The 57,671-nt window shown below is 38.3% G+C and carries 41 protein-coding genes, 3 tRNA genes and 2 pseudogenes (1 of these 46 running past the window's edge); 25 read left to right on the top strand and 21 right to left on the bottom strand.

Going from position 1 to position 57,671, the window contains the following annotated elements; all coding sequences use genetic code 11:
* The 3 genes from RMB06_RS01180 to RMB06_RS01190 form a co-directional block, all read left to right on the top strand.
* Positions 1–4,410, top strand: a 4,410-nt coding sequence (locus tag RMB06_RS01180) for a BapA/Bap/LapF family large adhesin (RefSeq protein WP_311077895.1), incomplete at its 5' end; no start/stop codon positions are given.
* A gap of 145 nt (positions 4,411–4,555) precedes the next feature.
* Positions 4,556–6,211: a poly alpha-glucosyltransferase gene (locus RMB06_RS01185; protein ID WP_311077896.1), complete on the top strand. Its 1,656-nt coding sequence runs from the start codon at positions 4,556–4,558 to the stop codon at positions 6,209–6,211.
* The gene (locus tag RMB06_RS01190; protein ID WP_311077897.1) at positions 6,208–7,938 is read left to right on the top strand and encodes a CapA family protein; all 1,731 of its coding nucleotides are present in this window, start codon (positions 6,208–6,210) and stop codon (positions 7,936–7,938) included. The genes RMB06_RS01185 and RMB06_RS01190 overlap by 4 nt, the downstream gene beginning before the upstream one ends.
* On the opposite strand, the gene RMB06_RS01195 is transcribed toward RMB06_RS01190, so the two are convergent.
* Positions 7,935–8,651, bottom strand: coding sequence for a hypothetical protein (locus RMB06_RS01195; protein WP_002115569.1), 717 nt, complete (start codon positions 8,649–8,651; stop codon positions 7,935–7,937). The two genes, RMB06_RS01190 and RMB06_RS01195, sit on opposite strands and share 4 nt — an antisense overlap.
* A gap of 81 nt (positions 8,652–8,732) precedes the next feature.
* Here RMB06_RS01195 and RMB06_RS01200 point away from each other — a divergent pair, with 81 nt between their 5' ends.
* Positions 8,733–9,062, top strand: coding sequence for an MGMT family protein (locus tag RMB06_RS01200; protein ID WP_078224328.1), 330 nt, complete (start codon positions 8,733–8,735; stop codon positions 9,060–9,062).
* A gap of 25 nt (positions 9,063–9,087) precedes the next feature.
* Positions 9,088–9,837 (top strand): hypothetical protein, encoded by a 750-nt coding sequence (locus RMB06_RS01205; RefSeq protein ID WP_174725841.1) that lies wholly within the window; start codon positions 9,088–9,090, stop codon positions 9,835–9,837.
* Between the two features lie 40 nt (positions 9,838–9,877).
* Here RMB06_RS01205 and RMB06_RS01210 read toward each other — a convergent pair whose 3' ends face one another.
* The 3 genes from RMB06_RS01210 to RMB06_RS01220 all read right to left on the bottom strand — a co-directional run bounded on the left by RMB06_RS01210 (position 9,878) and on the right by RMB06_RS01220 (position 11,573).
* Positions 9,878–10,315 carry a universal stress protein gene (locus RMB06_RS01210; protein WP_004790445.1) on the bottom strand — a complete coding sequence of 146 codons (438 nt, stop codon included), beginning with the start codon at positions 10,313–10,315 and terminating at the stop codon, positions 9,878–9,880.
* Positions 10,316–10,436: 121 nt separating this feature from the next.
* Positions 10,437–11,069 carry a CatB-related O-acetyltransferase gene (locus RMB06_RS01215; protein WP_311077898.1) on the bottom strand — a complete coding sequence of 211 codons (633 nt, stop codon included), beginning with the start codon at positions 11,067–11,069 and terminating at the stop codon, positions 10,437–10,439.
* 111 nt (positions 11,070–11,180) lie between these two features.
* Positions 11,181–11,573, bottom strand: coding sequence for a RidA family protein (locus RMB06_RS01220; RefSeq protein ID WP_311077899.1), 393 nt, complete (start codon positions 11,571–11,573; stop codon positions 11,181–11,183).
* A gap of 139 nt (positions 11,574–11,712) precedes the next feature.
* Between RMB06_RS01220 and RMB06_RS01225 the strand changes: the two genes are divergently transcribed.
* Positions 11,713–12,312 carry a TetR/AcrR family transcriptional regulator gene (locus tag RMB06_RS01225; RefSeq protein WP_060464903.1) on the top strand — a complete coding sequence of 200 codons (600 nt, stop codon included), beginning with the start codon at positions 11,713–11,715 and terminating at the stop codon, positions 12,310–12,312.
* 68 nt (positions 12,313–12,380) lie between these two features.
* Here the strand turns inward: RMB06_RS01225 and greA are convergent, their stop codons facing one another.
* From greA to carA, 3 genes are all read right to left on the bottom strand, one after another.
* Complete coding sequence (gene greA / locus RMB06_RS01230) at positions 12,381–12,857, bottom strand: transcription elongation factor GreA (protein WP_002115570.1); 477 nt, start codon at positions 12,855–12,857, stop codon at positions 12,381–12,383.
* 88 nt (positions 12,858–12,945) lie between these two features.
* Positions 12,946–16,176, bottom strand: coding sequence for a carbamoyl-phosphate synthase large subunit (gene carB / locus RMB06_RS01235; RefSeq protein ID WP_005067595.1), 3,231 nt, complete (start codon positions 16,174–16,176; stop codon positions 12,946–12,948).
* A gap of 14 nt (positions 16,177–16,190) precedes the next feature.
* Positions 16,191–17,330 carry a glutamine-hydrolyzing carbamoyl-phosphate synthase small subunit gene (gene carA / locus RMB06_RS01240; RefSeq protein WP_005067597.1) on the bottom strand — a complete coding sequence of 380 codons (1,140 nt, stop codon included), beginning with the start codon at positions 17,328–17,330 and terminating at the stop codon, positions 16,191–16,193.
* Positions 17,331–17,454: 124 nt separating this feature from the next.
* Here carA and RMB06_RS01245 point away from each other — a divergent pair, with 124 nt between their 5' ends.
* Both RMB06_RS01245 and RMB06_RS01250 read left to right on the top strand, forming a co-directional pair.
* Positions 17,455–17,613: a hypothetical protein gene (locus RMB06_RS01245; protein WP_311077900.1), complete on the top strand. Its 159-nt coding sequence runs from the start codon at positions 17,455–17,457 to the stop codon at positions 17,611–17,613.
* 29 nt (positions 17,614–17,642) lie between these two features.
* On the top strand, positions 17,643–18,230 hold the full coding sequence (locus RMB06_RS01250; RefSeq protein ID WP_130119559.1) for a hypothetical protein: 588 nt from the start codon (positions 17,643–17,645) through the stop codon (positions 18,228–18,230).
* Positions 18,231–18,289: 59 nt separating this feature from the next.
* Here RMB06_RS01250 and RMB06_RS01255 read toward each other — a convergent pair whose 3' ends face one another.
* Positions 18,290–18,826, bottom strand: a complete 537-nt coding sequence (locus RMB06_RS01255; RefSeq protein WP_069037068.1) for a DOMON-like domain-containing protein — start codon at positions 18,824–18,826, stop codon at positions 18,290–18,292.
* Between the two features lie 16 nt (positions 18,827–18,842).
* On the bottom strand, positions 18,843–19,166 hold the full coding sequence (yhbY, locus tag RMB06_RS01260) for a ribosome assembly RNA-binding protein YhbY (RefSeq protein WP_002115576.1): 324 nt from the start codon (positions 19,164–19,166) through the stop codon (positions 18,843–18,845).
* 199 nt (positions 19,167–19,365) lie between these two features.
* Between yhbY and rlmE the strand changes: the two genes are divergently transcribed.
* The 4 genes from rlmE (at position 19,366) to RMB06_RS01280 (ending at position 23,480) form a co-directional block, all read left to right on the top strand.
* Complete coding sequence (gene rlmE, locus RMB06_RS01265) at positions 19,366–20,016, top strand: 23S rRNA (uridine(2552)-2'-O)-methyltransferase RlmE (RefSeq protein WP_311077901.1); 651 nt, start codon at positions 19,366–19,368, stop codon at positions 20,014–20,016.
* A 133-nt stretch (positions 20,017–20,149) separates the two neighbouring features.
* Positions 20,150–22,045: an ATP-dependent zinc metalloprotease FtsH gene (gene ftsH, locus RMB06_RS01270; RefSeq protein ID WP_005803954.1), complete on the top strand. Its 1,896-nt coding sequence runs from the start codon at positions 20,150–20,152 to the stop codon at positions 22,043–22,045.
* A 133-nt stretch (positions 22,046–22,178) separates the two neighbouring features.
* Positions 22,179–23,030: a dihydropteroate synthase gene (gene folP / locus RMB06_RS01275; protein WP_213074817.1), complete on the top strand. Its 852-nt coding sequence runs from the start codon at positions 22,179–22,181 to the stop codon at positions 23,028–23,030.
* A gap of 135 nt (positions 23,031–23,165) precedes the next feature.
* The gene (locus RMB06_RS01280; RefSeq protein WP_005067609.1) at positions 23,166–23,480 is read left to right on the top strand and encodes a DUF5713 family protein; all 315 of its coding nucleotides are present in this window, start codon (positions 23,166–23,168) and stop codon (positions 23,478–23,480) included.
* Here the strand turns inward: RMB06_RS01280 and RMB06_RS01285 are convergent, their stop codons facing one another.
* Both RMB06_RS01285 and RMB06_RS01290 read right to left on the bottom strand, forming a co-directional pair.
* Complete coding sequence (locus tag RMB06_RS01285; RefSeq protein ID WP_017385773.1) at positions 23,481–23,858, bottom strand: hypothetical protein; 378 nt, start codon at positions 23,856–23,858, stop codon at positions 23,481–23,483.
* 40 nt (positions 23,859–23,898) lie between these two features.
* Positions 23,899–23,984 (bottom strand) — tRNA-Leu (locus tag RMB06_RS01290).
* Between the two features lie 196 nt (positions 23,985–24,180).
* On the opposite strand from RMB06_RS01290, the gene RMB06_RS01295 reads away from it, so the two are divergent.
* The gene (locus RMB06_RS01295) at positions 24,181–25,947 is read left to right on the top strand and encodes an alkaline phosphatase D family protein (RefSeq protein WP_311077902.1); all 1,767 of its coding nucleotides are present in this window, start codon (positions 24,181–24,183) and stop codon (positions 25,945–25,947) included.
* Positions 25,948–26,050: 103 nt separating this feature from the next.
* Here RMB06_RS01295 and RMB06_RS01300 read toward each other — a convergent pair.
* Both RMB06_RS01300 and RMB06_RS01305 read right to left on the bottom strand, forming a co-directional pair.
* Positions 26,051–26,136, bottom strand: a tRNA-Leu gene (locus RMB06_RS01300).
* Positions 26,137–26,147: 11 nt separating this feature from the next.
* Positions 26,148–26,221, bottom strand: a tRNA-Cys gene (locus RMB06_RS01305).
* A gap of 152 nt (positions 26,222–26,373) precedes the next feature.
* Between RMB06_RS01305 and folD the strand changes: the two genes are divergently transcribed.
* Positions 26,374–27,222 (top strand): bifunctional methylenetetrahydrofolate dehydrogenase/methenyltetrahydrofolate cyclohydrolase FolD, encoded by an 849-nt coding sequence (folD, locus tag RMB06_RS01310; RefSeq protein ID WP_233732953.1) that lies wholly within the window; start codon positions 26,374–26,376, stop codon positions 27,220–27,222.
* Between the two features lie 256 nt (positions 27,223–27,478).
* On the top strand, positions 27,479–28,147 hold the full coding sequence (locus RMB06_RS01315; protein ID WP_262451210.1) for a methyltransferase: 669 nt from the start codon (positions 27,479–27,481) through the stop codon (positions 28,145–28,147).
* A 22-nt stretch (positions 28,148–28,169) separates the two neighbouring features.
* Here RMB06_RS01315 and RMB06_RS01320 read toward each other — a convergent pair whose 3' ends face one another.
* Positions 28,170–28,592, bottom strand: a complete 423-nt coding sequence (locus RMB06_RS01320; RefSeq protein ID WP_311077903.1) for a hypothetical protein — start codon at positions 28,590–28,592, stop codon at positions 28,170–28,172.
* Between the two features lie 117 nt (positions 28,593–28,709).
* Positions 28,710–30,041: an MFS transporter gene (locus tag RMB06_RS01325; protein WP_005803945.1), complete on the bottom strand. Its 1,332-nt coding sequence runs from the start codon at positions 30,039–30,041 to the stop codon at positions 28,710–28,712.
* Between the two features lie 373 nt (positions 30,042–30,414).
* Here RMB06_RS01325 and glpK point away from each other — a divergent pair, with 373 nt between their 5' ends.
* Entirely contained in the window at positions 30,415–31,923 is a 1,509-nt protein-coding gene (gene glpK, locus RMB06_RS01330) for a glycerol kinase GlpK (RefSeq protein ID WP_311077904.1), read from the top strand.
* Positions 31,924–32,077: 154 nt separating this feature from the next.
* Entirely contained in the window at positions 32,078–33,595 is a 1,518-nt protein-coding gene (gene glpD, locus RMB06_RS01335) for a glycerol-3-phosphate dehydrogenase (protein ID WP_311077905.1), read from the top strand.
* 42 nt (positions 33,596–33,637) lie between these two features.
* Here the strand turns inward: glpD and RMB06_RS01340 are convergent, their stop codons facing one another.
* Positions 33,638–35,470: a phosphoenolpyruvate carboxykinase (GTP) gene (locus RMB06_RS01340; RefSeq protein WP_002115528.1), complete on the bottom strand. Its 1,833-nt coding sequence runs from the start codon at positions 35,468–35,470 to the stop codon at positions 33,638–33,640.
* A gap of 391 nt (positions 35,471–35,861) precedes the next feature.
* Here RMB06_RS01340 and RMB06_RS01345 point away from each other — a divergent pair, with 391 nt between their 5' ends.
* The 5 genes from RMB06_RS01345 to groL all read left to right on the top strand — a co-directional run bounded on the left by RMB06_RS01345 (position 35,862) and on the right by groL (position 49,991).
* Positions 35,862–36,800, top strand: a complete 939-nt coding sequence (locus RMB06_RS01345; RefSeq protein ID WP_311077906.1) for a diacylglycerol kinase family protein — start codon at positions 35,862–35,864, stop codon at positions 36,798–36,800.
* Positions 36,781–37,539: a metallophosphoesterase family protein gene (locus RMB06_RS01350; RefSeq protein WP_311077907.1), complete on the top strand. Its 759-nt coding sequence runs from the start codon at positions 36,781–36,783 to the stop codon at positions 37,537–37,539. The genes RMB06_RS01345 and RMB06_RS01350 overlap by 20 nt, the downstream gene beginning before the upstream one ends.
* A gap of 325 nt (positions 37,540–37,864) precedes the next feature.
* Positions 37,865–47,767: a biofilm-associated Ig-like repeat protein Blp1 gene (gene blp1, locus RMB06_RS01355; protein ID WP_311077908.1), complete on the top strand. Its 9,903-nt coding sequence runs from the start codon at positions 37,865–37,867 to the stop codon at positions 47,765–47,767.
* Between the two features lie 240 nt (positions 47,768–48,007).
* Complete coding sequence (gene groES, locus RMB06_RS01360; protein WP_002120604.1) at positions 48,008–48,298, top strand: co-chaperone GroES; 291 nt, start codon at positions 48,008–48,010, stop codon at positions 48,296–48,298.
* 58 nt (positions 48,299–48,356) lie between these two features.
* Positions 48,357–49,991, top strand: coding sequence for a chaperonin GroEL (gene groL / locus RMB06_RS01365; RefSeq protein WP_002120607.1), 1,635 nt, complete (start codon positions 48,357–48,359; stop codon positions 49,989–49,991).
* 266 nt (positions 49,992–50,257) lie between these two features.
* Here groL and RMB06_RS01370 read toward each other — a convergent pair.
* The 4 genes and pseudogenes from RMB06_RS01370 to RMB06_RS01385 all read right to left on the bottom strand — a co-directional run.
* Positions 50,258–50,422: pseudogene (locus tag RMB06_RS01370) on the bottom strand (AAA family ATPase); the annotation flags it as partial.
* Positions 50,423–50,622: 200 nt separating this feature from the next.
* Positions 50,623–51,027, bottom strand: a complete 405-nt coding sequence (locus tag RMB06_RS01375) for a putative four-helix membrane protein (RefSeq protein WP_206218242.1) — start codon at positions 51,025–51,027, stop codon at positions 50,623–50,625.
* A gap of 12 nt (positions 51,028–51,039) precedes the next feature.
* Positions 51,040–51,144, bottom strand: a pseudogene (locus RMB06_RS01380) (LexA family transcriptional repressor); the annotation flags it as partial.
* Between the two features lie 383 nt (positions 51,145–51,527).
* Entirely contained in the window at positions 51,528–51,902 is a 375-nt protein-coding gene (locus tag RMB06_RS01385; RefSeq protein ID WP_002118962.1) for a diacylglycerol kinase, read from the bottom strand.
* A gap of 106 nt (positions 51,903–52,008) precedes the next feature.
* Here RMB06_RS01385 and RMB06_RS01390 point away from each other — a divergent pair, with 106 nt between their 5' ends.
* Positions 52,009–52,971, top strand: a complete 963-nt coding sequence (locus RMB06_RS01390) for an MBL fold metallo-hydrolase (RefSeq protein ID WP_311077909.1) — start codon at positions 52,009–52,011, stop codon at positions 52,969–52,971.
* Between the two features lie 45 nt (positions 52,972–53,016).
* Here the strand turns inward: RMB06_RS01390 and RMB06_RS01395 are convergent, their stop codons facing one another.
* Complete coding sequence (locus tag RMB06_RS01395; protein ID WP_311077910.1) at positions 53,017–54,159, bottom strand: glycerophosphodiester phosphodiesterase; 1,143 nt, start codon at positions 54,157–54,159, stop codon at positions 53,017–53,019.
* A gap of 263 nt (positions 54,160–54,422) precedes the next feature.
* Between RMB06_RS01395 and RMB06_RS01400 the strand changes: the two genes are divergently transcribed.
* Both RMB06_RS01400 and RMB06_RS01405 read left to right on the top strand, forming a co-directional pair.
* The gene (locus tag RMB06_RS01400; RefSeq protein WP_311077911.1) at positions 54,423–57,518 is read left to right on the top strand and encodes a multidrug efflux RND transporter permease subunit; all 3,096 of its coding nucleotides are present in this window, start codon (positions 54,423–54,425) and stop codon (positions 57,516–57,518) included.
* Positions 57,519–57,591: 73 nt separating this feature from the next.
* A protein-coding gene (locus RMB06_RS01405; RefSeq protein ID WP_304594669.1) for a DUF4112 domain-containing protein crosses the window boundary here: on the top strand, positions 57,592–57,671 show its 5' end (the start). 496 nt of this gene lie beyond the right edge of the window; 80 of the gene's 576 nt are visible here — the first part of the coding sequence; the start codon lies at positions 57,592–57,594; its stop codon lies beyond the right edge, outside the window.

Here is a 57,671-nt window from a genome sequence, read left to right on the forward strand (position 1 = left end):
GATCCTGTGACTGGTCAGATTGTGATTCATGCTGAGGCTGTAGATGCACAAGGTAACGTAGATGTTGCTGATGCAGATGTAACCTTAACAATTGATATAACTCCACAAGACCTGATTACAGCGATTACGGTTCCTGAAGACTTAAATGGCGACGGTATCTTGAATGCTGCAGAACTTGGTACAGACGGTACCTTCAATGCACAAGTGGCGTTGGGACCAGATGCAATCGATGGCACAGTGGTGAATGTTAACGGTACCAACTACACCGTGACAGCAGCTGACCTTGCAAACGGCTTCATTACAGCGACTCTTGCCGCAACAGCAGCAGATCCTGTGACTGGTCAGATTGTGATTCATGCTGAGGCTGTAGATGCACAAGGTAACGTAGATGTTGCTGATGCAGACGTAACGGTAACTCTAGATGTTACTCCACCTGATATCACTACAACTGTGTTAGCAATTGACCCAGTTACTGCTGATAACATCTTGGATGCGACAGAAGCTGGTGGATCAGTGACCTTAACAGGTACATTGACCAACATCCCTACAGATGCAGTAACAACAGGTGTTGTGGTTACTGTAAATGGTGTTGACTATACAGCCACAGTTGATGCCGTAGCAGGTACTTGGACAGTTGATGTAGCTGGTAGTGGTCTTGCAGCAGATTCAGACTTAACTGTTGATGCTACTGCGAAATTCACAGACCTCGCAGGAAACGCTAGTACACTTCAAGATACGCAAACTTATACTCTTGCAAGCTCTATCATTGCTTTCGATAACACTGATACAGCTGTACTTGCTCCTCAACCATTGCTTGTACAAGATGATGCAGCACTAGGAAGCAACACTTATCTAGCACTTGTATCGCTTGCTGGACTTGATTTGCAGTTAGGGTCAGAGTCAATCGGCTTTACAGTGGGTGCTGGTCAAGAAGGCAATGCGACCTTTACTTACAGCGCTTTAATTGGAGTAGATGCATTATCTGATTACTCTCTAGTAGTTCAGAAACTTGACCCAGTAACAGGCCAATGGACTTCGGTCTATGGTGGTGGCCAAGCAGATATTCTTGATCTTACTTTACTAGGTTCAACTCCTGGTGTGGTTCTTGAAGGTCTAGAAGAAGGACAATACCGTGCATTCATGACTTACAACGGTCTTCTAGGTATCGGTTTACTGGGTACCTTAACAGGCACAATGGATGTTTATGACACAACACAAGTAGGTGGATACTACACTGAAGTTGCTGATGGGAATGTGATTACTGATATCAATACCAGTGGTGAAACAGACGTTGTAACCGCTACGACTGTAGTTACAGCGGTAAATGGTCAGCCTGTTACAGCGGTAGATACTGTGATTAATGGGTTGTATGGTACGTTGGTAATCGATCCAGACGGTACATACACTTATACGCCTACTGCAAGTGCAGCAGGTGTAGGTCAAACAGATGTATTTGTCTACACATTAACTGATCCTGTAACTGGTGATACGGCTCAAGCAAACCTCAATATTCAATTGAGCTCTGTGAAAGCAGTGGATAATGTTGTAACTGCAGAGATCAACCCAGAACCGTTGCTAGTTGCAGATGATGTTGCTCTAGGTAGTTCAACTTACCTTGCAGCAGTATCGTTGGCTGGTCTGGACTTACAATTGCTTGGTAACGACGCAATTGAGTTTACTGTTGATCCAAACCGCGAAGGTACAGCAACGTTCACATTCGATGCGATAATCACAGCAGATTTACTCAGTGATTATGCGATTGTTGTTCAGAAATTTGATGAAGCAACAGGACAATGGGTATCAATTGGTGGTACTAACCCAGAAGCATCACTCATCGATCTATCACTTATCGGTGGTACGCCAACAGCTGTACTTGAAGGATTGGATGCTGGTCAGTACCGCGCATTCATCGGATATGAAGGCTTGCTAGGTGTAGGTTTAGGTGGAACATTAACTGGTACGATGGATGTCTACAATCCATACATCGTGGCTAGTTACTCTGTTGAACCGATCTCTGGCAATGTCATCAAAGATGCGAGCCTCACTGGTGAAGTTGATGCAGCAAGCAGCAGTGCTGTGATCTCTCAAGTGAATGGTATTGCGGTTGATCCAGTTGCTGGTGCAACAATCACTGGTACATACGGTACATTGGTGATCGACCAAGATGGCAACTACACTTATACCCCAACTGTAGACGGAGCAAACTTAGGTCAGGTAGATCAATTTACCTACACCTTGCTTGATCCTGTAACAGGTAACACTTCTGAGGCAACACTTTACGTTCGTCTCGATAGTGACAGTGTAGATATGACTTGGAACGATACAGATCCATCTCAACCAGCTGTAATTACTAGTCCGCTTCCAGTAGATGCGATGGATAACGTTGCTTCAGCTGAAATAGACATGGTTTATCCAGTAACGACTGAGGTACTTGATAACGCGATTAGCTACAACTGGTTACTCGGTGTAGGTGGAGTTGTTATCGGTTCTAGAGAAGGAACAGCGACATTTACAGTTGATCCAGGTAATCTGACTGATGCGATTATTGCAGTGAACTTTGGTTCGGTTGCTACGGTTGTCGACGGTTTACATGTGGTATTAACACGAGTAAATCCAGATGGCACTCGTACTGTAGTTGCAGATAGTTCTGATACTGGTGTAATTGACTTGTTAGGTATCTTTGGTTCTGAAGTTCAATTCAAGATTGATAACTTAAGTGCCGGTACTTACGAGTTGTTCATGGAAAGCAACACATTACTTACAGCTCTAGGTAGTGTTACTGCGGATATCACGTTGAATCATGGTGATATCACTCAACCACCTGTACTGGTTGTTGACCCTGTAACTGGTAATGTACTCGCTGATGATAACTCTGCGGTTTACGGTACAAACTATGTGCCGGACTACATTACAACAACTTCAGTAGTAACTGCTGTTACAGCTGAAAATGGTAATACAACTACAGTTGTAGCGGGTACTCCAGCAACGGTTGTAGGCGTATATGGAACTCTGACTATTAATGCAGATGGTACTTATAGTTATCAGGCAACTGCGGATATGGCGAATGTAGGTAAAGTTGATAGCTTTACTTACACAGTGACAGATCCTGTAACTGGTAGAACTGATACCGCTACATTACATGTTCAAGTTGGTTCGCCAGATGTTGATGTCACTTGGAATACAGCAGATCCTTCGGCAGATGCTACGCTTCCAACACCATCTGTAACAGCTGATACAGATGATGCGACAATCAGTATGGAACCAGTGGTAGATCCTGCCGCTTCAGTGGCGAGTGGTGACTTACAATTTGCTCAGATTGGTACTGTTCCAATTGTTGGTACTCCGATCTACGGTACTACGGGTACAGTCACTTCTAGCCAATTTGTAATTGGTGCGAACACTGTTAGTGATGTTCATATACAGTTGAACTACACTGCATCATTAAGCTTATCGGCATTACCAACTGTAGCTTATAAGATTCAGCAGTTTGTAGGCGGTGTATGGGTAGATACGGTTTATTCAGGTTCAGCGACGGCTTTAGCTGGCGTGTTGGGTGCTCCAGCCTACTCGACAGATGTGCCACATCTGTCTGCAGGTACGTACCAAATCGTATTCAACATTAGTGCTCTAGTTGCTATTGGCCAAGTTACTTTAGATACAGTAATTACAACCACAGCGACTCATCTAGACCAATACACACCAGATGGTCAAACCGACTGGATTACTGGTAACGTTCTTACTAATGATGTGGTAGAAGGTACACAGCTCTATGTAATGAACTCAACAACTGGTACTTATGAACTAGCTGCTGGTCAAGGAGTCAATACAGGTGAAGGTACGTTGTATCTATACAATGATGGTTCTTACTTCTACAAACCATTAGACAGCGCTGCAAATGCGACAGTTGATGTGATTGATTACAAGTTAGTTTCGGTGATTGATGGTAGTGAATACACTTCTTCATTGACGATTAACTTGAGTCAAGAGTTGAATAGCCTTGCAGTGAGTACTGCGGCAAATGATACATTTGCTCTTGGTAATGGCTCTGATACCTTGATCTACAACACATTAACAGCTGCAAGCGTAACTAACGCAACTGGTGGTAATACAACAGCTGGTGGTGTAGATGTATGGACTGACTTCCATGTAGGTGACACTGCAACCGATGATCAGGCGGATAAGATTGACTTAAGTAACTTGTTAATTGGTTCTCAAACTAACTTAACAATCGGTCAATATGTAACAGTAAGTTATGATGCTGGTACTCAAACTGCGACAATCAGCGTAGACCGTGATGGTGGATTACTTGTAGAAGGTACTTACACTGAAACACCATTGCTTCAATTGACTAACCTTACTGGTCCAGTCACATTGAATGACTTGATCAACAATGGTCAAATCATTTTTTAATCTGATAAGTGACTTATAAAAAAAAGAGCCTTCGGGCTCTTTTTTTATGTTTAAACAATACGTTAACTTAGCTTTTTATATGTTCATGCTATGATGGATTGAAAACTTTTTAGAACAACAAATAACGGATAGGGACTGATTTCGAGTGACAGCATTTTTAAACTTCCAAAGACAACTGAACCTTTGGTTAGAACATATCGCTCCACATGCTTCCGCTTTTCAGGATGAAACAATTTTATTTATATCTTATGGGCCTAAAGACCAAAGATGTAATGTCTGGCATAGTGAAAAAACAAACTTTTCTCAAGCAAAAATACAATTATTAGCTTTCATTAATGACCAGTTTGCATATGAGTCACTTGTTGATTATATAAAAATTGATGTTGCATATAATTTAACGAAACAAGCTTGGAAAATAGTAGAGCAGCAGGTCCATCATCAATTTCACAACAACCACTACCGTAAAGGTATTGGGTTTGATGAAAAGTGTTCAGTAGCTTTTCTTGAGCAAGAGATTTATGGAAAGGCAATTATACGAGGTTTGAGCTATGACAAACCCAACTTTTTTGATGAAACAAATCTGAATTATGCAATTAAGCAAAAATATAACGCGACTAAACCACAGATTAAACTACAAGAGCTACAAGACATTTGGACTTTTGATACCTACGCAGCATTTTATGAAAATGGGCAATTCATTAATTTAGCGAGTGGTTATGATGCGAATGGTATTAGGGCGATTTCGAGCAATAAGAAACAGCATTTTCAGTCGTTAATTGAAAAAAATTCGGCATTTTTGCATGATCAAATTCAAGAAAATGGCAAATTTATCTATGGCTATTTTTCTGCCTATGATCGAGATATTCGTAACTACAATACGGTACGCCACTGTACCTCGGTGTATGCGTTGCTGGAAACATTTGAAGTGCAGAGTAAACCAGAATATTGGCCCAAGATACATGCTGCTATCCAATATGCATTGACCAACTTTTATAAAGAAAAAGACTCAGAAACTGCTTTCATGATTGATGGTAAAGAAGGGGAATTTGAAATTAAATTAGGTGCCAATTCGGCTGCTATTTTAATGTTAACTAAATATCAAGAAATTACTCAAAAAACTAATTATCAAAAATATGCAGAGAAACTTGCAAATGGTATTTTAAAATTAATAGATTCAAATGGCTCAACAACTCATGTATTAAATTATCCAGATTATGATTTAAAAGAAAAATTCAGAATTATTTATTATGATGGTGAAGCTGCTCTAGCTTTATTAAGGTTATATCAAATTAACCAAGATTCTAGATTATTAGAAACTGTTAAATTAATGTTTGAATGTTTTATTGAAAAGAGATATGAAAAATATCATGACCATTGGTTAAGTTACTGTACAAATGAACTCACTAAAATATGCCCTGAAGATAAATATTTTATTTTTGGTTTAAATAATTATTTAAAACATTTTATTTTTATTCGCAATCGAAAAACGACTTATGCGACTTTACTAGAAATGTTAATGGCTGCTTATAAAATGGTGAACCGTTTAAAAGAGCAGGGGCACACAGCACTTTTCGAGCAAGCTTATATGCCTGAGCTTCAAAAATTAATTGAGTTTAGAGCTGATTTTCAAACGACAGGCTTTTTTTATCCGGAAATGGCGATGTATATGGCTCGGCCAGATAAAATTTTACATGCGTTTTATATTCGTCATGATCGTTTTCGAGTACGGATTGATGACCAAGAGCATAACTTATCAGGTTATATCGCTTACGTAAAAGATTACAAAGGTGATGAGCCATGAAATATCAGCCTGTTGAAATCAAGTTATTAGCACATATCGATACGACAAGTTTCGATGAAGCTTTATGGCAATTCGAATTTGACGATGATATTTCAACACTACTGCTAATTGACTACGCATTAGAGCAATTTCAGCAAAAAAGTGTACAAGCTCAAGATGACTATGTTGTCCCTGAACATCTATCTGAGCAATTAGGTCAGCAAAATCTAGGCTTAAAACCCTCAGAAAGTTATACATTTACCGAGTTATTGCAGTTCTTAATTTTTACTCAAGCAGCAGATGTAAAAGATGCTTTAAGTAATATGCTCTGCGGTACAAATGAGCAAGTATCTTTAATTTTCTCTAAAAGAGCCGCTACCTATAACTTAACCCTAAAAAATGCAGGTACCCAAAATCAGTTAAAGAATTTGTTTTTATTGATCAGAAAAATTTATAGCTATCCCAATGATATAAAAGAACTATTCTTTATAAAAGAGCTGAATTTTCAAGGAAAGTCTTATCTCCCTCAGACACCATTAATGGGACGGAATGTAGTAGAGGTCTTATATCTTACAAACTCATTTAGAAAAATTTATCTGACGTTCTTTGAAGAAAACCAAACGATTGGTTTCTTTTCATTTTTAGATGATATTCATCGTGCTGAGCACTTGATTCCTTACTATCATTGTTTTCAAGCACAGAAGGTACAACCTAAAGTTTGCTCAGCCCCAAGTGGCATTATTAACATTCTAGGCGATACCTACTTTGGGGAAATCTACACTGAAAAGCGCAGGTCAAAGGGTCAAAAAGATGCTATACAACAATATGGATATGACTATTCTTTTAAAAAAATAAAAGCTTTTTTAGGTGATCATGACTTAAATATTGCTAACTTTGAAGCGGTGTTTTCTTTAGAAAACCAATCTCCTTTAGGTCATAAAAAGCCATTTATTCTTAAAGCTGATGCTGAACAAACATTAGCAGCATTCAAAAATATTCACGTTAATCATGTGGTGTTGGCAAATAACCATCTAAAAGACTATGGGGATCGTGGGCTGACCTATACATTACAACAGTTGAATCAGGCTAACATTTCTTATATCGGGGCAGGTGTAAACCAAAAAGATGCTCATAACTACTTTGAACTCTCTTTTGAAAATAAGCGTTATGCTATTTTTAACGGATACTGGCACAGAGATACTGCCTATCTCGATTATGATTTTTATGCTTTAGGTTATAAGAGTGGGGTTGCGTGTTTAAATGGTGTTTTGCTTGAACAAATAGGTCGCTATAGGCTGACTCATCCTGAACATAAAATTATTGTTATTTGCCATTGGGGTGTCGACTTTAAGCCAATTACAAAAGAACAGAGTAAGCTTGCTACCATTCTAACTCAAGCTGGCGCTGACTTGATCATTGGTCATGGTGCTCATACTATTCAACCTGTCCAGATCATTAACCAAAAGCCAGTCGTGTTTGGTATTGGCAATGCTGTGTTTAATAGCAATGGCGAATATGACAAACACAATGCCTTACCTTATGGTTGTATAGCAAGGTTAGATTTGTCAAAAGACTTACTTCGTCTTTATCCAATTTACACCAATAATTTGAAAACATTTTGGCAGCCATATCCAGTCAATGCTGAAGATTTCTTAAAAGCTAGTACTTACATGACATCTTTACTGACCCCTGAAAATTACATCGCTACCCAAGATAATTTAGGAGCATATGTTGAAATTAAATTTTAGGGATATTGTTTGTATGTCGATAAAATAGTTTGAAGTTGTACTGGCGTAAATCCTAAATTTCTTAAGCCACCACTGCCTAATTTACATTCGGCGCTTGCCATGATGTTGGTTGGAGTACGTTTTGTAGCTTTTGGCGCACAAACATGTTTTAGACCAAACACATGTCCCATTTCATGCACGCTACCAGCCTGAATATTATAATTGAGGCGGTTCCAGTCTAATAAAATAAAAGGTTTGCCATTATTACGAAAGGCTCTACTCGTTACATCTTCAAATTTCCATTTGGTCGAATAGGCATCATAAATAAAAACAATCACTTCTTTACTTGCAGTTCGTTTCGGAAAACACGTATTTACACTGGCAGGAATGGTTTCAATCGTAATTGGGTAGGGCTGATTAATCTGTTGTTTTAAATCACAATGTAATTTTGAAAACTCTTCATAAGGAATATAACGATGTAATTTAAATTTAAAAATTTTATTATTTTTATCATCTACATAGTATTTATTTAATATTTTAATTTCCTTACGCATCTGTTGATAATTATCAAACTTTGTAGCTTCTGGAGAGTTGGTTGTAAAAACAAAAGTGACTGGAATAATAGGGCGGCCATCTGTAGAGACTTTAGGTGTTTCTCCTAAAGGAAGAGGAGGGCGTGTAGTACAAGAAACGCATAGTAAAGTGCCAGTAATCACCAGTAATGTTTTTTTCATGCAGATTTCCCTCAAGCCCACCTTGGATTGCATTTAGTTTTGTTCAAAATTTTTTATATGATATGAATGATGTCAATTTTTATGGAGTCCATTTTGACAACTCAGTATGAACTACATCGGCAAATTTTAGAAGTCATTGCTTTGATTCCTTACGGAAAAGTTGCAACCTATGGACAAGTGGCTCGTATGGCAGGATTACCAAAACATGCAAGATTAGTCGGCTATGTTTTGAAACATCTTGAAGTTGATCATCAAGTTCCTTGGTATCGTGTAATTAATTCTCAAGGCAAAATTAGCCTAAGTAAGTTTAATGAAAAAGGTGAAAATATTCAGCAATTAAAACTGGAAGCTGAAGGTGTCTATTTGTTAAATGGTAAAGTTGACTTAAAGCAGTTTGCTTGGCAGCCTTAATATTTATGTTAGAGAGTAAATACACATGCAAAAGAATAATAAATGGTGTAGTGGAGCAGTATTACTTTTAAGTTTGATGGCACAGGTGAGTTATGCTGGAAAGGATATTTCAACTCAACCTTTTATAAATATAAAGGCTTCTCAGCAAGACATAGATTTGATATGCAAGCAACTGAGACAGAAATGCAGTGGTGAAGCTATCCTGTGGAAGGGAAAAAATACGCAAGATTCGATTTATTACCTAATAGATGAAAGTCCACAAATTGTTCAGGTTAAGAAGCAAAATAATCAATATAAAGTAGTTGATCAATGGGACTTTAAAGATTATCAACATCATAATAAAGAGCCTCATACCGATGATTTGGGACCAGATGGATTACAAATCTTTCCAGCTTTATATCCATTAAATAAAAATGGGTTTGCAATCGCAGTAGTTAATAGATGGTTTACTGGTTACTCAGGAGGAGGGCGTTTTGAAGAAAATGCTGATTTTATTAAGCTCAAACCTCATGGGAAGTATCAAGTTGCACTAAAAGATATTGCTTTTTCTTCACGAGAAATGATTCGAGCATGTTTTTCAGAACAAGATTATAAAAAATCGCCCCATTGTCATGATGAGGCATGGATGATACTAAACATTCAATTTAAAGATGTGGGACAACCATATTATTTATGGCAATTAAATTATAAAAATTATTCTTGGGAAGCTTTCAAAAGTAAAAAAACAATAACGGTTGAGCAATCGCGTGAAGAGGTTATGCCTTTTAAGAAATAGAAGCCTATCTTGCTCACTTTAGCCAAACAGGCGTCTCACTTTAGCGAACAATTAACACAGGAATATGGCTTTCCCCTAAAACTTTTTGTGCAACACTTCCCAACACGAGTTTTCGGACTCCCGTGCGGCCATGAGAACCCATGACAATCAGATCTGCATTTAAGTCTTGAGCAGCTTGAATGATTTCCTCATGTACAACAAAGCCTTCCAACAGTTTGGTTTCAACAGTAATGCCTTCGTTGGCAAATTCTTGTTTTGCTTTTTCTAAAATGTCGAGCAAATAAGTTCTTGTACGTTCAATCAACTCATTAGTTTGGCCAGTTTTTACGTAGACATCAGCAATAAATGGATCAAGTGCCATCACTTGTACAACTGTAATTTTGCTATTTAATGCTTTTCCCAGCTTAATGGCCTCTTTCATGGCGACCATAGAAGTTTCAGAACCGTCAATTGGTACTAGAATATGTTGATATAACATGAGTATTTTCCTTATTGTAATGATGCTTATTTATTAATACTTTATACCTATTTTTTGACGATTTAAATTCAAGCACGTAATCATTTGTGATTTTATAACGACAAATTTTGTAGATAAATTTTTATAAATTGCGCAAATTTTCTATATGTGTAGATAAAGCATCAATATCGTCAGTTTGAAGATATTCACGTATTTTCAAAATTTGCTTCTCATCTAAATCATAAAGTTTTAAAGCAAGTAGTTTGTCGATCTGTTCTTGAGGAAAGCGATATTTAATAATTTTCGCAGGCACCCCACCGACAATTGCATAGGGCGGAACATCTTTAGTTACTACGGCTCCAGTGGCGACCACTGCGCCTTCACCTAGTTTGACACCTTGCATAATCATGGCACGGCTACCAACCCAGCAGCCATCAGAAATAACAGTATCACCAGCTGCCAAAAAACTACGAGTATCAAAAGGAAAAGTTGAAATCCAGTCGGGTCTATGAAGCTGATTGCCACCCATCATGATCACGCACTCTGCACCAAAACAAACAAAATTGCCAATATAAAGTTGGTCAATCGGTTTTTTTGGCGTTGAAGCTTTGTCATGTAAATAACGTACTACACAACGTTCAAAGCCTTGATCCCAATAAGCTGAATAATAAGAATAATTTCCCTTAATATGGATATTGGGATTTTTCACAGTTTTGGAAATAAACTCAAACTCGCACCAATGACGAACAGGGGAGCTAATTAACTTTTCAGCCATAAGGGAGATATAAAAAAGGGAATACACTATTATACCGAATTGCGATTCAAGCTGAACCCATAATCTCAGCCCAGCCAGTGAATCGAATATTAAAAGAGGGGCTAATTTGAACTAATTATTATGAGGAATACGTGCAATAACTTTAATCTCAAAATCAAAGCCTGCTAACCAAGTTACGCCCACAGCGGTCCAATTAGGATAAGGCTTTTGTGTAAAGATCTGATTTTTAACTTTCATAATGCTTTCAAACTGCCGTTCTGGATCGGTATGAAAGGTGGTGACATCAATAATTTCATGGAAAGTACAACCAGCTGCTTTCAGTGTCTCTGCTAAGTTCTTAAAAGCTTGGATCACCTGTTTTTCAAAATCAGGTACAGGTGAGCCATCTTCCAAGCTACCAACCTGTCCTGAAACAAAGAGTAAATCTTTCGATTGAATTGCGGCTGAATAACCATGCTGTTCATATAAGGTATGGCGGTCTTTAGGAAATATTGCAGTTCTCATCAGGTTTGTTCTCCTTTAGTATTTAAATACCAATCAGTAAATGTCGCTCAGGTTTCACATACGCCTCGTATGTAAACATAATTGACATACGAGGCGTATGTCAATTAAAATTTTTTGTGATGATTAGCTGGTGAAATACATGTCTGTTCGTGAACAAAAGATGGCGGAAACCCGCAAGAAACTGATTGAAGTAGCACGTCGTGCATTTGCTGAATATGGCTATGCAGATACTTCAATGGATAAACTCACGGCAGAAGCAGGGTTGACCCGTGGGGCGCTGTACCATCATTTTGGTGATAAGCGCGGTTTATTTGCTGCAGTGGTCGATCAAATTGATTCACAGATGGCAGAATATGCCCAGCAGCATTTAGAGCAGCCTGATGATCTTTGGGAAGGATTGCTACTTGAAGGGCAGACCTATATTCAAAATGCTTTAAATCCTGAGTTTCAGCGTATTGTGTTACGTGATGGACCTGCCGTGCTGGGCGATCCAGCGCATTGGCCAAGTCAAAACAGATGTCTGCAGTCTACCCGTAAGTGCGTTGAACAGCTATTGACAGCAGAACAAATTAAAATTGTAGACCCAGAAGCGGCAGCAGTGCTTTTAAATGGGGCTGCCATGAACGCAGCATTATGGGTAGCTTCTAGTGAATATCCTGAACAGGTACTTCCTGAAGCCTTAAATGCCTTTAAAATCTTTGCATCAGGCTTTTTAAAAATGCATAGTGAACTTTTTTAATAATTGTTTGAAATATAAAAAACCCCTCAATTGAGGGGTTTTATAGTTTCAGTATATCTATTTATAAATTAAAGATATTCTACACTTACGATTTCATATTCCACTTCGCCTTGAGGAGTAACGATTTTTACTTCATCACCTTCACTCTTGCTCAAAAGGCCACGTGCGATTGGTGAGTTCACTGAGATTTTATTGATTTTAAAATCAGCTTCATCATCACCAACAATTTTATAAGTCTTGCGTTCTTCAGTATCAAGGTTTTCAATCGTTACCGTAACACCGAATACAACACGACCGTTTTGTTCTAAGTCCTTAACATCGATGACTTGTGAAGCACCCAATTTTCCTTCGATATCTTGGATGCGTCCTTCACAGAAACCTTGCTGTTCACGAGCAGCATGGTATTCTGCATTTTCTTTTAAGTCCCCATGTTCACGTGCTTCAGCAATTGCTTGAGTAATACGTGGACGTTCAACAGATTTCAGATGTTGTAATTCTTTCTCTAAGGCGATTTTACCTTCAGGGGTCATTGGATAACGTTGCATTTCGGTCCCTCTTAAGTTGAGAAAACACAGTTAAAAAAATGAAAAAATCCCGCCACCGATAAGGTGACGGGACTTATCGGTAAAAAAATTAACCTACAGTTAAATCTTGCAAGCGGTATACATCCATTGGCAATTTCACAGCAAAGGCTTGGCAAACAGCTTCTGCGCCATTGATAGTCGTTGTGTAATACACTTTGCCTTGTAGGGCAGCACGACGAATCATTGCAGAGTCATATTGAGCCTGTTTACCTTCAGTGGTATTGACAATAAGGTGTATTTCACCATTTTTCAAGCGGTCAACAATATGTGGACGACCTTCAGTAACTTTATTTACAGATTCACATTCTAAACCTGCTTCTTTAAGCACTTGGTAAGTACCACCTGTTGCAACAAGCTTGAAGCCATATTCAACTAATTTCTTAGCGATATCAGCGATATATTTCTTGTCAGATTCACGTACTGATAAGAAAGCATGTTTTACTTCGCCTTCAGTTGGTAAACCAGGTAAGCGTTCATTTGAGCCTAAAACAGCTTTATAGAATGCTTCACCAAATGTTTTACCTACGCCCATCACTTCACCTGTAGATTTCATCTCAGGTCCAAGCATAGGGTCTACGCCTTGGAATTTAGCGAATGGGAAAACGGCTTCCTTCACAGCAAAATGAGTTGGAATGATTTCTTTAGTAAATCCTTGAGATTCAAGAGATTGACCTGCCATACAACGCGCAGCAACTTTCGCTAAAGAATCACCAATACACTTCGATACGAATGGAACTGTACGTGAAGCACGTGGGTTAACTTCTAGAACGTAAATATCGTCACCTTTTACAGCGAACTGAACGTTCATCAAGCCAACAACGCCAAGTTCTTTTGCCATCGCAATCGTTTGACGACGCATTTCATCCTGAATTTCTTTTGATAAAGAATAAGGAGGAATCGAACATGCAGAGTCACCTGAGTGAATACCAGCTTGTTCAATATGCTGCATGATACCGCCGATCACAACGTCTTTACCGTCAGATACACAGTCAACATCAACTTCAGTTGCGTCATCTAGGAAACGGTCAAGAAGAACAGGGGCTTCATTAGATGCTTGAACTGCTTCACGAAGGTAACGTTTAAGTTCTTCTTCGTTATATACGATTTCCATTGCACGACCACCTAATACATAAGATGGGCGAACAACAAGCGGATAACCTACTTTTGCAGCTTCAGAGATACCTTCTTCAGCAGATTTTACAATGCTGTTGTTTGGTTGACGAAGCTGTAAACGTTGAATCATTTGTTGGAAACGTTCACGGTCTTCAGCACGGTCAATCGCATCTGGTGATGTACCGATAATTGGAGTACCTGCTTCTTCTAAAGCACGTGCCAATTTAAGCGGAGTTTGACCACCGTACTGTACGATTACGCCTTTAGGCTTCTCTGTACGTACGATTTCAAGTACATCTTCAAGTGTTACAGGCTCGAAGTATAGACGGTCAGATGTGTCATAGTCGGTAGAAACAGTTTCAGGGTTACAGTTCACCATGATTGTTTCGTAACCGTCTTCACGCATAGCTAATGCAGCGTGTACACAGCAGTAGTCAAATTCGATACCTTGACCAATACGGTTTGGACCACCACCAATGACCATGATCTTGTCACGGTTTGATGGATTTGCTTCACATTCTTCATCGTAAGTTGAATACATGTATGCAGTACCAGACTCAAACTCTGCTGCACATGTATCAACACGTTTGTAAACTGGATAAACACCCAAGTTCCAACGTTGTTTACGGAATTGCTTTTGTGAAATGCCCATGAGGTGAGCAATACGAAGGTCAGATAAACCTTTACGCTTGAACGAACGGATGTTGTCAGCGTTTAAGTCACCAAAACCTAAAGTTTTCACTTGAGCTTCAGTTTTAACGATGTCTTGAATCTGAATAAGGAACCAACGGTCAATTTTAGTTGCTTCGAAAACTTCATCTAAAGAGAAACCATGACGGAAAGCGTCCGCTACATACCAGATACGCTCAGGACCCGGAACTTTAAGTTCTTTTAGAATAATTTCTTTTGCATTTGTTGCACCAGCTTCGATTTTTTCATCAAAACCGCTTACACCAACTTCAAGACCACGTAATGCTTTTTGTACAGATTCTTGGAAGTTACGGCCAATTGCCATCACTTCACCAACAGATTTCATCTGAGTGGTAAGAACTGGTTCAGCTTGCGGGAATTTCTCGAAGTTAAAACGAGGAATTTTCGTTACAACATAGTCAATTGATGGTTCGAAGCTTGCAGGAGTTACGCCACCAGTGATGTCATTTTTCAATTCATCAAGAGTATAACCAACAGCAAGTTTTGCTGCGATTTTAGCAATCGGGAAACCTGTTGCTTTAGAAGCAAGTGCAGATGAACGAGATACACGAGGGTTCATCTCGATAACAACCATACGGCCGTCTTTCGGGTTAATACCGAACTGAACGTTAGAACCACCTGTCTCAACACCAATTTCACGAAGAACTGCAACCGAAGCGTTACGCATCAATTGGTATTCTTTGTCAGTTAATGTCTGAGCTGGTGCTACAGTGATTGAGTCACCAGTGTGTACGCCCATTGGGTCGAAGTTTTCGATCGCACATACGATAATACAGTTGTCATTTTTGTCACGAACAACTTCCATTTCGTACTCTTTCCAACCAATTAAAGATTCATCGATCAATAACTGGTGAGTAGGAGAGAGATCAAAACCACGTTCACAAATCTCAAGGAATTCTTCACGGTTATATGCAATACCGCCACCCGAACCACCCATTGTGAATGATGGACGGATAATTACCGGGAAACCAAAGCGTGACTGGATTTCTAAAGCTTCTTCCATTGTTTCAGCAATGGCAGCTTTTGGACATTCCAAGCCAATTTTACGCATAGCGATATCGAAGAGTTTACGATCTTCGGCTTTCTCAATTGCGTCTTTAGTTGCACCAATTAATTCAACATTATATTTCTCAAGAACGCCGTGCTCATCAAGTGCAAGAGCACAGTTCAACGCAGTTTGGCCACCCATAGTTGGCAATACTGCATCTGGACGTTCTTTTTCAATAATCTGTGCAACTGTTTGCCAAGTAATTGGCTCAATATAAGTTGCATCAGCCATTGAAGGGTCTGTCATAATGGTTGCTGGGTTAGAGTTAACCAAAATAACACGGTAGCCTTCTTCACGAAGCGCTTTACACGCTTGAGCACCTGAGTAGTCAAACTCACATGCCTGACCAATCACAATCGGGCCAGCACCAATAATTAAGATGCTTTTAATATCCGTACGTTTAGGCATTATTCGCTCCTTAATTACTGTTTAGATGCTTCGATAAGTTCGATGAAATGATCGAACAATGGGGCACAATCATGTGGACCAGGGCTTGCTTCAGGGTGACCTTGGAAGCTGAAAGCTGGTTTGTCTGTACGATGAATCCCTTGTAAGGTGCCATCGAACAATGATTTATGCGTTGCTTTTAAGTTAGCCGGTAAAGTTTCAGCATCTACAGCGAAACCATGGTTTTGTGAAGTAATCATCACTGTACCATCTTCAAGATTTTGTACAGGGTGGTTAGCACCGTGGTGACCATGGTTCATTTTTACAGTTTTTGCACCAGAAGCGAGTGCCAAGATTTGGTGGCCTAAGCAAATACCAAATACAGGTAATGTTGTGGTTTCAACAATAGTTTTTACAGCTTCGATTGCATAATCACAAGCAGCTGGATCGCCAGGGCCATTTGAAAGGAATACGCCATCCGGATTAAGTGCCAATACTTTTTCAGCCGGAGTTTCTGCAGGTACAACGGTTAATTTGCAACCGCGGTCTGCAAGCATACGCAAGATGTTGGTTTTGACACCGTAATCGTATGCAACTACATGATATTTTAATTCAGGTTGAGAGAAGCCTTGGCCTAGAGTCCATGAACCTTCAGACCATTCAAAACCAGTTGGATCACAACATTCTTTTGCAAGGTCTAAACCGTTTAAGCCACCAAAAGCACGAGCTTTGGCAATTGCTTCTTCTTCAGTAATATTTTCGCCAGCAAGGATGCAACCATTTTGTGCACCTTTGTCACGCAAAATACGTGTTAATTTACGTGTATCAATATCCGCGATTGCAACAACATTGTGTTCTTGCAAATATTCACTCAAAGACTGCTCAGCACGGAAGTTACTGTGTAGTAGAGGAAGGTCACGAATAATTAAACCATTCGCCCATACTTTATGGATACGACCAGATTCAACGTCTTCTGCGTTGCAGCCAGTGTTTCCGATATGAGGGTAAGTTAATGTCACAATTTGTTGTGCATAACTTGGGTCAGTCAAAATTTCTTGATAGCCTGTCATGGCTGTGTTAAAAACGACTTCTCCAGTCGTACTTCCCGTTGCGCCGATTGACGTTCCTTTAAAGATCGTTCCATCTGCGAGGGCTAAAATGGCGGGGGTGCTCAAACCAAAGCTCCTGAATTTCGGCTGTAAAAAAGCGAGTAGACCCAAAAAAGATAGGCGATGTTGTGATAAAACATGCCCCTCCCTATCGGTCTGCTCGCTTGTAACTTAACAGCGCATTATACGCATGGAACCTCAAAAAGTCTATTTATTTTCTGCTAAAAAACATAATTCATTGCTTGATTTTTACAAAAAAATTATCTGCTCATCCGAATCAGTTACTTTTGATAAATTGTCTAACAATTTGCTGGCTGAATTTTTAGAACTGGATTTATTGTATTGCTAGTTAAAAAATAAACAATATGAGGAAATAGCATGAGTAATGATCAAGTTTCAAAAGATGTGAGCGAGAAAGCTCAAGCAGTAGTTGATTCGGTAAAAGCTGAGGTGAATGAAGTGAAAGAAACCGTAGCTGCTACTACAACTAAAGCGAAAAGAACAGTAACTGCTAAAACTGCGCAAGTAAAAGAAAGTGTTACCGAGAAAACTGAGCAGATTAAAGAAGTTGCTACAGAAGCGAAAACTCAGGTGAAAGAAGCTATCACTGAAACTCAAGAGCAGGTCAAAGAAGTTTTAAGTGAAACTCAAGAAAAAATTGAAGCTGAAACTCATGAGTTAAACAAGAATATTCAAAATCAATTTGTTCAAATTAAACAAGATATTCTACAACGTCTTGATGTGATTAAAGCTCAGTTTAGCACCTCACAAGAAGGACTATCTGAACTTAAAAATGCTTTGAAAGCAGAAATTAACGCACTTATCGAAGATTTGACTAAAGTCAGTAAAGAACTTAAAGGTGATATTAGCCAGATTTCTTTGAAGCACAAAGATTCTTTAAGTGAAAGTATTAAGCGTACTAAAAATAATGCAGTTGAAGCTTGGAATAAAGCAAGAGATAACTAATGATCTTAGCTTTTAGCTAGCTATAAAAAAACGAGAATTAATTTCTCGCTTTTTTACTTTTAAAACTGATGTAACCAGTCACGCTTATTATGGAAATCTGCACTTTTTCCACTATGCTGCATTGCATAGTACTGCATACCTTCTTTGGTTTTTAAAACTGCAGTTAAACCTAAATAAAGGTTTGCCCATTTCAAGCGATGCTGTTGCATAAATTGTCCCAAATCAAGACTAACATTTAAGCCATAATGAGTACGCTTGAGATGGTTCAGTTCGATATCGTAAGCAGCAAGGGGAGGCATACTTTCTGGATAGCGATATTCTTCAAACTGATAAGACTGCCATGATTGAGAAGGGGAAAGGTTAATTTCCCGATAATAATCTTCATCATGCACGCCAACAAAAATTTCGAAACAAGTTTCTTCCCACAAAAAATCCTGACGAGGATGAGCCGCGACTTCTTGGGGCCAGACAATGAGTTGATTTGGATCACGAATCCAAAAACCGACATTTAAGGTGTGCGGTGCTTGCTGTTCAATTGCACCAACAACAGAAACAGCATGAAAACGATCAAAAGCTGAAAGTTCGTAACTTGCCATAGTTTGTCAAATCAACTTAGTTTGCTAAATGAGCGTGGCGAACAAGATTAGACAAATGCTGGTTTTGCTTAGCTGCTTTTTTGTAAAGTAAAACAATTTTACCAATCTTTTGCACAGCTTCTGCGCCAGTCGCTTCTACAATTGCATCAATTACAGCAGTACGTGCTTCACGGTCTTCACCAGCAACTTTAACTTTGATAAGTTCGTGGTCGTTTAAAGCACGAAGAGTTTCTTCGATAACAGCATCTGTTAAGCCTTGTCCACCAATCATGACAACCGGATTAAGCACATGACCAATTTGACGTAAACGTTTACGTTCATGGATAGATAAAGCGGCCATTAAAAATACCTGATTTTAAAAACGACTTAGTATAGCAAAAAACTTAAATTCAGATGTACGAAAAACTGTATAAATAATCGATCAACATTATTGGAAAAAAACTGTAAAACTTGGTGAGATTACGCTACATCCGTACTGTAATGAGAGTAATTTTCACGTACAATGAACGATCAGAAGTTTTTTTGATATTTAGTGAGTTATGGCAACACGCATTACAAACCAGAAATTGTCGAAAAGTAGTCGTGCGTGGATGAGGGAACATCTAGACGATCCTTTTGTAAAAAAAGCACAAAAGGAAGGGTATCGTGCGCGAGCAGCATATAAACTTCTTGAAATCCAAGAAAAATATAAGTTGATCAAGCCAGGCATGACGGTAGTCGATTTGGGGGCAGCTCCTGGTAGCTGGTCTCAAATTGCTGGAAAACTTGTGGGTAGCAAAGGTTTAGTGATTGCTTCCGATATTTTGCCCATGGATGCTTTGCCTGATGTCACTTTCTTACAAGGCGACTTTAGAGAAGAAGCTGTATTTGAAAAATTGTTAAATATTTTAAATGGGCGACAAGTAGACATTGTAATTTCTGATATGGCCCCCAATACATCAGGTAATAGGGCTGTTGATCAACCTAGACAGATTTACTTATGTGAACTGGCTTTAGATTTTGCTCAAAAGGTTCTTGGTCCTAATGGACAGTTTGTGGTTAAAGTGTTCCAAGGCGCAGGATTCGATGAGTTTCGTAAACAAGTGGTTGATAGTTTTGCTGTGTTAAAGACAGCAAAACCAGCAGCTTCTCGGGCGCGCTCTAAAGAAGTTTTTTTGGTTGGACAAGGGCGTAAGAAAGCATTGCAATAAAGTTTACTTGCCAAGCTCCTAAAAATTGTGCATTTTGTACTTTTAGGTTATCCGCAAGCAATACAGTTGCTGTTTTTATGACGATCAGCCAAGATTGGGCATGATCAAATTAGATCGATATGGGAATAAAGCTTTGAGCGATTACTTCAAGAATGCCGTATTGTGGCTAATAATACTTGGTGTTCTGATTTTAATTTTCAGTAATATCAGTGACCGCAATAAGCCTACTGCGATGAAATACTCAGATTTCGTTGCAGCGGTGAATGCTGGCCAAATTAAGCAAGTCACAATTGACGGTTTAAATATTAATGGTGAAAAAACTAACGGATCACAGTTTGAAACTGTTCGTCCGCAAGTTGAAGACACTGAGCTTATGCCGAGCTTAAATAAGCAAAATGTTGTTGTAGAGGGGACAGCTCCTCAACGTCAAGGCATTTTGATGCAACTTCTCATTGCTAGTTTCCCTGTACTGTTAATCATTCTGTTATTCATGTTCTTTATGCGTAACATGGGTGGTGGTGCAGGCGGAAAAAATGGACCGATGAGTTTTGGTAAGTCGAAAGCAAAAATGCTTTCTGAAGACCAAATCAAAGTCAATTTTTCTGACGTTGCCGGTTGTGATGAAGCAAAACAAGAAGTTGTTGAAATTGTAGATTTCTTAAAAGACCCTGCAAAATTCAAACGTTTGGGCGCTACTATTCCTCGTGGCGTACTTATGGTTGGTCCTCCGGGTACTGGTAAAACGTTATTAGCCAAAGCAATTGCTGGTGAAGCTAAAGTTCCTTTCTTCAGCATTTCAGGTTCTGACTTTGTCGAAATGTTCGTGGGTGTGGGTGCGTCCCGTGTCCGTGATATGTTCGAGCAAGCGAAGCGTCATGCGCCTTGTATTATCTTTATTGACGAGATTGATGCAGTAGGACGTCACCGTGGTTCAGGTACAGGTGGTGGTCATGATGAGCGTGAGCAAACCTTGAACCAAATGCTTGTAGAGATGGATGGTTTTGAAGGTAACGAAGGCGTAATCGTAATTGCTGCGACTAACCGTGTTGATGTCTTGGATAAAGCATTATTACGTCCAGGTCGTTTTGACCGTCAAGTAATGGTAGGTTTGCCTGACATTCGTGGTCGTGAGCAGATTCTGAATGTACATTTGAAAAAATTACCTTCAGTTACGGGTGTGGATGTTAAAGTTCTATCTCGTGGTACTCCAGGTTTCTCTGGTGCACAGTTGGCAAACCTTGTTAACGAAGCTGCATTATTTGCTGCACGCCGTAATAAGAACACTGTTGACATGCATGACTTTGAAGATGCAAAAGACAAAATCTACATGGGACCAGAGCGTAAATCGATGGTTCTACGTGAAGAAGAGCGTCGTGCAACTGCTTATCATGAAGCGGGTCATGCAATTGTTGCTGAAATTTTACCGGGTACAGATCCTGTTCATAAAGTAACAATTATGCCGCGTGGTTGGGCTTTAGGTGTAACTTGGCAGTTACCTGAACAAGACCAAATTAGCCACTATAAAGACAAGATGCTAAACGAAATTGCAATTTTGTTTGGTGGTCGTATTGCTGAAGAAGTATTTATCCAACAGCAATCTACTGGTGCTTCAAATGACTTTGAGCGAGCTACTAAAATGGCGCGTGCAATGGTTACGAAGTACGGTATGTCTGACAAAATGGGTGTAATGGTTTACGAAGATGAAAACCAAAATGGTTTCTTTGGTAATGTAGGAAGCCGTACGATTTCTGAAGCAACTCAACAGTTAGTTGATGAAGAAGTACGTCGTATTCTTGATGAGCAATACAAAGTTGCACGTAATATCTTAGAAGGTAATAAAGATATTGCACATGCGATGGTAAAAGCTTTGATGGAATGGGAAACTATTGATCGTGATCAAATCCGTGACATTATGGAAGGTCGTGAGCCACAACCGCCTAAAGTATATGTTGCTGAAAACCCAGTGGCTGCATTTGAACCACCAAAAGATGGTCCATCTACACCACCACCATTGCCAGCAATGAACTAATTAGTGAATTAAAAAAGCCACAGTCATGTGGCTTTTTTTATGGGCTTGAGTTTGTTAAAAGCTAAAAATAAATCAACACCATATATAGGTGATAATTGCTAAAATACAGCCTGATTTTAAACTGGAGCTTTTTATGCAACTAATGCCTTTGCCTCAACAGATTTTACAGTGTGGACAGCTTCAGTTAGATTTATCACAGCCTCACGTTATGGGCATATTAAATGTCACACCAGATTCTTTTAGTGATGGTGGAAAGCATAATCAAGTAGATCAAGCGATTACTTATGCGCTAGCCATGGTAGAGCAAGGCGCTACCATTATTGATATTGGTGGTGAGTCTACTCGTCCAGGAGCCTCTGAAGTAAGCATAGAAGAAGAAATACGAAGAGTTGTGCCCGTAGTTGAAGCTTTAGCTAAACATAATATTGTTTTATCAATTGATACGAGTCAGCCTGATGTTATTCGTGCAGCGAAAGAAGCAGGAGCACATATTTGGAATGATGTACGTGCGCTTACTCGTCCCAATGCTTTAAAAACGGCAGCAGATCTGGATATACCCGTAGTGATCATGCATATGCGTGGTGAGCCGACTACAATGAATCAGTTGGACCAATATACGGACGTAACCTTAGATGTTATAGCGGAGCTCCAGCAGCGCGTGAATGAAGCTTTAAATGCGGGTGTGAAAAAACATAATATTATTATTGATCCTGGGTTTGGTTTTGCAAAAAATGCGCAGCAAAATTTAAGACTACTCAAAGAATTTTGGAAGCTTGGTGAAATGGGTTATCCGATTTTATCTGGCCTTTCTCGTAAACGTTTTATTGGTGAAGCATTAAAGGGTGCAACTGCAGATCAGCGTGGGGTAGGAAGCGTTACGGGGCATTTGCTTAGTATTCAGCAAGGAGCATGCATTGTTAGAGCGCATGATGTAAAAGCAATGACTGATGCAATTCTAGTTTGGAAGGCGATGATACAAGCTTAATAAAGTAGGCTTTATAAAAATCAGGTAGTAACTCATTAATTTAATGAGCTAGATGATTGAGTCAGGGAAAAATATCGTTATTCTTTTGAAAATATGTTATAAGCGGCAAGTTTTTGCTGTTGTGTAAACTTTTGTATGTTCGAAGACTTACTTCTCCCGATGTTTGATGATGAATATTATCCAGATATTTTGGTCGCTGAACTCAAGCAGCTCATTGAACAATTTGCTAAAAAAGTTCAGAAGCCTGCCTTAGCTGAGCAGGATATCTATCGATATGCTCATCAAACTGTGATTGAAATTAATGAGATGAAACCTCAGTTCGAAGATCTAGATTCTTCGTTAGATGATAGTGCTGCTGACTATATTGCTGAAGCAATGATGATGGTAGCACAGGAAGCTGGATATTTAGATCTAGAAATGGAAGAGCTGGTTATGAATCGAGAGTGGTGATTACTCTCGATTTTCAATATCTTCAAATACATCTAACAAGTGGCAAGATGCCTTTAAATGTATTTCGTCTATTTCTTTAACTTTTAAAACTAAAACACCATTCTCTTGATAATCTGCGTCCGCTAACAAACTGACCCAATAAGTTTCTCGTTTTTGTTCCAGCGTTTTAAATTTATCTATTATCTGTTCGGGTGCTTTAACTAAATAATCATCTTTAGTAATAGAGCAACGTGAAAAATACCAATGGTTGTCTTTGAAAGAAAGGGTACCAGAGAAAAGATCTGTGGCGTAAACCTTTGTTATAAAAAGGGTAGTGTAAACGAGTAATAATATTCTTATCATAAAATTCATTTTGTTTAGGCATAAAAAAACCAGCATACGCTGGATTCTTTGTAGCACCAAATTCAATATTTGAAAATGGTGCCCGGGGCCGGACTCGAACCGGCACGCTTTGTGGGCGGGGGATTTTAAATCCCCTGTGTCTACCTATTTCACCACCCGGGCATGTGCGCAATAATAGAGGACAAGTGCGCGATTGGCAAGAGAAAATCAGAGAGTTTGCTTTATTTTCAATCAGTTCTTGTTGGTATTTATATAAATTAACCAATTTGTGTCATGATTTGTTCATTAAACTGAGATCAGTTGTTCATCTTATCTACCTAAATTTAAGACACTCATTGCTTAAAACTTAGGTAATTTTATGTCAGAAAAAATTTCACGCCGAGAATTAATTCAAAAAAGTCTGTTCGGTTTTGGGGCGCTATCTTTGCCTGTAGCTTTTACGGGGTGTAATGATGGTTCCGATGAGGAGGAGGGTTCAGAAATACAAGCAGATTTTTTACATGGAGTTGCGAGCGGCGACCCATTGCAAGATAAAGTAATTTTATGGACGCGGTTAACACCAGTAGATCTTAATGTGCATCTTAGAGTTACTTGGGAAATTGCTACCGATGATCAGTTCAAGCAGAATTTAAAGACTGGTACGGTTCAAACGACTAAAACTGACGATTTTACCGTGAAGGTGGATGCAACAGATCTACAAGCGGCTACAACTTATTATTATCGCTTTCGATTTGGTAGCAAAGTCTCGCCAGTAGGGCAAACAAAAACATTACCTGTAACTACCAATAAGGTCAGCTTCGCAGTATGTTCTTGTTCTAATTATCCTGCGGGTTATTTTTACGTTTACCGTGAAATGGCAAAACAGAATGTGGATGTAGTCATTCATTTGGGCGATTATATTTATGAATATGGGGCTGATGGCTATGCGACAGAAGATGCTGCAAAGCTGGGCCGTACTTTACCGTCCGATAATAATAAAGAAATTATTAAATTAGATGATTATCGCAAACGTTATGCGCTTTATCGTCAGGATAAAGACTTGCAGGTGGTTCATCAGCGTCATCCTTTTATTGTAATTTGGGATGACCATGAGTTAGCGAATGATACTTGGCGCGAAGGTGCAGAGAATCATCAAAGTAATGAGGGTCCTTTCTTGGAGCGTAAATTAGCTGCTCTACAAGCTTATTTTGAATGGATGCCGATTCGCCCAGTTTCTAGTACCGATCATTTAAATATTTATCGTCAGTTTAACTTTGGTTCGCTGGTTCAATTAACCATGTTAGATACACGTATTATTGCGCGAGATAAACAGCTCGAATATACAGATTATATGATAACTTCTGGTTTAGATGCTCAAAAGTTTCAGGCTGATTTGACAGATCCAAAGCGTACTTTAATGGGATATACGCAAAGGGATTGGTTGGTCGATAAATTAAAGCAATCTACAGCAACATGGAATGTGATTGGTCAGCAAGTCTTAATGAGTAAAATGTGGATTCCAGCTGAGTTATTGGCATCGCTGGGGCAAATTACTTCAGGCGGAACTTCGCCGGATACATTAGCTAAAATGAATGCGCAAATTACAGAATTAGTCACATTAAAATTACGATTAGAGCAGGGTGATCCAACTTTAACTATTCAAGAAAAAGCGCGACTCACAACTTTAGTTCCATATAATCTCGATGCTTGGGATGGTTACTATGCTGAGCGAGAGTTTTTTTACACTAAATTGGCAGAGTTTAATAAGAAAATTATTGTTTTGGCAGGCGATACCCATAATGCGTGGACATCTTACTTATATAGCCAAAAGGGTGAATATGTCGGTGTTGAACTGGCGACAAGTTCGGTTTCTTCCCCAGGTCTTGAAAAATATTTAAGTATTCCATTGGCTCAGTTGCAGCAGTTTGAATTTGCCTTTACGACGCTTATCGATGAATTGGCATATTGTAATTTAAATCAGCGGGGTTATTTGATGGTTACACTAGATGATAAACAGGTGCTGTCGGATTGGATTTTTGTAGATTCAATTAAAAATGCAGAATATAAAGTAGATTCTAGTAGAAGCTATCAATTGGTGTTGGATGCGAATTTAACACCTGAAAAAGATAAGCAAAAAACTGCTTAAATATATGAGGCGAGAAAAGGATGCTAATAAGTATCCTTTTTTTAGACATAAAAAAACCAGCTTTCGCTGGATTCTTTATGACACCAATTTCTATACTAGAAAATGGTGCCCGGGGCCGGACTCGAACCGGCACGCTTTGTGGGCGGGGGATTTTAAATCCCCTGTGTCTACCTATTTCACCACCCGGGCTTTACCAAATTTGGAGGCGGAGGTCGGAATCGAACCGGCGTCCACGGAGTTGCAGTCCGCTGCATGACCACTCTGCCACCCCGCCTACATTTGGTGATGCACATATTAGCAACCTTTACAAAAAAAACAATACTGTTTTGAGATAAGATGAACATAAAAGCAACATCTAGAATAAATTTGTCCAAATAATCATGTATTATTGGCACATTAAATTCATGTCTACCTTGGAGATGTGCTGTGGCATTGGTTTTAGACGGTCGCGCATTAGCAAAGCAAATTGAAGAAAATTTGTCAGTACGTGTTGAAGCTTTAAAAGCTAAAACAGGTCGTACCCCAATTTTGGCGACTATTTTAGTTGGGGATGATGGTGCATCTGCAACTTATGTACGCATGAAAGGAAATGCTTGCCGTCGAGTAGGCATGGACTCTTTAAAAATTGAATTGCCACAAGAAACGACAACAGAACAATTATTAGCTGAAATAGAAAAACTTAATGCTAATCCAGATGTACACGGCATTCTTTTACAACATCCAGTTCCAGAGCAAATTGATGAGCGTGCATGTTTCGATGCTATCTCATTAGCTAAAGATGTTGATGGTGTAACTTGTCTTGGTTTTGGCCGTATGGCTATGGGTGAAGCTGCATATGGTTCAGCGACTCCTGCAGGCATTATGACCATTTTAAAAGAAAACAATATCGAAATTGCTGGTAAACATGCGGTTGTAGTCGGTCGTTCTGCAATTTTAGGCAAACCGATGGCAATGATGCTATTGCAAGCGAATGCAACAGTAACGATTTGCCATTCACGCACACAAAACTTACCTGAGCTTGTGAAGCAAGCTGATATTATTGTAGGTGCAGTTGGTAAAGCTGAACTTATCCAAAAAGACTGGATTAAACGAGGTGCAGTGGTTGTAGATGCTGGTTTCCATCCTCGTGATGGCGGTGGTGTAGGTGATATTCAACTACAAGGTATTGAAGAAATTGCTTCTGCTTACACACCAGTACCGGGTGGTGTTGGTCCAATGACCATTACTACTTTGATTCGTCAAACTGTAGAAGCTGCTGAAAAAGCTTTAGGTTAATTTAATTAACGCTAGGCTGTTATTTGATACGCGTAACCGTCATCCGCAATTGTTTAAGGCAGAAATACGTTAAAAATTTAATGTTTCTGCGATGCTTTCGATTCTAGATAGTATCTGCCGAGTTTTGCGGATGACAATGGTTTTGCCTGCTTTTCCCGAAAGAAAAGTAGGTCCAACCAAAGGTTATTCTAAAAATTCAAATCATAATGGAATGACTCTGTTATGCTTGTTATAAAAATGAATTAAAAGAAATCTGATGAGCTGCACTTTTCAACTGTCTAAAGCCCCTGAACATTTACTTCAAGCACTAAATGAAGTTATTCCTAATTGTGAGTTGATGGTACAACAATTACCAGAAACGCCTATTTCTTTATGGTTGATTCCACCTGTTTTTCCAACTGATCGCTTAGATGACGAAGTTATTCGCCGTATTTGGAATGATACGCCGTATTGGATTTTTTGTTGGGCTTCAGGTTTAGCGATGGCTCAGTGGTTACTTGCAGAGCCACATCATGTTAAAGATAAAGTCGTTTTGGATTTTGGAGCGGGTTCTGGTGTCGTCGCAATTGCTGCAAAAATGGCAGGAGCGAAACGAGTCATCTGCTGTGATATCGATCAAGTTAGCTTGAATGCTTGCCGTGAAAACGCTTTACTTAATAATGTTGAGCTAGAATATTTAGATGATTTATATAAGGCTGAGCAAGTTGATGTTTTATTGGCAGCTGATGTTTTATACGATCAATGTAACCGCTTTTTCTTAGATGAATTTTTAAAGTTTGCGTCAGAGGTCTGGGTGGCTGATAGCCGTGTTAAAAACTTTAGTCATCCCAAATATGAAAAAATTGAAGAAAGAAGTGCTTCTACATGGCCTGATCTAGATGAAGCTAAAGAGTTTAGAAATGTAAGTTTTTATAAGACGCTGTAAAAGAACAGCGTCTTTTTTTATTTTATGAACAAGTATAACGAACAACTTTTAGTGTGCTTGGACGTGCTTCAAGCGCTTGGCGAGTCGCATAGTCTTCACCATTATTTAAGCTAGGTGTATTTGATAAGCCAAAAGAAGCACGAGTTTCGCCGAGTTGAATTCCGTAATGCTCATCTTTCGCTGGATTAGGAATTTCGTTAATACTCAAAACTGATAATTTATAAACCTTCTGAGCACCTAGCACATTCTGACAAGCGCGTTGTAATTTACGTTCATCGAGTTGCTGGTTATTACGACCCGCTAAAGTGTAAGCTAAAGTCGCCGAAGTTTTTGTTTGGTTTTCAATCTGGTATCCAGTTGAACCATTATATTGTCGAGGGGTAGTCTGACAAGCAGTTAAAACAAACATACTACTTAATGCCAAGCATAAAATACTTCTATTCATCAGTATCGTCCTTATTTTCTTATAGCTAGTATCTCATAAAATACAAAGGTTGTTGGGGCTTAATCGTATGATTTGAGCTAACATCGGCGAACGATATTAGCCCTTATTAGTAAAGTATTAATGTTCTTTAATTTTTGAGTGATGCTTGGTATCTTTCATAAAAATATAAATAATCAGAGAAATGAAGATCATGATACTTACATAAATAAAGTACCAAGATTCATGCCCAGCTTCTTTAAAACTTAAAGCAAAGAACTCTGCTGTTCCGCCAAATAACGTATTGGCAATCGCGTAAGGTAATGCAACACCTAAAGCGCGAATGTGTGCAGGGAAGAGCTCAGCTTTAACTACAGCATTAATTGAAGTATAACCAGTCACCATTACGAGACCTCCAAAACATAACCAGAAAGCTGTCCAGTAGTTATGTGTATTTGCGAGTGCATCAAATAGAACGTATGTGAATAAAACACCTGTTATTCCGAAGAAAATCATAAGAGGTTTTCGGCCAATGCGATCGGATAAAGCACCTGCTACAGGCTGTAGACACATAAAAATAAATAGCGCTAAAGTTGTAATTTGAGTGGCTTCAGGTTTGGTGAATCCAGAGGTGTTGACCAAATATTTTTGCAGATAAGTCGTGTAAGTATAGAAAGCTAAAGTCCCGCCAGCTGTTAAAAACAATACTGTGAACGCTTCTTTCGGATAATGTTTAAATAAAGCAAACATGCCTGATTTTGGCTGGTCTGTTTCTGCCTGAGCATTTTTAAAAGATTGAGTTTCTAATAGGCCACGTCGAATACGGAAAACTACAATAGCAAGTAAAGCTCCGATAAAGAATGGGATACGCCATCCCCAATCATGTAGTTGTTCTTCGGTTAATACCATTTGTAATATTAATAGAACACATAGGGCTGTGAGCTGGCCAGCAATCAATGTTACATATTGGAAGCTAGAGAAAAAACCACGTCGATTTCTTTCAGCCATTTCACTTAAATAGGTAGCACTAGCACCATATTCACCGCCTACACTTAAGCCTTGAATTAAACGGGCAACAACTAAAAGAAGAGGGGCAAATACACCAATACTTTCATAACTTGGTGTCACGGCAATAAGAAGCGAACCTATACACATTAAAGTGACGGAAAGGGTAAGACCCGCCTTACGTCCTTTACGGTCTGAATAGATACCCATAATCCATGCACCGATCGGGCGCATTAAAAAGCCTACAGCAAAAATTGCGGCCGCTTGAAGGAGCTGAGCCGTCTGGCTACCTTTTGGAAAAAAAGCATGAGCAAAATAGAGCGTAAATGCGGCATATACATACCAGTCGTACCATTCGACAAGGTTACCGGCAGAACCGCCCAAAATTGATTTTAGACGAGTTTTTGTATCTAAATTAGAATGTGGAGTTGTTGCGGTAGAAGGTTGATCAACCATGAGTCGCTCCATGTTTCGCTTGGGTTGAATGCTAAAAAAGAGAAGATTTATTCCGTTTTTACATATTTTCTAGAGGAGTATTTCACTTTATTTTTTTTATGTCTGTAAAACAATGTTTATTATTTAAGCAAAGGAATAAGTTGAATATTTATGTGATTTCAAATTAGCCGATCAGCTCACGTTTATAATATTGTTGGGATCTTTGGCATATTATTTTTTTCCAAGTAGTAAAAATTGATAAAGAATGAGTAGAGTTTGGGTGAAGAAAACCTATACCCCTTAAAAATAATGATATATTCCAAAGAAAATTTTAAGTAAATATAGTTAGGCATGATGTCTTGGCATTGTGGACTAGATGTGTGTGAATAATGAAAGGGACATTCAGATGTCAAATTGCCCGAAAAAATATATTGTTGCTTTTGATCAGGGAACAACAAGCTCAAGAGCAATTGTTTTAGACCATAATGCTAACGTTGTCAGTATTGCTCAAAAAGAATTTACTCAAATTTATCCTCAGCCTGGCTGGGTCGAGCATGATCCTATGGAAATTTGGGCTACGCAAAGTGCTGTTTGGGTAGAAGCTTTAGCTCAAGCAGGCATTAAGAGTGAACAAGTTGCAGCAATTGGGATTACCAATCAGCGGGAAACCACAGTTGTTTGGGATAAAAAAACGGGCAAGCCGATTTACAATGCGATTGTTTGGCAAAGTCGACAAACGACTGAGATATGCAATCAACTACATAAAGCAGGATTGCAAGAATACATACGTAAAACAACGGGTTTGGTGATTGATCCGTATTTTTCGGCCACAAAAATTAAATGGATTTTAGACCATGTTGAAGGAAGTCGTGAACGTGCTGAGCGAGGTGAATTATTGTTCGGTACGGTGGACACTTGGTTAATCTGGAAACTAACCAATGGCGCTGTTCATGTCACTGATTTTACCAATGCTTCAAGAACTATGCTTTTTGATATCGAAAAACTTGAATGGGATGAAAAACTTTTACAAGTTTTAGATATTCCTCGAGTAATGCTACCCGAAGTGCGTAGCTCATCTGAAGTTTATGGATATACACATACCATAAGTGGGCAAGAAGTTGGTATCCCCATTGCAGGAATCGCAGGTGATCAACAAGCCGCACTGTTTGGTCAAATGTGTGTTGAGTCTGGTCAGGCAAAAAATACCTACGGCACAGGCTGTTTTCTATTAATGAACACAGGTAAGAAGATTGTCCGGTCAGAACATGGATTACTAACTACTATTGCATGTGGTGCGAGTGGAGAGGTGAACTATGCCTTAGAGGGCGCCGTTTTTAATGGTGGTTCTTGCGTGCAGTGGTTACGCGATGAATTAAAAGTCATTAAGAATGCTAAAGACTCTGAGCTTTATGCAACACGTGTGAAAGACAGTAACGGTGTATATGTTGTACCTGCTTTTACAGGGTTAGGCGCACCATATTGGGACCCAACAGCGCGTGGAGCTATTTTTGGACTTACTCGTGGGGCTAGTATTGAACATATTATTCGTGCAACTTTAGAGTCTATTGCTTTTCAAACCCGAGATGTTTTGGATGCAATGCAGCAAGATGCAGAAGAAGAGCTCCGTACACTCCGTGTTGATGGGGGAGTAACGGGAAATAATTTCTTAATGCAATTTCAGGCTGATATTTTAGCGACACCAGTAGAACGTCCAATAATGAAAGAAACCACAGCTTTGGGGGCAGCTTTTCTTGCTGGACTGGCTACGGGTTTCTGGCAAGATCTACATGAGTTAAGAAATAAATCTGCCATAGAAAAGGTATTTGAGCCAAAAATGTCTTCTGAGCAATCTGAGATGATTTATAAGGGTTGGCTCAAGGCAGTTAAGCGTAGTCAAAGTTGGGCTGAGGATTAATTCGTTCTTTAACTGGTTGAATTCAATAGTAGGATAATCAATTAACGGTTAAACACTTAGTTATTTAAAATTGATTATTCTACTTTTTTGATTGTTGTTTCATCAATTTGATGTTTTAATTTTTATAAGATCAACAATAAAAAGAAAATGAAAAATGACAGTACAGCCTAATGATTATTCAAAAATATATGACATTGCCGTGATCGGTGGCGGTATTAATGGTGTTGGTATTGCTAATGATGCTGCAGGTCGTAGATTATCGGTATTTTTATGTGAAAAAGATGATTTAGCTAGTCACACCTCATCTGCGAGCAGCAAATTAATTCATGGTGGTCTGCGCTATTTAGAACATAAAGAATTTAGATTGGTTAGAGAAGCTCTAGCAGAGCGTGAAGTGCTGTTGGCTAAAGCTCCACATATTATTAAACCCATGCGCTTTATTATGCCTCATCGACCACATTTACGTCCTGCGTGGTTAATTCGGGCGGGCTTGTTTTTTTATGATCATTTGGGAAAACGAGAAAAACTATTAGGATCAAATCTTATTTACTTCAAAGAAGATAGTCCTTTAAAACCAGCCATCACACGTGGCTTTGAATATTCTGACTGTACTGTAGATGATGCACGTCTTGTAGTGTTAAATGCATTACAGGCCAAAGAGAAAGGTGCCAAAGTCGTAACACGTACGCGTTGTATTAAAGCTTATAGGGAACAAGAGCTGTGGCATCTGGAGTTACAAAGCGGAGCAGAGTTTTATCAGGTACGTGCAAGAGCTTTGGTGAATGCAGCTGGTCCTTGGGTCGAAGAACTTATTAGTGAAAATCTGAAGCTAAAATCACCCTATCGAATTCGGCTGATCCAAGGAAGTCATATTGTTGTACCAAAATTATATGACTGCCATAAAGCCTTCATTATGCAAAACGAAGATCGACGCATCGTGTTTGCAATTCCGTATTTAGAAAAATATACACTGATTGGTACGACCGATCAGGAATATACAGGTGATCCACAAAAGGTCGAGATCACAGAGGTAGAAATTGATTACCTCTTAACAGTGACCAATTCACATTTTAAAAAGCAGTTAACTCGAGCTGAAATTGTAAGCCAGTACTCGGGTGTACGTGCTTTATGTGATGATGAATCTGATAATCCTTCAGCGATTACACGTGACTATACCTTGGCATTACAGGCTGAACATAAAAAAGCACCTTTGTTATCTATATTTGGCGGCAAGATCACAACTTATCGGAAACTGGCAGAGGCTGCTTTAGAAGATTTATCCCCGTTTTTTAGTAATATGGCAGAGGAGTGGACTGCAGATGAGCCATTACCTGGCGCTGAAAATTGGACAACACTAGATGATTTAACGCATCAGATTTATTCACGTGTAAGTGGAGTGTCTGAATCACTTGCTAACCGTTGGGCGCATGCATACGGCACAAGAGTCTGGAATATGCTCCAAGAGAGAAATGCAATAGAGCAATTAGGCCAGAATTTTGGACATGATTTATTTGAATGCGAAGTCAAATACTTATGTGAATATGAATGGGCAACTACTGCTGAGGATATATTGTGGCGTAGAACAAAACTAGGTCTGGCATTTGATGAAAAACAAATAAAAGTATTAGAAGTTTATTTATCTGAGCGTCGACAAAAAGATGATGCCGCATAATAAAAAAAGGTCGCATATAGCGACCTTTTTTATATATAGCAATTAGAAGCCAGTTTTTACAGCTTCAAGTAAAGCTGCTTGACGTTCTTTTAATGCTTTCGGTAAGCGATCACCGAGTTTATTAAATAAATCAGTGTGGCTTTCAATTTCAGTAATCCACTGATCTTTATCTTGAGCTGTGATTAGGTCAAATTCTTCTTTAGAGAATTCAGTACCTTCCCAGTTCAAGTCGTCATATGTTGGAACAAGACCAATTGGTGTTTCAACAGCGTTTGCACGACCTTCACAACGATCAATGATCCACTCAAGAACACGCATGTTTTGACCGAAACCAGGCCATACGAAGTTGCCTTCAGCATCACGACGGAACCAGTTTACATTGAAGATTTTTGGTAATTTATTACCAGCTGCTTCAGCTTTTGTGCTTACTTGTTGACCAAGGCTTAACCAGTGATCGAAGTAGTCAGCCATGTTATAGCCAGCAAATGGAAGCATCGCGAATGGGTCACGACGAACGATACCTTGTTGACCAACAGCAGCAGCAGTAGTTTCAGAACCCATAGTTGCCGCTTTATATACACCGTCAACCCAATCGAAAGCTTCAGAAACTAAAGGAACCGTATCTGCACGGCGACCGCCGAAGATAAATGCAGAAATTGGAACGCCTGCTGGATTTTCCCAGTCAGCATCGATAGAAGGGCATTGACCAGCTGCAACAGTGAAGCGAGCATTTGGATGCGCTGCTTTTTCACCATTTACATGAGGTTGACCTTTCCAGTTAGTTAAGTTTGTTGGAACTTCTTTAGAAAGACCTTCCCACCATACTTGACCATCTTCAGTTACTGCTACGTTTGTATAGATAACATCTTTGTGAAGAGTTGCCATACAGTTCGGGTTAGTCTTGGTATTTGTACCAGGAGCTACACCGAAGAAACCAGCTTCAGGGTTAATCGCATATAAACGACCATCTTCACCTGGTTTGATCCAAGCAATATCGTCACCTACAGTTTCGATTTTCCAACCTTCATAACCTGCTGGTGGAATTAACATAGCAAAGTTTGTTTTACCACATGCAGACGGGAATGCTGCAGCGATGTAGTGTTTTTCACCTTGAGGGTTAGTTACACCAAGAATAAGCATGTGTTCAGCTAACCAACCTTGTTCGCGTCCCATGACAGAAGCGATACGAAGAGCTAAACATTTTTTGCCAAGTAATGCGTTACCGCCGTAACCAGAACCGAAAGACCAGATTTCACGAGTTTCTGGGTAATGAACGATATATTTTTCAGGGTTACATGGCCAAGCAACGTCTTGTTGACCTTCAGCAAGTGGAGCACCTACTGTATGTACGCAAGGAACAAACTCGCCGTCTGTACCTAATACGTCATAAACTGCTTTACCCATACGTGCCATTTTACGCATGCTAACAGCAACGTAAGGAGAGTCAGTTAACTCAATACCGATATGAGCAATATGGCTACCTAAAGGACCCATTGAGAAAGGAACAACGTACATTGTACGGCCTTCCATTGAGCCTTCAAATAAACCATTTAATTTTTCACGCATAACAGCTGGGTTTTCCCAGTTGTTTGTCGCACCAGCATCTTCTTTATTTTGAGAGCAGATGTAAGTACGGTCTTCAACACGTGCAACGTCAGATGGGTCAGAATTTGCAAGATAAGAACCAGGATGTTTTTCTTGGTTTAATTTCTGCATGGTGCCGTTAGCGATCATCAAGTCGATTAGACGTTGATACTCTTCTTCGCTTCCGTCACACCATTCGATTTTTGCTGGTTTGGTTAAGTTTGCAATTTCTTCAACCCATGCGATAAGCTTAGGATGACGAACGAATTCTGGTGCGTTCACTGTGGTCATGGTGAGGCCTATTCAAAATATGTACAACGTACAAGTCATTCATTGAGAGGTACAATGAAAGATCAAATAAAAAAGTGGCTGTATTAAAGCACAAAATCATAAAAAAAATAAGACTAAAGACTAAGAAATAGATATTTTACTTTTATATATTTTTCTCATTTAAATCATTAACTTGTAGTTTTTTACAATATCTTATTCTCAATATTTTTATGTTGTATGTATGTTATTTATATTATTTATTTCCTTAAAAATCAATGGCTTGATTCTTATTTTTTTCTTGAGAATTATTATTGATTAAACAAATGATCTTCATTCAAAATTTACATAAAGAGACTTTTATTAGGCGTTTTTATATACAATATTCAGGATGAATCCCTCTATGATAATAAAAATGCGGACTTTAAAACCTCTCTCTATCATTTATAACCAAAAGTCGGGTTTTCATGCGTCAAAACATGAAGATATGTATGAACAGTTAATGACCGTGTTCACCGAATTTGGTTTTGAAATACAAGTTTTTGAATTAGCGGAAGATGTTTCTTTTGATGATTTGATGAGTCAAGTAATTCATCGGCATAGCCAAAATGCAAACTTAGGTGTTGTTGTTGCAGCGGGTGGGGATGGAACATTAAATGCGGTAGCATCAAAACTTAGACATACTCATATCCCTATGGGAATTTTACCTTTGGGAACTTTTAATTATGTCGCTAAAGTTTTAGATATTCCCTTAGATTTGTTAGAAGCTGCTGAAGTTATCGCTACAGGTACAACTCGTTCTGTACATATTGCGACAATTAATGACCATGTTTATTTAAATAATGCGAGTCTAGGGTTATATCCATTATTTATAAAAAAACGTGAGCTTTATAATAAATACTTAGGACGCTTACCTTTGCATGCCTATACATCAGCTCTGGATGTTTTATTAAGAGAAAATAAATCCATGAAACTTTCCGTCACAGTTGATGGGAAGAAATATCCAGTCAAAACACCTCTAATTTTCTTTGGTAATAATCAGTTGCAGTTATGTGATATGAAATTAAGAATTGCTGAGTGTGCAGCACAAGGTCGGGTCGCTGGAGTGATCATTACAAAAAGTGATAGGCTTAGTTTATTAAACATGTTGTGGCAGTGGATTCAAGGCAAAGTAGAAGAGGCGCAAGATGTTTATAGTTTTTGTGCAGATCACGTTGTGGTAGATTGTGCAAAAAGATCAAAACTTACAGTAGCTTTAGATGGTGAAATATTAGAGATGAAAGCACCTTTAAATTTCTCTGTAGAAAAGAATGCTTTAAATATTATGGTGCCAAATGTTGTTACACCTGTCTGATCTGCATTTTGGAACAGAAGTTGAGGCATGTTTAGATGCAATCCGACTTTTTTGCACTCAACATAGACCTGAAGTCATTGTGGTGAGTGGTGATATCACTCAACGTGCCCGATATCAACAGTTTTATAAATGCCGTCAGTTTTTAGATAGTCTTAATATTCCTTACCTTGTTGTGCCTGGTAATCACGATATTCCGTTGTACCATGTCTGGAACCGTTTTTTTTCTCCATTTACTCGCTACCAATATTTTTTTGGCCAGCTTGAACCAACTTTAGAAACTGAACATTTTTATATTGTTGGGGTGAATAGTATTCGCCGTCGTTATCATACTCGTGGGCATATTTCGATTGAGCAAATTCAGACGACTTATGAGAGATTACAGCAAGGGCCAGCGGATAAAATCAAATTAGTTGTTTTTCATCAGCCTTTTTATACTCCACCTGATGATGAGCATGGTATTAAAGATTGTCCTGTATTAGGAAAAATGGCGCTCGAAAAATGGAGTACAACGGGACTATTTGGAATGTTACATGGGCATTTACATAAAACCGCTGTATATGATTTAACGCAAATTTATCAGTTAAAGATAGATCATCCTATTTATGATATTCACGCAGGAACAGCGACTTCTAGCCGTTTGCATTATCATGTTCCAAATAGTTTTAATGTCATTTCAAATGAAGGAAAAATTAATCATTATTGGTTTAATTACGATTTAAAGATTTTTCAATTAATTTAATTTATAAAAATTATATAAGACATTTAACTTAAGAGTAGATTGATAAAATTTTATCCATTACAATGCCTAAGCTTTAAATTCTATATATGGGGAATAGGAAAACATTCTAAATGTTTTATCATTTTAAAAATAATATTAATGGATACATAAAAATTTTTTAACTATATAAAAAGCCGCGATTTTAAGTAGCTACAATAAGGGTTTAGTATTTTATGATAGTTAATAATATTTGATGATAGTTAATAATATTTGATTAAAATGAGTATCTATTTGACTTAATATTTTAGAAAAACTTAATAACTATTTGAAATTTCATGGTGGAAGAATGGTACAAGTATCATTAATGGCAAATAATGCTTCAAAAAATAATACAGTTGATATTAATGTAGGCCAGACAAAAAATATTGTAGTAAATCCTAAAGAAGTCGCAAAAATCGATATAAATCCCGAAAAAATTTCTTCAATAACAAGAGAAGGAAACAGTGCAATTGTTCATCTAAAAGATGGAACTGAAATTGTTTTAGAAAACTATTTTATTAGCGAAAACCCGCAAATTCTTTTAAATGAAGGGCAGAATTATTGGGCTGCTAATCTGGGAGAAGATGCTAGCGGACAGACCACTGTTAATTATTTAGAATTAAAAGATACGCCAAAGCTTATTGATAGTTCATCTTCTGTGCCCCTCTGGTCGTGGGTAGTCAGCGCTTTAGCAGGAGCAGGAACAATTGCTTTATTGTCTCGGAACGATTCTAAAGATACGACGCCTCCTGAGCCAGGTACTTTTAATCTAAAAAATCTTTTGGATTCAGGGGCTTCTACAATCGACCAGATCACTCAAGATAAAAACTTCACTTTAAAGATTGAGGGACAGGAAAGTGGCAGCCGAGTAACGTATTTGGTCTCTACCGATGATGGTAAGACTTGGCAGGAAACAACGGTCGCTCAAAAAGATTTAACTGATGGTGTATATCTCTATAAAGCCGTAGTAACGGACCGAGCTGGAAATGCATCGGAAACTGCTATACAAAAAGTTGTTGTGGATACCACAGCGCCGAAAGCAGGCGAACTGACTTTATCTGATTTGAGTGATACAGGTGTTTCGGCAACTGATCAGATTACGCAAGATAAAAACTTCAATTTAAAGCTTGAAGGACAGGAAAGTGGCAGCCAAGTAACGTATTTAGTTTCTATCGATGATGGTAAAACTTGGCAGGAAACAACTGTTACTCAAAAAGATTTGGCTGATGGTATTTATCAATTTAAAGCTGTAGTAACCGACGTTGCAGGCAATATATCTGAAACCAGTGTGCAAAAAGTCGTTGTGGATATAACAGCGCCGCAAGCAGGTGAACTGACTTTAGCTGCTTTGGCTGATACGGGCATTTCGGCAACCGATCAAATTACGCAAGATAAAACTTTTGATTTAAAGATTAGCGGACAAGAAGTAAATAGCCAAATCATTTACTGGATATCTAAAGATGAAGGAAAGACGTGGCAGGAAACAACAGTAGCTCAAAAAGATTTGGCGGATGGTATTTATCAATATAAAGCAGTGGTAACCGACGTTGCGGGAAATACATCAGAAACCGCTATACAAAAAGTGGTTGTGGATACCATAGCACCGCAAGCAGGTGAACTGAGTTTATCTGATTTAAGTGATACAGGTGTTTCGGCAACCGATCAGATTACGCAAGATAAAATTTTTGATTTAAAGATTAGCGGACAAGAAGTAAATAGCCAAATCACTTATTGGATATCGAAAGATGATGGAAAGACGTGGCAGGAAACAACAGTAGCTCAAAAAGATTTAACCGATGGAGTTTACCAATATAAAGCTATAGTTACAGATGTTGCAGGCAATACATCAGAAACCGCTATACAAAAAGTCGTTGTAGATACTACCGCACCACAAGCAGGGAAACTAACTTTATCTGATTTGACTGATACAGGTGTTTCAGCAACAGATCAAATTACGCAAGATAATAATTTTACTTTGAAGCTAGCTCAACCGATTGTAATTGGAGAACAAGCTGCTTTATTAGACCACTATGAAGTCTCTACCGATGAAGGAAAAACTTGGCAGGAGACAACAGCTGATCAAAAAAATTTAGCTGATGGTAGTTATCTCTATAAAGCCGTAGTAACGGATCTTGCAGGCAACACATCAGAAACTGGTGTGGAAAAATTAATTATAGATAATTCTTTAAATATTGAATCAACTACAGTAACTGTAAAGACGATTACTAAAGACAATACAATAAGCCTAGCTGAAAAAGATCAAGTTATTTCTATAAGACTGGACGTAGATAATCTACCAACAGATTTAAATAGCTCACTGACATCAGTAAATACGACATTAAACAATGTTGTGTATAACTTTCATTTTGATGAAGTTACCCAAGAGTGGGTTACTGAAATTCCAGCAGAGTTTTTGTGGTCAGAAGAATCGCAAACCAATATATCAATTGATATTAGTCTTACTGATCAAGCTGGCAATACAGCCATTATTAAACAGACCCAAAATTATAATGTAGATCATACACCGAATTCGCCAACTCTAGATTCGCTAACTTTCAATAATATAGATGGAGCTATCATTTCAGGTAGCGCATATAAAGGAAGTAATGTTGATATCTACAATAAAAATGGTGATTGGCTTGCAACTACAATAGCTAATGAGGAGGGTAAATTTACTTTACAAGACCTTTCTATTAGTACTAATCAAGAAATTTATGCGGTCGCTACTTATAATGGATACAGCAGTGAAAATTCGTCAATTAGCCTAGTTACTGAAGTTCCTGCTATTAGTATTACAAGAATTAGTCCAGAAGGTGTGATCACTGGTTATGCGACCGAAGGCAGTCATTTTATTGTAAAAGATCAGAATGGAAATATTCTACAAGAGTTTAACTCCATTGCATTTGAGGGTTCAGGTATTACGCCTTTTAGTGTAATGGCATTAGGTGAGGTCAGACCATTTACTTTGACCCTCAACCAACCTTTAGAGGAAGGTACTCAAATTATTATCTCTACAGATAAAGATAATATTTCAGGCCATCCACAATATATTACCGCAGACTATACTCCAGCAGTATTTTTAGAAACTCCACAATTTGATATTAGTGGTGAAACTTTATCAGTACATGTTAATGAGCCGAACAGCTTTATTCGTGCATTTTCTGGAGAGGGCAATTTAATTGCTACAGGTTTTATCGATGAACAAGGCTTTGCAAGTTTACAGGTGTTCCAATTTTTAAAAGAAGGTGAGTCGGTTACCGTACAAGTAGTAGATAAAAATCAAAATACGAGTGAAACTCTAATTGAAGTTCCAAACTTTGCTTATATTCCATATGTTGAACGTATTACACAAGAAGGCTTAATTTCTGGGTTTGCTGAAGATAATAGTACAGTAATCATACGTGATGCTGACGGTAATGAATTAGGAAAGGTTACATTAGGTGATGACAATAGTTGGAATGAATTTAGTCATTTTAGCTTGAGTGTAAACCGACCTTTAATTGATGGAGAGCAAATTTCCGTTCAAATTATTGATAATAAAGGGTTGATGAGTCCTGAGCAGAATATCATTGTAGATCTGACTCCTCCACCTGTTCCAACAGATTTAAATTTCAATGATGCTGGTGATTTAGTTTATGGCCATGCAGAACCTTTCTCTGAAATTTTAGTTAAAGATGGGCAAGGAAACATTCTTAATAAATGGTTCTGGAATAACTGGACTGATGAGAGTGGAAGTTTTTCGATAGAACTAGGTATGTTTTTAACTAATGCTGAGACGGTTTATGTCACAGCTACCGATGTGAATGGAAATGTAAGTTTAGCAGCGCAGATACAGGCGCCTAATTATGCTTTTGCCCCCCATGTAGATAGCTTTACTTCGGACGGAGTGATAAGTGGACAAGCTGAAAATAATAGTACTCTCATTGTTAAAGATGCCAAAGGTGAAGTCGTAGCTGAAATTAAAGTCGGTGAAGATAACGGTTGGAATGGATCAAGTTATTTTAAACTCCAGCTTGACCGCCCTCTTGTTGATGGTGAGCAGTTTTTCTTATCAATTAAGGATGCTCGTGGGCAAGTAAGCACCGATACTGTAATTACCGCTGATACGGTTGCTCCTACACCAGCCAGCAATTTAGTTTTCTCGGAAGATGGTTCATATCTTACAGGCGTAGCAGAACTGAATACTACGATTCAGGTTTTTGATCATAATGGTCAGCTCGTGAATATATGGAATAACACCATAAACTCAGACGGTACATTTACTATTTTCTTAGGTAGCAATAATTTACATGGAGAGGCATTCACGGTCACCTTTAAAGACCAAGCTGGAAATGTGAGTGAAGCTGTTTCAATAAATGCTCCACTTGATGATATTGCACCGGATCTAATTAAAAATATTTTACTTGATGCAAACGGTCAAAACTTTACAGCACAAGCAGAAGCAAATAGTCAGATTGAAGTTTTTGATTCATTAGGTAATCAGACGGGTTGGGGCTCTACAGATAGTGCTGGTAATGTCTCAGGCTTTTTCAATCAAATCTATTTACATGGTGAAGAGCTTACTTTTGTTGTCATAGATCGAGTTGGTAACCGTAGTATCGAATTTAAGCAAAATGCTTTAATTGATACCATTGCACCAAATCCGATTGCAAATATCATCTTCAACGAAGATGGCCAAAGTTTTACAGCTCAGGCAGAAGCTGGAAGCTCTATTGATGTATTCGATCAGGATGGAAATAAGATTGGTTTTGGTTACACCGATAGCTCAGGTAATGTATCTGGTTATTTTCAACAAGTTTACTTACACGGTGAGGAACTTACTTTTGTCGTAATCGATCGAGCAGGTAACCGTAGTGCAGAGGTCACGCAGAGTGCTTTGAATGATGATGTCGCACCAAATCCGATTGAAAATATTGTATTAGATCTCAATGGTCAGAACTTTACAGCTCAGGCAGAAGCAAATAGCCAAATTGAAATCAAAAATAATAACGGTGACGTCGTAGGTTATGGATCAGCAGATAGCGCAGGTAATGTTTCAGGATATTTGTATCAAGTGCATTTACATGGCGAAGAGCTTACTTTTGTTGTCGTTGACCGAGCGGGTAACCGCAGTACAGAGGTCAAGCAGAATGCCTTGATTGATGATACTGCGCCAAATCCGATTGAAAATATTATATTAGATATCAATGGTCAAAACTTTACAGCGCAAGCAGAAGCAAATACTCAAATTGAAGTTAAAAATGCTGTTGGTGAGATTGTTGGTTCAGGTTATGTGGATGGCGCTGGTAACGTGTCAGGTTATTTTAATCAAGTCTATTTACATGGAGAAGAACTCACTTTTGTTGTCGTTGACCGAGCGGGTAACCGTAGTGCAGAGATCAAGCAAAACGCTTTAACTGATGATATTGCACCAAATCCGATTGAAAATATTGTATTAGATATCAATGGACAGAACTTTACAGCTCAGGCAGAAGCAAACACTCAAATTGAAGTCAAAAATGCTACTGGTGAAGTCATAGGATCTGGTTCAACCGATAGCATGGGTAATGTTTCTGGTTACTTCTATCAGGTCTATTTACATGGTGAAGAACTCACTTTTGTTGTAGTTGATCGAGCTGGTAACCGCAGTACAGAGGTCAAGCAGAATGCGTTGATTGATGACATTGCTCCGAATGTGATTGAAAACATTATCTTTAATGAAAATGGTCAAAACTTTACAGCGCAAGCAGAAGCAAATAGCAAAGTTGAAGTTAAAAATGCTGCGGGTGAGGTTGTAGGTTTTGGTTATGTGGATAGTGCTGGTAATGTCTCGGGTTACTTGAATCAAGTTTATTTAAAAGGTGAGGAGCTCACTTTTGTTGTGATTGATCAAGCTGGTAATCGTAGCATTGAAGTAAAACAAACAACCTTTCTTGATAATACAGCACCGGAAAATGCGACTAATTTAGTATTTAGTGAAGATGGCTCATATCTAAGTGGTATCGCTGAGCCAAATGCGACGATTCAAATATTTGATCAGTATGGTCAATTATTAAATCAGTGGAATAATAATGTTAATTGGGACGGAACATTTAACATCTATTTAAACAGTAACTACATGCATGGAGAAGTATTTAAAGTAGTTGTAGTTGATCAGGCTGGTAATTTGAGTGGTGAGGTTACTGTAAAAGCACCGCTTGATGATATTGCTCCTGTAGCTGCAAGTGATCTGGTCTTTAGTGAAGATGGTTCATCCCTTTCTGGTGTAGCTGAGCCAAATACCTTCATCCAGATTTTTGATCAAAATGGTCAGCAGATGAATACGTGGAGTCAGAGTGTAAATGCTGATGGTACATTTACTATTTTTTTCGGTATTTACAATTTACATGGTGAAGAGTTTACAGTCATTGTTAAAGACCTTGCTGGAAATGTCAGTGAAGCTGTTTCAGTTAAGGCGCCGCTTGATGATATTGCGCCTAATCCGATTAAAAATATTGTACTTGATGCGAACGGTCAAAACTTTACAGCACAAGCGGAAGCAAATAGTCAGATCGAAGTTTTTGACTCATTTGGTAACCAGATAGGTTGGGGCTCTACCGATAGCACTGGTAATGTGACGGGTTACTTCTACCAAGTTTATTTACATGGAGAGGAATTAACTTTCGTTGTCATAGATCGAATGGGTAACCGCAGTGTCGAACTTAAGTTAAATGCTTTGGTGGATACCATTGCGCCAGATCCAATTGAAAACATCATCTTTGACGAAAATGGGCAAAATTTTACGGCACAAGCAGAAGCCAATAGTTTTATTGGTGTCAAAAATGCTGCGGGTGAGTTTGTCGGTTATGGTTATGTCGATAGCACTGGTAATGTGTCCGGTCACTTCAATCAGGTTTATTTAAAAGGTGAGGAACTCACTTTTATCGTTATAGATAAAGCAGGTAATCAAAGTATTGAATTTAAGCAAAATGCTTTGATTGATGATATTGCACCAAATCCGATTGAAAACATTGTCTTAAATGAAAATGGTCAAAACTTCACAGCGCAAGCGGAAGCAGATAGTCGAATCGAAGTTAAAAATGCTGTTGGTGAGGTGGTAGGATCTGGTTCAACCGATAACATGGGTAATGTTTCTGGTTACTTCTATCAAGTGTATTTACATGGAGAGGAGCTTACTTTTGTTGTAGTTGATCGAGCTGGTAACCGCAGTACAGAGGTCAAACAGAATGCCTTAATTGATGATATCTCGCCAAATCCGATTGAAAATATTGTGCTCGACTCAAACGGTCAAAACTTTACTGCGCAAGCAGAAGTAAATACTCGGATTGAAGTCAAAAATGCTACGGGTGAGGTTGTAGGCTATGGTTATGTAGATAGTACTGGTAACGTGTCAGGTTATTTTAATCAAGTCTATTTACATGGAGAAGAGCTTATATTTGTTGTAATTGATCAAGCAAGTAACCGAAGTATTGAGGTTAAACATAATGCTTTAATTGATGATGTTGCACCATCAGCTGCTTCAAATATTACATTAACCTCAGACGGATTGCTTTTTGGTGAGGCTGAGCCAAATGCAACGATTGAAATTATTGATCAATATGGTGCAGTTATCGCAACAACTTATGTTTGGTACGATGGCACATTTAATCAATGGATTAATCTGAGTCAATACCAGACACAAAATTTGAGTATTGTTGTCAAAGATATTGCTGGCAACCGAAGCGAAGTTGCTCATGAATTAGTACCAGTATTTACCAACTCACCAATTACTGCAACAGAGCTAAAACTGGATGTAGATGGTCATATTCTAACAGGAAAGGCAACAGCAGGAATGTCGATTGTTGTTACATCTACTGATAGTCAGATCATTAATGGAGGGTGGAATAATGTTGTGAATGAAGATGGTAGTTTTGCTATTCAGTTAATTGATTACTATCTACAGGGACAGACATTACAAGTTCGAGTTTATGACCAGAATACGAATCAATACAGCCTAATCTCTGAAATTATTGCGCCTTTAGACAATATTGCTCCAGTAATTAATGATGTGGTGATTAGTAATGACGGTTATGGTATTACCGGACAAACTGATTCAAAAGCAATCATTCAGGTAATGGATGCGGATGGAGATTTACGAGCAGAATTTCAAACGGATGAGACTGGATATTTTAACGCTAGTATTTATCCACCTATATTACGTGGAGAGCAGTTATTCATCACTGCGATAGATTTAGCCAAAAATATAAGTAAGCCATTTAATATTACTTTTAATGCAGATACTAATGCACCGCCATCAGCAGAGCATATTGTGGTATCTGAAAATGGTTTTTTTATTGAGGGAACTGCTTCGCTCAATAGTGAGGTGCGTATTTATGATGTGTATAGTAATTATATTGGTGGTGGTTCTGTAGATGAAACAGGGCATTTTAATATCCAGTTATACTCACCTCAGGCGAATGGGCAAACTTTACGCATTGTTGTGGAGCAAAATGGCTATCAAAGCGCTTACACCGAAATTACCGCACCCATAGACATCGTCGCGCCAAATGCAGCAACTCAGCTTGTTTTAGCAGATGGAAATGTACTTTCAGGACAAGCGGAAGCATATTCAACAGTTAATATTTTTGATGCTAATAATAATTTAGTTGGTCAGACTACTGTCGGAAGTGAAGGTAGTTTCTTAACACAATTATGGTCACAATATTGGCATGGCGAAACATTGACGGTAAAAATAGTTGATGCCAATCAAAATGTGAGTATAGGTACAACGGTTGTTGCTATAAATGATACAACAGCACCGAAAGTGGTCACCCAGCTTGCCATAAATGAATGGGGTAATTGGCTGGTAGGGCATGCCGAAAGTAATGCTACTGTTGAAGTCACTTATTATTTTGCTGATCAAGAACCTTCTGTAACGAGTACTACGGTCATGGCAGATGGAACTTTCTCTACTTATGTGTATGGGACTGCAACGTCATTTGACCTTACCGTTATTGATTGTGCTGGAAATCGTAGTGAAACTATCAGTAAAGCAATTAATGATTTAACTACAATCACTGTTGATCAGTTTAAAGGTGATGCTACGGATAATACGTATGTAGTTGATCATATAAGTGATTTTGTTCAAGAGTATGGCGTTGCTACTGTTAATGTATTTCAAGATGTCTGGATAGATACAAGTCATTATGAGGAGCAATGGGTAGCTTCTGGTTATACTGATAACATATGGGTAGATACAAGCCATTTTGAGAATGTTTGGATTGACACAAGCTATTCCCAAGATATTTGGATTGATACAAGCTATTATCAAGATACATGGGTCGTTGATGGCGTAATAGATGTTTACATGGACTCAAATGGCATAAATTACTATTCAGATGATGGTTCGTATAATCAATATGTGAATACCTACTATGATTATAATTTAAATCAGTGGCAGGCAGGATATGAACTATCGGGTCCTAATACTGTAGAGGTTGGGCATCTTGAACAACAACTCGTTCAAGATGGGCACTATGAATCTCAATGGATTGAACAGGGTTATTATGAGCAACAATATGTGTTTGATGGTTATAATGAAGAGACTTGGGTAGATACGAGCCATTACGAAAACGTGTGGATTCAAAGTGGTTATTCAGAAACACAAATAGTTGGGTCTGAACTTAAAGATACGGATTTTGGTGGACACGATAAAATAGTTAGCTCTGTGAGTTATAGTCTGGTTGGATATTCTGATTGGTCGACAGGTCTAGAAAGCGGGCGTTATGTTGAAGATTTGGAGCTGGTTGGTTCTGCTCATTTAAATGCAACAGGCAATGCTTTAGATAATCTTTTAACAGGTAACTCTGGTAATAATGTTTTGAATGGGCGTGAAGGTAACGATACTTATATCACCAATGAAGGTACAGATACTATTCTGTTCCAATTGCTAAATAGCCAAGATGCGGCTGGCGGGAATGGACATGACACGGTGTTAGATTTTACTTTAGGTGATCTAAGAACTGATCTACAAGCTGACAAAATTGATTTAAGTGAATTATTAATTGACTATTCTAAAGACGTGAGCACATTAGCGAAATTTATTACTGTAGAGCAAGATGCTGGAAACACGACTATTAGTCTTGACCGAGATGGTGAAGGTACAATGTTTAGTAATGTTTCATTGATAACTTTAAATCAGGTAAATACAACATTAGATGAATTGTTAAATAACCAGCAACTCTTTGTTTAACATTAATATTTATCTTTATAAAAGAGGCTATGAAAATAGCCTCTTTTATTTTGTGCTTTAAATTTAATAAAAACTCTTCACAACCTGTTAAAAAATGACCAAAAAAGATAAGTTTTTTTTCATTTTCCCCTTGAAGCCTTTTTTTTCATCCCCACAAAAGTGACATCTAAATATTTTGTTATTGCTCTGGATTAAAGCAATAACGATTAATCAAAAAGACTTAGTCTGATGGAGTTAATTATGAGCAACATTCGTCCATTACATGATCGCGTTGTAATTCGTCGCGTAGAAGAAGAAACCAAAACTGCTGGTGGTATTTTACTTCCAGGTTCTGCTGCTGAAAAACCATCTCAAGGTGAAGTAATTGCAGTAGGTAATGGTCAAATCACTGAGAATGGCGTACGTGCTTTGGATGTTAAAGTTGGTGACAAAGTATTGTTTGGTACTTATGCAGGTACAACAGTGAAAGTAAGTGGTGAAGAACTCTTAATCATGAAAGAGTCAGACATTTTAGCTGTGTTGGAAGGCTAATCAATCCATAACTCAATTCATTATCAGATTCAGTATTTAAAAAGATTCGGAGTTTAATATGTCAGCTAAAGACGTAAAATTTGGTGATTCAGCTCGCTCAAAAATGATTGCAGGTGTAAATGTACTTGCAGATGCGGTTAAAGTGACTTTAGGCCCTAAAGGTCGTAACGTTGTTATTGATCGTTCTTTCGGTGCTCCGCACATCACTAAAGACGGTGTAACTGTTGCTAAAGAAATTTCATTAAAAGACAAGTTTGAAAACATGGGTGCTCAACTTGTTCGTGAAGTTTCTAGCAAAACTAACGATATCGCTGGTGACGGTACGACAACTGCAACTGTACTTGCTCAAGCAATTTTAAATGAAGGGATCAAATCTGTAACTGCAGGCATGAACCCAATGGATTTAAAACGTGGTATTGATATCGCAGTAAAAACTGTAGTTGAAAATATCCGTTCAAATGCAAAACCAGCTGACGATTTCAAAGCGATCGAGCAAGTAGGTTCTATCTCTGCTAACTCTGATACTACTGTTGGTAAACTTATCGCTCAAGCGATGGAAAAAGTAGGTAAAGAAGGCGTAATTACTGTAGAAGAAGGTTCTGGCTTCGAAGACGCGTTAGACGTTGTAGAAGGTATGCAGTTTGACCGTGGTTATATCTCTCCATACTTCGCAAACAAGCAAGATACTTTAACTGCAGAACTTGAAAACCCATTCATCCTTCTTGTTGACAAGAAAATCAGCAACATCCGTGAATTGATTTCTGTTTTAGAAGCAGTTGCAAAAACTGGTAAACCACTTCTTATCATCGCTGAAGATGTTGAAGGTGAAGCGCTTGCTACACTTGTAGTAAACAACATGCGCGGTATTATCAAAGTATGTGCTGTTAAAGCTCCTGGTTTCGGTGACCGCCGTAAAGCAATGCTTCAAGATATCGCAATCTTGACTGGTGCAACTGTTATTTCTGAAGAAGTTGGTATGTCTTTAGAGCAAGCAACTCTTCAAGATTTAGGTACTGCGCACAAAATCACTGTTTCTAAAGAAAACACTGTTATTGTTGATGGTGCTGGTGATGCTGCTGGTATTGCTGAGCGTGTTCAACAAATCCGTGCTCAAATTGAAGAATCTACTTCAGAATATGACCGTGAAAAATTACAAGAACGCGTTGCTAAATTAGCAGGCGGTGTTGCTGTAATTAAAATCGGTGCAGCAACTGAAGTTGAAATGAAAGAGAAGAAAGACCGTGTAGATGACGCGCTTCATGCAACTCGTGCAGCAGTTGAAGAAGGTGTTGTTGCTGGTGGTGGTGTTGCTCTAGTACGTGCTGTTAATGCATTAGATGGCTTAAAAGGCGCTAATGAAGATCAAACAGCAGGTATCAACATTTTACGCCGTGCGATCGAAGCTCCACTTCGTCAAATCGTTGCAAATGCTGGTGATGAGCCATCTGTAGTGATCAATGCAGTTAAGGGTGGTGAAGGTAACTTTGGTTACAATGCTGCAACTGGTGAATATGGCGATATGTTAGAAATGGGTATCCTTGACCCAGCTAAAGTAACTCGTTCTGCTCTTGAGCATGCAGCTTCTGTTGCTGGCTTAATGTTAACTACAGAATGTATGATTACTGACATTCCTGAAGATAAACCAGCTGTTCCAGATATGGGCGGTATGGGTGGTATGGGCGGCATGATGTAAATCGCTCAATTTTAAGTTAAGTGTTTGTAATATGGTGTTTAATTATTAATTTAATGGATAGTTACTCACAGTATTACTCACGTTTGATTTAGTCACATAAGAAAAGGTCGCTTAATGCGACCTTTTTCTTTATTGATTTCATGCTCTCAGTTCCTGAATTTCATTTTCATCTGCACCTTATCGAATGCAGCTAAGAACATAACTATTAAGTCAGAAGTCTTTACGTCCATCTTTATTTGGAGGTTTTATTCTTCCGTCCTTTATTCGATCATATGTTTTAATAAAACACCGTCATGTTCACCAAGTTGTCTTGGATCTAAAAATAATTGTGAATGATCTTTAGTAGCTACTGTAATGTTGTCGTGTGTAAGATCAAGTACAGTCGTAAACTCATATTCAACACCATCTCGCTGTTCAGCCTTCAAGTTTACAAAGCATATTGAGTGAAATCTGATGTGCTTTTTTGTTGTCTTGATGAGAGAAATATTGGTATACCAATATAAGTAGTCAATAGTTCTTAATGTTTAATACTAGTTTACTTATTTTTGTGGGAAATTAATTAAAGAAGACCCACTTAAAGTGGGTAATAAAGGGATCAGTATTTTTTTAATTGGCTAGATATTATTGATATTTAAGTTCTGTATAAGAGCAAAAGAAATGAGAAAAAGCCTAAATAAACCCAGTACCATATCTCTCGGACCAATTCTCTGCCGCCGTAAGCACCAACTATTTCAAAGACCAGACCTGAAGCAAATAATGCCATGAGAGCCATTACAAATAACATTACTCCCCAATCGCTCAATCCATACAATCGTTCAGGCTTTTCGCCATCCTTTTTTCGATATATCCAGTTTTTAATTGATCTGTAGTAAAAGTAAGAAGCACCAATTCCCAGAACTATCATGAAGAGAGTAGATGCTGAGTTGTTGGTTGATGGACTACCTGTCACTCTATATCCACTATAAATCACAGCATTCACTTTAAAATTAATAAGGAATAGGAATAAAAAAATTCCTAAATTTTTTAATAAAAACATATTAGTCTCGTTTTAATATTTGACCTCTCTATTGTGCCTAACAACAACACCAATAATCGATATTATAATTTGTAACGAGTTAAGTGTTGGAAATTCTGGATTTAATGGTACTGATTCATACGAAAGACTTTTTTTAGTTGGTTTAATCGTTTGATTTTTATACCTTTTAACATGAAGTGTGAGTAACGCTATTTTTGAGGGGGCTACTCACAAAAATTGGTAATGTCATGTAAGACTAGTTCAGCATAAAAAATACTAAGTGACATTAGCTCAAGATTTTACTTCATACTAGTTCATATAAGGTAATGATGATGTTAGGAATGATGTAATAACGCATCAACGCTTTAACCAAAAAATCCCTGCTTATGCAGGGATTTTTTATTTTTCACGTAATTTTAAGAAATAATTAAGTTCCATTATTTATATTAAAAACAGGAACAGCAGCTAGAAGTTCCTCTTTTGTTACAACCATGCTTATTTACTTGTAGGCATGGTTTTTTTTAGCCTAATAAAATAATTAACCATGTAATAGCAATGATAGAGAGTGCAACAAATTGGGCAGCACTTCCCATATCTTTTGCATTTTTAGAAAGCTGATGTTTTTCAAGAGAAACTCGATCAACCACTGCCTCAATAGCCGAGTTGAATAGCTCAACGATCATTGCAAAAAGACATACAATAATCAGTAATACATGTTCACTACGGCTCACATCAAGAAAAAAACTAACCGGAATCAAAATAATATTAATCAAAACAATTTGGCGAAAAGCTGCCTCATTTTTATAAGCTGCTTTAAATCCTGAAATAGAGTAGCCCGTTGCATTTAATATGCGCTTAAGACCGCTTTTACCCTTATAGGGAGAATAGCTATTCATATACTTATATTTCTGACACTTTTCATGCATTATATAATTTGGGTCTTAAAAAATTATTAAATCTTTTTTAAAGATTTCGACTTTATAACTCAATAGAGAAGAAAAGATGAAAAAATTATGTGTAGCGTTGGGCCTTGCAATTGGAAGCATCCATGCAAGTTATGCTGAGCCAACAGTAACCCCGCAAGTACCAGGATATTATCACCATCAATTTGGAAACTACCGTGTAACTTCTTTGCTTGATGGTACGATTTATTTAAATCCTGATTTATTCAAAAACTTAAATCAGGCCCAGAAAACTAAAATCTTAACGAAATATGCTGCTGTTAATGAGAAAGGGATTCAAACCTCGGTAAATGCATTTTTAGTTGATGATGGAAAAAGTTTAACGCTTGTAGACAGTGGGGCAGCAAGTTGTTTTGGCCCGCAACTTGGCTCGATTGCAAAAAATATTGAATTGGCAGGTTATAAGCTTACTGATGTAAAAACTGTTTTACTTACTCATCTACACCCAGACCATGTGTGCGGTATTGCTCAAAATGGAAAAGCTGTATTTCCAAATGCAACTGTATATGCACATGAGCGTGAAGCTGATTACTGGTTAAATCCAGCTTCTGAAAAAACAGTGCCAGCAGACAAAAAAGAAAATTATTTGGGCACTGTTAAAAACGTAAAAACTGCTCTTGCTCCATACCAAGCAAAAAAAGCATTCAAGACATTTAAAGATGGCGACGTCATTCAAGGTTTTGAGGTAATCGATACTCGTGGTCATACACCAGGTCATCATAGCTTCCGCTTAAAAAGTAATGATCAGCAAATTATTTTTGTTGGAGACATTGTCCACTCACATTCATTGCAATTTGATGCTCCAAAAACTGGGGTAGATTTTGATGTGAATTCTGAGCAGGCGATTAATACACGTTTAAAAATGTTTGCTGAAATTTCAAATAAGCAACAATGGGTTGCCGCACCACATTTACCATTTCCGGGCATTGGTCATGTTTATAAAGTAAATGCCGAGCAATATCAGTGGATCCCGCTCTATTTTGATAATGTTGTAGAGAAATAAAAAAACAGGGCATTTATTGCCCTGTTTTTTTATTAAAAACTTTATTTATTTTGCTGTTTTTTCATAATTAATAACGGCTTCACGGCCAAGTGCCGGGTCATCTGTAAAGACTCCATCAACTCCAGCTTTAAAATAGGCTTCAAACTCTTTTAAAGCACCAGATGGACAGCGCTCCGCTGGTTTATCTTGACTACATTTTAAAGGTGTTGGTAAATAATAATTTTCTGGGCGGAAAGTATAAGGATGTACTTTTAACCCAGCTGTATGTGCATCAGAAATAAACGAAGTTGTTTGAACTGAGCCACTGTCATTAAAGTTAAGAATATAGCCTTTGCTTGGCCCTACACCGTTTGCATATTTAGCAACTTCTTTTAAGCCTTGTGCTGTGGCTAAATCAGCATAAGTTTTAGTTTCACCAGATTCAACGAAGTCGGCTGGTTGCGAAGTTTTAGCGTCATATAATTGAATAATTTGTGCATGTTTAAGTGTCTTATGAAGATCAAGCTCCCTTTTTAAATCTTTTAAGTTTTGAACTTCAAAAGACTGTAAATAAACAGGTGCAATATCACGTGTATATTCGTATTTGGCTAAGGTTTTAAGAAGGGCATCTTCCATTGCCAGTTTCTGATTTTTAAAGTAAGTCGGATGTTTGGTTTCAATATATAAACCAATAATTTTTCCCGTTTTCTTATAATTTGCTTCAGCCAGTTCAATCACTTGCTCTAGAGTCGGGACAGGGTAGAGGTCATTATAGGCTGTGTTTGCTGGTCGGAACTCTGGAATGCGTTCACGCGCTTTAAGCTGCTGTAATTCACTTAAAGTGAAGTCTTCTGTAAACCAGCCTGTTAAGTCTTTACCATCAATATTTTTTGTTGTTTTACGATCTGCAAACTGGCTTAAAGTGCTTACATTAGTTGTTCCCCCAATCTCATTTTCATGGCGAGTAACCAATACGCCATCTTTTGTAGAGACTAGATCAGGTTCAATGAAATCTGCGCCATCATCAATCGCTTTTTGATATGAAGCTAATGTGTGTTCAGGACGCAAAGCGCTCGCGCCGCGATGTCCTACCACTAAAATTTTAGGAAGTTGATATTCTGGTGTGGTTGGTGAGTTTTCAGTTTTATCGTCATCATTACAACCAACCAAGCTAATTAAACTTAAGCATAAAAGTGCTCTTTTAAACATAATTCTACTCATATTGTTTTAGTCGAAACGTATTTAGTCTGATGATTGAACTTGACGTGATCATGAAGAATTCATGAATTTTCAGTGACACTTGTTAAAACCTTGTTTATGGGTTTGTAGGAAATGCCAGTTCTTGCTTTGTTTTTGTTCTAATTGCATTTATTGTGTTAATTCTACTTGTCTTTTTTATATTGCTCGTTGATGATCAAGAGGGCAAATTTGGTATTGCCATCTGTTAATTGACGACCTAATTCTGAGCGGCCATGCTATCTAAATTTTTTATTCAGCGTCCCATTTTTGCCAGTGTACTCGCAATTATTGTTATGGCATTTGGTATTTTCTCGGTGCTGAATTTACCCGTAGAGCGCTATCCTGATATTGCCCCTCCTAAAATTACAGTATCGGCAAGTTATAGTGGTGCGGATGCACAAACGGTTGAGCAAAGTGTTACTCAGATTTTAGAACAACAAATACAAGGTATTGATAATTTACTTTATTTTAGCTCTACCAGTGATTCATCAGGACGTAGCCGAATTACCATTAGTTTTGATAATGGCACAAATCCAGATACAGCACAGGTCCAAGTACAAAATAGTATTAGTGGCGTCATAAGACGTTTACCCGATGAAGTACAACGCCAAGGGGTGACTGTGAGCAAGTCACTTGGCGATACTTTTATGGTGGTAGGTTTATATGACTCAACTGGTAAATCGGGCAATATTGAGCTATCGGACTATTTAACTACGCATGTGGTAGATGACCTGAACCGTATTGAAGGGGTAGGTGAGTCAGATGTTTTTGGTTCGCAATATGCGATGCGAATCTGGCTAAATCCAGAGAAATTAAAACAATACAATTTAATGCCAAGTGATGTTGCGAATGCAATCACTGCTCAAAATACACAAGTTGCCGCAGGTGCAATCGGTGATTTACCCGTTATTGATGGACAATATTTAAATACGAAAGTCACCGCAGGATCTCGATTAAAAACAGTCGAAGATTTTAAAAATATTGTAGTGAAAGCAAATCAAACAGCGAGCTATGTCTACTTAAAAGATATTGCTAGAGTGGAGTTGGGTGCAGAGAATTATCAGTCTTTTAATACTATTAATGGTTATCCAGCCGCTGGTTTAGGTATTTCGCTGTCTTCGGGGGCGAATGCGATTCAGACCTCAAAACTCATCCATCAAACTCTAGATCAGCTTACAACTAAGCTACCTACTGGCTATAAAATTGTTTATCCACGAGATAATACGCCGTTTGTTCAAGAGTCTATTAAGGAAGTTGTAAAGACGCTTATTGAAGCCATTATTTTAGTTATTTTGGTGATGTTCCTGTTCTTGCAAAGCTGGCGCGCTACACTCATTCCAAGTATTACCGTTCCTGTGGTTATTTTGGGAACTTTTGCTGTTTTATATGTGCTCGGTTTTAGTATTAACACCTTGACGCTGTTTGCATTGGTGCTCGCCATTGGTTTGCTAGTAGATGATGCGATTGTGGTGGTTGAGAATGTTGAACGACTCATGCATGAACAGCATTTAACGCCGAAAGAAGCAGCCATTGAGTCGATGGGAGAAATTAGTGGTGCCTTAGTCGGAATTACATTGGTTTTAACTGCTGTTTTTATTCCAATGTCGTTTTTAGGTGGCTCAATTGGCGTGATTTACCGTCAGTTTTCTATTACTTTAGTTGCCGCTATGGCGTTATCACTCGTCGTGGCATTAGTGTTAACACCTGCTTTATGTGCCTTAATTTTAAAGCCTAATCCAGAGCCTATGCGCTGGGCAGTTTGGTTTAACAAAAAAATTGATCAACTTAAAAATCAATATATAAAAATCGTCCAGACAAGCATTCGGTACAGTAAATCGGTTATTGTGATTTTTGTGGCTTTGATTGCTGTTTTTGCACTGTTCTATAGTGGTTTAAAAAGTGGATTTATTCCTAAAGAAGACCAAGGCATTTTAAGCGTACAAATTAAGCTTGTTGATAGTGCTCCAATCTCGCAAAGTCAAAAAATTGGAGAACAAGTCCGCCAATATTTCTTAACTCAAGAAGATAAAAATGTGGATCTGGTTTTGATCCGCTATGGCCGAAATTATTCTGGTACAGGCCAGAACTTGGCTCAAGGATTTATTGCCTTAAAACCTTGGGATGTGCGTACTGGAAAAGAAAATTCAGCTGACGCTATACAAAAGCGTGCGATGAAATATTTTAGTCAATTTAGGAATGCACAAATTAATGTGACATTACCTGCTTCGGTCAATGGTTTGGGTCAAACAGATGGTCTGGATTTATGGATTCAAGATTTAAATGGTCAAGGGCAAGATTTTCTAGATAACACCTTCCGCCAGTTGCAAACACAGAGCAAAAACTATTCAAGTTTTGAAAACTTTGATAAGCAATCTACTAACAGTAAAGCAAACCTCAATATCAAAATTGACCAGAAACAAGCATTAGCAAATGGATTAGAGCTTCCTGCGATCAACAACACTTTGTCAAGTGCGTGGGGTGGAACGTATGTGAATGACTTTATTGACCGTGGTCGTATCAAGCGCGTTATGATTCAAGGTGATGCCCAGTTCAGATCAAAACCAGAAGATTTATATAACTGGTCTGTGCGTAATAACCAAAATGAAATGGTGCCTTTTAGTTCATTTGCTAACTTTAGCTGGGGCGGCGCTCCTGAAATCGTAAAACGCTATATGGGTTATAGTGCCTTGCAGTTACAGGCAGATGTTGCGAGTGGCAGCAGTTCAGGTCAGGCAATGAAAGATGTTGAACAACTTGTAAATCAGCAAAAAGATGTCGGTTTAGCTTGGACAGGTTTATCTTTTGAAGAACAGAAGTCGACAAATCAGGCCGTCTGGTTATATTTAATTTCGGCAGGCTTTATTTTCTTATGTTTAGCCGCACTCTATGAAAGCTTGAGTATTCCAGCCGCTGTGCTGACCTCTATTCCGTTAGGTGTGGGAGGAAGTGTCATTTTCTCTTATATTTTTGGACTGCCTAATGATGTGTATTTCCAAATTGCGCTATTAACTACAATTGGATTGTCTTGTAAAAATGCCATTTTAATTGTTGAGTTCGCCGCCTTGGCTCAAGAAAAAGGTAAGAATGCCATTCAGGCGGCTTTAGAGGGTGCTAGCTTACGTTTAAGACCGATTTTAATGACCTCTTTGGCTTTTGGTGCAGGAGTGATTCCTCTTGTATTTGCACAAGGTGCAGGAGCTGTAAGCCGCCAAGAAATCGGTATTAGTATTTTAGGTGGCGTTATGTTCGGTACAGTACTGGTTCTGTTCTTTATTCCCGTCATGTACGTGTTGCTGCGTTCGCTGTTTAGATCGAAAGCTACTAGTTAAAAGTAAACAATTTAAAAAGAGGTATTAAATCAAGTATATTAAGATTAACTTTCTCTTTATATATTTGATTTAAATGCCTCAAGAAAAAAAATTAACAGAGCAACAGGTCATCGCACTAGAACGAGATCTGGCCAAGTTTGCAACCATGATGGA

This window comes from Acinetobacter sp. V104_13 (assembly GCF_031798995.1).
Lineage (GTDB): Bacteria > Pseudomonadota > Gammaproteobacteria > Pseudomonadales > Moraxellaceae > Acinetobacter > Acinetobacter pittii.

Excerpts from the sequence above, each read along its gene's own strand:
- rlmE (WP_311077901.1), top strand. The coding sequence starts at position 19,366 with ATGGCAACACGCATTACAAACCAGAAATTGTCGAAAAGTAGTCGTGCG.
- greA (WP_002115570.1), bottom strand. The coding sequence starts at position 12,857 with ATGCAACGTTATCCAATGACCCCTGAAGGTAAAATCGCCTTAGAGAAA.
- RMB06_RS01205 (WP_174725841.1), top strand. The coding sequence starts at position 9,088 with ATGCAAAAGAATAATAAATGGTGTAGTGGAGCAGTATTACTTTTAAGT.
- RMB06_RS01320 (WP_311077903.1), bottom strand. The coding sequence starts at position 28,592 with ATGAATAGAAGTATTTTATGCTTGGCATTAAGTAGTATGTTTGTTTTA.
- RMB06_RS01315 (WP_262451210.1), top strand. The coding sequence starts at position 27,479 with ATGAGCTGCACTTTTCAACTGTCTAAAGCCCCTGAACATTTACTTCAA.
- RMB06_RS01245 (WP_311077900.1), top strand. The coding sequence starts at position 17,455 with ATGGAACCTCAAAAAGTCTATTTATTTTCTGCTAAAAAACATAATTCA.
- yhbY (WP_002115576.1), bottom strand. The coding sequence starts at position 19,166 with ATGGCCGCTTTATCTATCCATGAACGTAAACGTTTACGTCAAATTGGT.
- RMB06_RS01285 (WP_017385773.1), bottom strand. The coding sequence starts at position 23,858 with ATGCTGGTTTTTTTATGCCTAAACAAAATGAATTTTATGATAAGAATA.
- blp1 (WP_311077908.1), top strand. The coding sequence starts at position 37,865 with ATGGTACAAGTATCATTAATGGCAAATAATGCTTCAAAAAATAATACA.
- groL (WP_002120607.1), top strand. The coding sequence starts at position 48,357 with ATGTCAGCTAAAGACGTAAAATTTGGTGATTCAGCTCGCTCAAAAATG.
- RMB06_RS01390 (WP_311077909.1), top strand. The coding sequence starts at position 52,009 with ATGAAAAAATTATGTGTAGCGTTGGGCCTTGCAATTGGAAGCATCCAT.
- RMB06_RS01210 (WP_004790445.1), bottom strand. The coding sequence starts at position 10,315 with ATGTTATATCAACATATTCTAGTACCAATTGACGGTTCTGAAACTTCT.
- RMB06_RS01220 (WP_311077899.1), bottom strand. The coding sequence starts at position 11,573 with ATGAGAACTGCAATATTTCCTAAAGACCGCCATACCTTATATGAACAG.
- RMB06_RS01215 (WP_311077898.1), bottom strand. The coding sequence starts at position 11,069 with ATGGCTGAAAAGTTAATTAGCTCCCCTGTTCGTCATTGGTGCGAGTTT.
- RMB06_RS01295 (WP_311077902.1), top strand. The coding sequence starts at position 24,181 with ATGTCAGAAAAAATTTCACGCCGAGAATTAATTCAAAAAAGTCTGTTC.
- RMB06_RS01190 (WP_311077897.1), top strand. The coding sequence starts at position 6,208 with ATGAAATATCAGCCTGTTGAAATCAAGTTATTAGCACATATCGATACG.
- folP (WP_213074817.1), top strand. The coding sequence starts at position 22,179 with ATGCAACTAATGCCTTTGCCTCAACAGATTTTACAGTGTGGACAGCTT.
- RMB06_RS01255 (WP_069037068.1), bottom strand. The coding sequence starts at position 18,826 with ATGGCAAGTTACGAACTTTCAGCTTTTGATCGTTTTCATGCTGTTTCT.
- RMB06_RS01325 (WP_005803945.1), bottom strand. The coding sequence starts at position 30,041 with ATGGAGCGACTCATGGTTGATCAACCTTCTACCGCAACAACTCCACAT.
- groES (WP_002120604.1), top strand. The coding sequence starts at position 48,008 with ATGAGCAACATTCGTCCATTACATGATCGCGTTGTAATTCGTCGCGTA.
- carB (WP_005067595.1), bottom strand. The coding sequence starts at position 16,176 with ATGCCTAAACGTACGGATATTAAAAGCATCTTAATTATTGGTGCTGGC.
- glpK (WP_311077904.1), top strand. The coding sequence starts at position 30,415 with ATGTCAAATTGCCCGAAAAAATATATTGTTGCTTTTGATCAGGGAACA.
- RMB06_RS01225 (WP_060464903.1), top strand. The coding sequence starts at position 11,713 with ATGTCTGTTCGTGAACAAAAGATGGCGGAAACCCGCAAGAAACTGATT.
- RMB06_RS01250 (WP_130119559.1), top strand. The coding sequence starts at position 17,643 with ATGAGTAATGATCAAGTTTCAAAAGATGTGAGCGAGAAAGCTCAAGCA.
- RMB06_RS01395 (WP_311077910.1), bottom strand. The coding sequence starts at position 54,159 with ATGTTTAAAAGAGCACTTTTATGCTTAAGTTTAATTAGCTTGGTTGGT.
- RMB06_RS01195 (WP_002115569.1), bottom strand. The coding sequence starts at position 8,651 with ATGAAAAAAACATTACTGGTGATTACTGGCACTTTACTATGCGTTTCT.
- RMB06_RS01350 (WP_311077907.1), top strand. The coding sequence starts at position 36,781 with ATGTTGTTACACCTGTCTGATCTGCATTTTGGAACAGAAGTTGAGGCA.
- RMB06_RS01280 (WP_005067609.1), top strand. The coding sequence starts at position 23,166 with ATGTTCGAAGACTTACTTCTCCCGATGTTTGATGATGAATATTATCCA.
- RMB06_RS01400 (WP_311077911.1), top strand. The coding sequence starts at position 54,423 with ATGCTATCTAAATTTTTTATTCAGCGTCCCATTTTTGCCAGTGTACTC.
- RMB06_RS01345 (WP_311077906.1), top strand. The coding sequence starts at position 35,862 with ATGCGGACTTTAAAACCTCTCTCTATCATTTATAACCAAAAGTCGGGT.
- RMB06_RS01200 (WP_078224328.1), top strand. The coding sequence starts at position 8,733 with ATGGAGTCCATTTTGACAACTCAGTATGAACTACATCGGCAAATTTTA.
- glpD (WP_311077905.1), top strand. The coding sequence starts at position 32,078 with ATGACAGTACAGCCTAATGATTATTCAAAAATATATGACATTGCCGTG.
- RMB06_RS01340 (WP_002115528.1), bottom strand. The coding sequence starts at position 35,470 with ATGACCACAGTGAACGCACCAGAATTCGTTCGTCATCCTAAGCTTATC.
- RMB06_RS01375 (WP_206218242.1), bottom strand. The coding sequence starts at position 51,027 with ATGTTTTTATTAAAAAATTTAGGAATTTTTTTATTCCTATTCCTTATT.
- RMB06_RS01385 (WP_002118962.1), bottom strand. The coding sequence starts at position 51,902 with ATGAATAGCTATTCTCCCTATAAGGGTAAAAGCGGTCTTAAGCGCATA.